The sequence below is a fragment of the Paenibacillus sp. NRS-1781 genome (assembly GCF_050467745.1).
Classification (GTDB): domain Bacteria; phylum Bacillota; class Bacilli; order Paenibacillales; family Paenibacillaceae; genus Paenibacillus; species Paenibacillus terrae_A.
The window spans coordinates 1-56,455 of the sequence record NZ_JBITPI010000005.1 but is presented as its reverse complement, the minus strand read 5'-3'; the positions used below and the strand labels follow the sequence as shown (position 1 = coordinate 56,455).

The 56,455-nt window shown below is 45.0% G+C and carries 62 protein-coding genes, 3 pseudogenes and 1 riboswitch; of the genes and pseudogenes, 18 read left to right on the top strand and 47 right to left on the bottom strand.

The annotated features are described in order from the left end of the window. Positions 1–51: 51 nt before the first annotated feature. The 17 genes from ACIFO6_RS01320 to ACIFO6_RS01240 all read right to left on the bottom strand — a co-directional run bounded on the left by ACIFO6_RS01320 (position 52) and on the right by ACIFO6_RS01240 (position 14,226). On the bottom strand, positions 52–318 hold the full coding sequence (locus tag ACIFO6_RS01320) for a hypothetical protein (protein WP_283654939.1): 267 nt from the start codon (positions 316–318) through the stop codon (positions 52–54). Positions 319–378: 60 nt separating this feature from the next. Next, positions 379–990 carry a hypothetical protein gene (locus ACIFO6_RS01315; RefSeq protein ID WP_404580744.1) on the bottom strand — a complete coding sequence of 204 codons (612 nt, stop codon included), beginning with the start codon at positions 988–990 and terminating at the stop codon, positions 379–381. Positions 991–1,003: 13 nt separating this feature from the next. Continuing rightward, on the bottom strand, positions 1,004–3,544 hold the full coding sequence (locus tag ACIFO6_RS01310) for a hypothetical protein (RefSeq protein ID WP_430037202.1): 2,541 nt from the start codon (positions 3,542–3,544) through the stop codon (positions 1,004–1,006). Between the two features lies 1 nt (position 3,545). Then, on the bottom strand, positions 3,546–4,163 hold the full coding sequence (locus ACIFO6_RS01305) for a YmfQ family protein (protein ID WP_430037200.1): 618 nt from the start codon (positions 4,161–4,163) through the stop codon (positions 3,546–3,548). Further along, the gene (locus ACIFO6_RS01300) at positions 4,156–5,307 is read right to left on the bottom strand and encodes a baseplate J/gp47 family protein (RefSeq protein WP_430037198.1); all 1,152 of its coding nucleotides are present in this window, start codon (positions 5,305–5,307) and stop codon (positions 4,156–4,158) included. The genes ACIFO6_RS01305 and ACIFO6_RS01300 overlap by 8 nt, the downstream gene beginning before the upstream one ends. After that, complete coding sequence (locus ACIFO6_RS01295) at positions 5,307–5,765, bottom strand: DUF2634 domain-containing protein (protein ID WP_044645249.1); 459 nt, start codon at positions 5,763–5,765, stop codon at positions 5,307–5,309. Before ACIFO6_RS01295 ends, ACIFO6_RS01300 begins: the two co-directional genes overlap by 1 nt. Then, positions 5,758–6,165: a hypothetical protein gene (locus ACIFO6_RS01290; RefSeq protein WP_430037195.1), complete on the bottom strand. Its 408-nt coding sequence runs from the start codon at positions 6,163–6,165 to the stop codon at positions 5,758–5,760. Before ACIFO6_RS01290 ends, ACIFO6_RS01295 begins: the two co-directional genes overlap by 8 nt. Continuing rightward, positions 6,158–7,135 carry an XkdQ/YqbQ family protein gene (locus ACIFO6_RS01285; protein ID WP_430037193.1) on the bottom strand — a complete coding sequence of 326 codons (978 nt, stop codon included), beginning with the start codon at positions 7,133–7,135 and terminating at the stop codon, positions 6,158–6,160. Before ACIFO6_RS01285 ends, ACIFO6_RS01290 begins: the two co-directional genes overlap by 8 nt. Beyond that, positions 7,132–7,773 (bottom strand): LysM peptidoglycan-binding domain-containing protein, encoded by a 642-nt coding sequence (locus tag ACIFO6_RS01280; RefSeq protein ID WP_430037191.1) that lies wholly within the window; start codon positions 7,771–7,773, stop codon positions 7,132–7,134. The genes ACIFO6_RS01285 and ACIFO6_RS01280 overlap by 4 nt, the downstream gene beginning before the upstream one ends. Before the next feature lie 37 nt (positions 7,774–7,810). Next, on the bottom strand, positions 7,811–9,562 hold the full coding sequence (locus tag ACIFO6_RS01275; RefSeq protein WP_430037189.1) for a hypothetical protein: 1,752 nt from the start codon (positions 9,560–9,562) through the stop codon (positions 7,811–7,813). 21 nt (positions 9,563–9,583) lie between these two features. Then, positions 9,584–9,715, bottom strand: coding sequence for a hypothetical protein (locus tag ACIFO6_RS01270; RefSeq protein WP_268794229.1), 132 nt, complete (start codon positions 9,713–9,715; stop codon positions 9,584–9,586). A 23-nt stretch (positions 9,716–9,738) separates the two neighbouring features. Next, positions 9,739–10,173 carry a phage tail assembly chaperone gene (locus tag ACIFO6_RS01265; RefSeq protein ID WP_044645253.1) on the bottom strand — a complete coding sequence of 145 codons (435 nt, stop codon included), beginning with the start codon at positions 10,171–10,173 and terminating at the stop codon, positions 9,739–9,741. Between the two features lie 74 nt (positions 10,174–10,247). Further along, the gene (locus ACIFO6_RS01260; protein WP_014280216.1) at positions 10,248–10,655 is read right to left on the bottom strand and encodes a phage tail tube protein; all 408 of its coding nucleotides are present in this window, start codon (positions 10,653–10,655) and stop codon (positions 10,248–10,250) included. Between the two features lie 63 nt (positions 10,656–10,718). Continuing rightward, positions 10,719–12,185, bottom strand: a complete 1,467-nt coding sequence (locus ACIFO6_RS01255; protein ID WP_430037186.1) for a phage tail sheath family protein — start codon at positions 12,183–12,185, stop codon at positions 10,719–10,721. A gap of 2 nt (positions 12,186–12,187) precedes the next feature. Then, positions 12,188–12,400, bottom strand: a complete 213-nt coding sequence (locus ACIFO6_RS01250) for a hypothetical protein (protein ID WP_430037184.1) — start codon at positions 12,398–12,400, stop codon at positions 12,188–12,190. A 16-nt stretch (positions 12,401–12,416) separates the two neighbouring features. Next, positions 12,417–13,388, bottom strand: a complete 972-nt coding sequence (locus ACIFO6_RS01245; protein ID WP_430037402.1) for a hypothetical protein — start codon at positions 13,386–13,388, stop codon at positions 12,417–12,419. 361 nt (positions 13,389–13,749) lie between these two features. Next, positions 13,750–14,226, bottom strand: a complete 477-nt coding sequence (locus tag ACIFO6_RS01240; protein WP_430037183.1) for an ArpU family phage packaging/lysis transcriptional regulator — start codon at positions 14,224–14,226, stop codon at positions 13,750–13,752. A 278-nt stretch (positions 14,227–14,504) separates the two neighbouring features. Between ACIFO6_RS01240 and ACIFO6_RS01235 the strand changes: the two genes are divergently transcribed. From ACIFO6_RS01235 to ACIFO6_RS01220, 4 genes are all read left to right on the top strand, one after another. After that, on the top strand, positions 14,505–14,975 hold the full coding sequence (locus tag ACIFO6_RS01235) for a helix-turn-helix domain-containing protein (protein WP_430037400.1): 471 nt from the start codon (positions 14,505–14,507) through the stop codon (positions 14,973–14,975). A gap of 11 nt (positions 14,976–14,986) precedes the next feature. After that, on the top strand, positions 14,987–15,412 hold the full coding sequence (locus ACIFO6_RS01230; protein WP_430037181.1) for an ImmA/IrrE family metallo-endopeptidase: 426 nt from the start codon (positions 14,987–14,989) through the stop codon (positions 15,410–15,412). Between the two features lie 193 nt (positions 15,413–15,605). After that, positions 15,606–17,492 (top strand): 5'-nucleotidase C-terminal domain-containing protein, encoded by a 1,887-nt coding sequence (locus tag ACIFO6_RS01225; RefSeq protein WP_430037178.1) that lies wholly within the window; start codon positions 15,606–15,608, stop codon positions 17,490–17,492. Positions 17,493–17,737: 245 nt separating this feature from the next. Next, positions 17,738–18,412: an exonuclease domain-containing protein gene (locus ACIFO6_RS01220; RefSeq protein WP_430037175.1), complete on the top strand. Its 675-nt coding sequence runs from the start codon at positions 17,738–17,740 to the stop codon at positions 18,410–18,412. 44 nt (positions 18,413–18,456) lie between these two features. On the opposite strand, the gene ACIFO6_RS01215 is transcribed toward ACIFO6_RS01220, so the two are convergent. The 3 genes from ACIFO6_RS01215 to ACIFO6_RS01205 form a co-directional block, all read right to left on the bottom strand. Continuing rightward, positions 18,457–19,440, bottom strand: a complete 984-nt coding sequence (locus tag ACIFO6_RS01215; protein WP_430037173.1) for a helix-turn-helix transcriptional regulator — start codon at positions 19,438–19,440, stop codon at positions 18,457–18,459. A 71-nt stretch (positions 19,441–19,511) separates the two neighbouring features. After that, positions 19,512–20,279 (bottom strand): hypothetical protein, encoded by a 768-nt coding sequence (locus ACIFO6_RS01210; RefSeq protein ID WP_430037171.1) that lies wholly within the window; start codon positions 20,277–20,279, stop codon positions 19,512–19,514. Positions 20,280–20,504: 225 nt separating this feature from the next. Further along, positions 20,505–20,660 (bottom strand): hypothetical protein, encoded by a 156-nt coding sequence (locus ACIFO6_RS01205; protein ID WP_430037169.1) that lies wholly within the window; start codon positions 20,658–20,660, stop codon positions 20,505–20,507. 303 nt (positions 20,661–20,963) lie between these two features. Here ACIFO6_RS01205 and ACIFO6_RS01200 point away from each other — a divergent pair, with 303 nt between their 5' ends. The 6 genes from ACIFO6_RS01200 (at position 20,964) to queF (ending at position 25,351) form a co-directional block, all read left to right on the top strand. Next, positions 20,964–21,404, top strand: a complete 441-nt coding sequence (locus ACIFO6_RS01200) for a hypothetical protein (protein WP_430037166.1) — start codon at positions 20,964–20,966, stop codon at positions 21,402–21,404. A 25-nt stretch (positions 21,405–21,429) separates the two neighbouring features. Continuing rightward, the gene (locus tag ACIFO6_RS01195; protein ID WP_430037164.1) at positions 21,430–22,134 is read left to right on the top strand and encodes an AIM24 family protein; all 705 of its coding nucleotides are present in this window, start codon (positions 21,430–21,432) and stop codon (positions 22,132–22,134) included. Between the two features lie 70 nt (positions 22,135–22,204). Continuing rightward, positions 22,205–22,248, top strand: a riboswitch (PreQ1 riboswitch). A 133-nt stretch (positions 22,249–22,381) separates the two neighbouring features. Next, positions 22,382–23,065, top strand: a complete 684-nt coding sequence (gene queC / locus ACIFO6_RS01190; protein WP_430037398.1) for a 7-cyano-7-deazaguanine synthase QueC — start codon at positions 22,382–22,384, stop codon at positions 23,063–23,065. After that, on the top strand, positions 23,058–23,549 hold the full coding sequence (gene queD / locus ACIFO6_RS01185; RefSeq protein ID WP_430037163.1) for a 6-carboxytetrahydropterin synthase QueD: 492 nt from the start codon (positions 23,058–23,060) through the stop codon (positions 23,547–23,549). Before queC ends, queD begins: the two co-directional genes overlap by 8 nt. Next, positions 23,542–24,420 (top strand): 7-carboxy-7-deazaguanine synthase QueE, encoded by an 879-nt coding sequence (gene queE, locus ACIFO6_RS01180; RefSeq protein ID WP_430037161.1) that lies wholly within the window; start codon positions 23,542–23,544, stop codon positions 24,418–24,420. Before queD ends, queE begins: the two co-directional genes overlap by 8 nt. Before the next feature lie 433 nt (positions 24,421–24,853). Then, on the top strand, positions 24,854–25,351 hold the full coding sequence (gene queF, locus ACIFO6_RS01175) for a preQ(1) synthase (protein WP_430037159.1): 498 nt from the start codon (positions 24,854–24,856) through the stop codon (positions 25,349–25,351). Positions 25,352–25,526: 175 nt separating this feature from the next. Here the strand turns inward: queF and ACIFO6_RS01170 are convergent, their stop codons facing one another. Next, positions 25,527–27,296, bottom strand: coding sequence for a phosphatase PAP2 family protein (locus tag ACIFO6_RS01170; RefSeq protein ID WP_430037157.1), 1,770 nt, complete (start codon positions 27,294–27,296; stop codon positions 25,527–25,529). A 239-nt stretch (positions 27,297–27,535) separates the two neighbouring features. On the opposite strand from ACIFO6_RS01170, the gene ACIFO6_RS01165 reads away from it, so the two are divergent. The 3 genes from ACIFO6_RS01165 to ACIFO6_RS01155 all read left to right on the top strand — a co-directional run bounded on the left by ACIFO6_RS01165 (position 27,536) and on the right by ACIFO6_RS01155 (position 31,014). After that, positions 27,536–28,984 carry an SEC-C metal-binding domain-containing protein gene (locus ACIFO6_RS01165; RefSeq protein WP_430037154.1) on the top strand — a complete coding sequence of 483 codons (1,449 nt, stop codon included), beginning with the start codon at positions 27,536–27,538 and terminating at the stop codon, positions 28,982–28,984. A 243-nt stretch (positions 28,985–29,227) separates the two neighbouring features. After that, positions 29,228–30,496, top strand: coding sequence for an MFS transporter (locus ACIFO6_RS01160; RefSeq protein WP_430037152.1), 1,269 nt, complete (start codon positions 29,228–29,230; stop codon positions 30,494–30,496). A 134-nt stretch (positions 30,497–30,630) separates the two neighbouring features. Further along, positions 30,631–31,014 carry a GNAT family N-acetyltransferase gene (locus ACIFO6_RS01155; protein ID WP_430037395.1) on the top strand — a complete coding sequence of 128 codons (384 nt, stop codon included), beginning with the start codon at positions 30,631–30,633 and terminating at the stop codon, positions 31,012–31,014. Between the two features lie 53 nt (positions 31,015–31,067). Here ACIFO6_RS01155 and ACIFO6_RS01150 read toward each other — a convergent pair whose 3' ends face one another. Continuing rightward, positions 31,068–31,496 carry an Lrp/AsnC family transcriptional regulator gene (locus tag ACIFO6_RS01150; protein ID WP_430037149.1) on the bottom strand — a complete coding sequence of 143 codons (429 nt, stop codon included), beginning with the start codon at positions 31,494–31,496 and terminating at the stop codon, positions 31,068–31,070. A gap of 160 nt (positions 31,497–31,656) precedes the next feature. Between ACIFO6_RS01150 and ACIFO6_RS01145 the strand changes: the two genes are divergently transcribed. After that, entirely contained in the window at positions 31,657–32,412 is a 756-nt protein-coding gene (locus tag ACIFO6_RS01145) for an MBL fold metallo-hydrolase (RefSeq protein WP_430037147.1), read from the top strand. 98 nt (positions 32,413–32,510) lie between these two features. On the opposite strand, the gene mmsB is transcribed toward ACIFO6_RS01145, so the two are convergent. The 7 genes from mmsB to murQ form a co-directional block, all read right to left on the bottom strand. Beyond that, a complete protein-coding gene (gene mmsB / locus ACIFO6_RS01140) occupies positions 32,511–33,674 on the bottom strand; it encodes a multiple monosaccharide ABC transporter permease (protein ID WP_430037145.1) in 1,164 nt (387 codons plus the stop codon). Further along, positions 33,658–35,208 carry a multiple monosaccharide ABC transporter ATP-binding protein gene (mmsA, locus tag ACIFO6_RS01135; protein ID WP_430037143.1) on the bottom strand — a complete coding sequence of 517 codons (1,551 nt, stop codon included), beginning with the start codon at positions 35,206–35,208 and terminating at the stop codon, positions 33,658–33,660. Before mmsA ends, mmsB begins: the two co-directional genes overlap by 17 nt. A gap of 34 nt (positions 35,209–35,242) precedes the next feature. Further along, entirely contained in the window at positions 35,243–36,328 is a 1,086-nt protein-coding gene (chvE, locus tag ACIFO6_RS01130) for a multiple monosaccharide ABC transporter substrate-binding protein (protein WP_430037140.1), read from the bottom strand. A gap of 340 nt (positions 36,329–36,668) precedes the next feature. Further along, complete coding sequence (locus tag ACIFO6_RS01125) at positions 36,669–37,505, bottom strand: MurR/RpiR family transcriptional regulator (RefSeq protein WP_430037393.1); 837 nt, start codon at positions 37,503–37,505, stop codon at positions 36,669–36,671. A 32-nt stretch (positions 37,506–37,537) separates the two neighbouring features. After that, positions 37,538–37,669 (bottom strand): phospho-sugar glycosidase domain-containing protein, encoded by a 132-nt coding sequence (locus ACIFO6_RS01120; RefSeq protein ID WP_430037391.1) that lies wholly within the window; start codon positions 37,667–37,669, stop codon positions 37,538–37,540. A 57-nt stretch (positions 37,670–37,726) separates the two neighbouring features. Beyond that, entirely contained in the window at positions 37,727–39,145 is a 1,419-nt protein-coding gene (locus ACIFO6_RS01115) for a PTS transporter subunit EIIC (protein WP_430037138.1), read from the bottom strand. A gap of 26 nt (positions 39,146–39,171) precedes the next feature. After that, complete coding sequence (murQ, locus tag ACIFO6_RS01110; protein ID WP_430037135.1) at positions 39,172–40,059, bottom strand: N-acetylmuramic acid 6-phosphate etherase; 888 nt, start codon at positions 40,057–40,059, stop codon at positions 39,172–39,174. Positions 40,060–40,282: 223 nt separating this feature from the next. Here murQ and ACIFO6_RS01105 point away from each other — a divergent pair, with 223 nt between their 5' ends. Beyond that, positions 40,283–41,050: a DUF418 domain-containing protein gene (locus ACIFO6_RS01105; RefSeq protein ID WP_430037132.1), complete on the top strand. Its 768-nt coding sequence runs from the start codon at positions 40,283–40,285 to the stop codon at positions 41,048–41,050. Between the two features lie 337 nt (positions 41,051–41,387). Here the strand turns inward: ACIFO6_RS01105 and ACIFO6_RS01100 are convergent. The 3 genes and pseudogenes from ACIFO6_RS01100 to ACIFO6_RS01090 all read right to left on the bottom strand — a co-directional run. After that, positions 41,388–41,543 (bottom strand): annotated as a pseudogene (locus ACIFO6_RS01100) (DUF255 domain-containing protein); the annotation flags it as partial. A 120-nt stretch (positions 41,544–41,663) separates the two neighbouring features. Beyond that, complete coding sequence (locus ACIFO6_RS01095) at positions 41,664–43,388, bottom strand: hypothetical protein (protein WP_430037129.1); 1,725 nt, start codon at positions 43,386–43,388, stop codon at positions 41,664–41,666. Next, on the bottom strand, positions 43,385–44,482 hold the full coding sequence (locus tag ACIFO6_RS01090) for a dsDNA nuclease domain-containing protein (RefSeq protein WP_430037126.1): 1,098 nt from the start codon (positions 44,480–44,482) through the stop codon (positions 43,385–43,387). Before ACIFO6_RS01090 ends, ACIFO6_RS01095 begins: the two co-directional genes overlap by 4 nt. A gap of 348 nt (positions 44,483–44,830) precedes the next feature. Here ACIFO6_RS01090 and ACIFO6_RS01085 point away from each other — a divergent pair. Beyond that, positions 44,831–45,043: pseudogene (locus tag ACIFO6_RS01085) on the top strand (transposase); the annotation flags it as partial. Positions 45,044–45,177: 134 nt separating this feature from the next. Here the strand turns inward: ACIFO6_RS01085 and ACIFO6_RS01080 are convergent. The 9 genes from ACIFO6_RS01080 to ACIFO6_RS01040 form a co-directional block, all read right to left on the bottom strand. Continuing rightward, complete coding sequence (locus tag ACIFO6_RS01080; protein ID WP_430037123.1) at positions 45,178–45,702, bottom strand: pyruvate kinase; 525 nt, start codon at positions 45,700–45,702, stop codon at positions 45,178–45,180. Positions 45,703–46,347: 645 nt separating this feature from the next. Next, entirely contained in the window at positions 46,348–46,770 is a 423-nt protein-coding gene (locus ACIFO6_RS01075; protein WP_430037121.1) for a hypothetical protein, read from the bottom strand. Between the two features lie 314 nt (positions 46,771–47,084). Further along, positions 47,085–47,276, bottom strand: a complete 192-nt coding sequence (locus ACIFO6_RS01070; RefSeq protein WP_430037118.1) for a hypothetical protein — start codon at positions 47,274–47,276, stop codon at positions 47,085–47,087. A 114-nt stretch (positions 47,277–47,390) separates the two neighbouring features. Continuing rightward, the gene (locus tag ACIFO6_RS01065) at positions 47,391–47,576 is read right to left on the bottom strand and encodes a hypothetical protein (RefSeq protein WP_430037115.1); all 186 of its coding nucleotides are present in this window, start codon (positions 47,574–47,576) and stop codon (positions 47,391–47,393) included. Continuing rightward, the gene (locus ACIFO6_RS01060) at positions 47,554–47,811 is read right to left on the bottom strand and encodes a hypothetical protein (RefSeq protein ID WP_430037112.1); all 258 of its coding nucleotides are present in this window, start codon (positions 47,809–47,811) and stop codon (positions 47,554–47,556) included. The genes ACIFO6_RS01065 and ACIFO6_RS01060 overlap by 23 nt, the downstream gene beginning before the upstream one ends. Positions 47,812–47,945: 134 nt before the next feature. Then, on the bottom strand, positions 47,946–48,473 hold the full coding sequence (locus ACIFO6_RS01055) for an AAA family ATPase (protein ID WP_430037109.1): 528 nt from the start codon (positions 48,471–48,473) through the stop codon (positions 47,946–47,948). A 181-nt stretch (positions 48,474–48,654) separates the two neighbouring features. After that, positions 48,655–49,026, bottom strand: a complete 372-nt coding sequence (locus ACIFO6_RS01050; protein ID WP_430037389.1) for a DUF5071 domain-containing protein — start codon at positions 49,024–49,026, stop codon at positions 48,655–48,657. Positions 49,027–49,240: 214 nt separating this feature from the next. Next, complete coding sequence (locus tag ACIFO6_RS01045) at positions 49,241–50,134, bottom strand: GIY-YIG nuclease family protein (protein WP_430037106.1); 894 nt, start codon at positions 50,132–50,134, stop codon at positions 49,241–49,243. A 496-nt stretch (positions 50,135–50,630) separates the two neighbouring features. Beyond that, positions 50,631–50,957 (bottom strand): nucleoside triphosphate pyrophosphohydrolase, encoded by a 327-nt coding sequence (locus ACIFO6_RS01040; protein WP_430037103.1) that lies wholly within the window; start codon positions 50,955–50,957, stop codon positions 50,631–50,633. Between the two features lie 160 nt (positions 50,958–51,117). Between ACIFO6_RS01040 and ACIFO6_RS01035 the strand changes: the two are divergent. Then, positions 51,118–51,450: pseudogene (locus ACIFO6_RS01035) on the top strand (23S rRNA (pseudouridine(1915)-N(3))-methyltransferase RlmH); the annotation flags it as partial. On the opposite strand, the gene ACIFO6_RS01030 reads toward ACIFO6_RS01035, so the two are convergent. Both ACIFO6_RS01030 and ACIFO6_RS01025 read right to left on the bottom strand, forming a co-directional pair. Beyond that, positions 51,383–51,730 carry a TetR/AcrR family transcriptional regulator gene (locus ACIFO6_RS01030; protein WP_430037100.1) on the bottom strand — a complete coding sequence of 116 codons (348 nt, stop codon included), beginning with the start codon at positions 51,728–51,730 and terminating at the stop codon, positions 51,383–51,385. The pseudogene ACIFO6_RS01035 and the gene ACIFO6_RS01030 overlap by 68 nt on opposite strands. Then, a complete protein-coding gene (locus ACIFO6_RS01025) occupies positions 51,711–52,463 on the bottom strand; it encodes an SDR family oxidoreductase (RefSeq protein WP_430037097.1) in 753 nt (250 codons plus the stop codon). Before ACIFO6_RS01025 ends, ACIFO6_RS01030 begins: the two co-directional genes overlap by 20 nt. 123 nt (positions 52,464–52,586) lie before the next feature. Here ACIFO6_RS01025 and ACIFO6_RS01020 point away from each other — a divergent pair, with 123 nt between their 5' ends. After that, positions 52,587–53,135, top strand: coding sequence for a TetR/AcrR family transcriptional regulator (locus ACIFO6_RS01020; protein ID WP_430037094.1), 549 nt, complete (start codon positions 52,587–52,589; stop codon positions 53,133–53,135). Between the two features lie 410 nt (positions 53,136–53,545). On the opposite strand, the gene ACIFO6_RS01015 is transcribed toward ACIFO6_RS01020, so the two are convergent. From ACIFO6_RS01015 to ACIFO6_RS01000, 4 genes are all read right to left on the bottom strand, one after another. Beyond that, the gene (locus ACIFO6_RS01015) at positions 53,546–54,400 is read right to left on the bottom strand and encodes a hypothetical protein (protein ID WP_430037386.1); all 855 of its coding nucleotides are present in this window, start codon (positions 54,398–54,400) and stop codon (positions 53,546–53,548) included. 5 nt (positions 54,401–54,405) lie between these two features. Then, positions 54,406–54,903: a sigma-70 family RNA polymerase sigma factor gene (locus ACIFO6_RS01010; protein ID WP_430037091.1), complete on the bottom strand. Its 498-nt coding sequence runs from the start codon at positions 54,901–54,903 to the stop codon at positions 54,406–54,408. Between the two features lie 527 nt (positions 54,904–55,430). Continuing rightward, positions 55,431–55,601 carry a transposase gene (locus ACIFO6_RS01005; RefSeq protein ID WP_430037383.1) on the bottom strand — a complete coding sequence of 57 codons (171 nt, stop codon included), beginning with the start codon at positions 55,599–55,601 and terminating at the stop codon, positions 55,431–55,433. Between the two features lie 207 nt (positions 55,602–55,808). Beyond that, complete coding sequence (locus ACIFO6_RS01000; RefSeq protein WP_430037088.1) at positions 55,809–56,228, bottom strand: hypothetical protein; 420 nt, start codon at positions 56,226–56,228, stop codon at positions 55,809–55,811. Between the last annotated feature and the right edge of the window lie 227 nt (positions 56,229–56,455).

Genomic DNA, 56,455 nt, shown 5'->3' with positions numbered 1-56,455 from the left:
ATCTATACAGTGGAATTTGTAGATTCGTGTATATATTTATTTTCCTAATCGTTATACTGTTTTCTTGCGAAAAATAGAGCTGTACCAAGGAACCGTTTCTTCCTGTTCATTCAAAATATCCTCAGATGACGAATCTTCTACGTTACCCGGCACTAGATCGGAACGTTTGGATAAAATAATCTCCATGACCTCGTCACGCTGTTGTTCATCCAAAACATAGCTTCCAATGATCGTAGCTACATCGCCCTCTCCCCGATCATAGCGGGTGATGCAGGCATGAGCACAAATACGCAATTGAGCCTCTGTTAAAGCTGCCATGGTTATGATTTCACCTCTTTTATATAGATTTTTGCTACTGTATATAATAGTCAGTACACGTTATTTTCCTGTGTTACCAAGCATGAGTTGGATCAGCGTTACTTCCAGATCTGCAATACGCTGCTTCAATTGGTCTGCCTCGCTTGGCTGTTGCTCCGTTTTTTGTGTCAGCTCCTTGATCGCTTCGTCACTTAATCCTTCACCCCAGAATGTCGTTGGGTCTTTTCGTTCTGGAGTTGTAAAATTTGGTACAGAATATACGGGTTCTTCCCCACGTTCGTTTTCTGGCTTGCTTTGCCATTCATCATGCAGCTTCTGAAATGAAGCATGAGATTCCTTGTTCAACTGCTCGTGCGCGTTTTGAGGCTCTAGCAGCTTTTCGTCATATTCTGCTTCATAGGTCAGCCAGCCTTGGATGTCAAAACGGGGATGGTATAAGCCCGGTGGCACTGGAATACCAACGGTATAGCCAGTAGGGATAGTTTTTGAGTTCGCTTCGTCTGTGGCACTCGAACTATCTGCAATAAGCTGATAGGTGCCTAACTGCTGGTCCGTATCAGATATTGGGAGCGAAGATGGAGCATAAAAAGGGACGACGCCAGAAAAGGCATCGTCCACCAACTCGTCCTCTAGATAGAAGCCGTCTGTATTTACTTTGGGTACTGCTTTCATTTGTTGTCCTCCTTTATTTTTCAGCTAGGTATGAAAAATCAATGACCAGGAACGAGTTCCCGACACTCGAATTACATTGAAGGCTGCTGCTCCCTACGTACAGAGTAGATGGGGAGGCACCCGCACCGCTGCTGGATACAGCAATAACCTCGATAGGAGATTCAGGCTCATAACCTTTAGGAAAGCGGTATATGACTGAATTCGCCGTAGAAGTACCACTTTTTACGTAACCTTGAACGTGAACCCATCCCATCGAATCCTTGTAGTAGCCCATCGGCCTACGAGTAGTGTCATAGTTCACCCATCCATTTAACAACGTTGGCGTAATCCATGCAGGACTATCTTTGTCAGCTTTCCTATTCTCCAGTACCGACACCCTCGCCGTGTTCTGTTGTACACTATCTACCAAGTCCAGCAACAGCGCCTTCTCGTTGGCTGCGTAGGAGCCTGTGAACGGTACAACTGGCGACGACATGAAAGCCAGGTAAGACACTGTGTATGCTGTGGTAGCGTCATAGTTATAGTCCATTAACTGTGCCATAGCACCAGCCGTAGTTGTAGTGTTAGGGTATAGTATCCAGTTGTCACGCTGCGAGTTTCGGTAAATGCCTATAAACCTGTCAACCCTGTAGTTCAAAAGCGATGCCTGAAACTGTCCTGGGCTGCCGTTGTTAATGTTCCAGCGTTTTCCATCTAGCTCTTGATACATTTTTGCCTTTTCTCGTAACACGATCCCCGTACCTACTTCAACCTGATTATCTCCCTCGGTAAAGGTGAGCTGGCCCTCGCTGACAATGGTCTCCACAGTAGGCGTAGCGAGTTGGTATACGAGTTGGTACGGCGTGTACCCTGCATACGATGTCTGTGGTGTGGATTGTGTAAAGGCAGGTGAACCAACACGTTGCACCCAATACTTAGTACCCGTACCTGTCCATGTCGCCGTTGTTGCCGCTTGCGCTTGTGCAGGCGTTATGGTGTTAGCGTCATACGCCTTATACCCATAAAAGTAGGCTTTGATGTCGTCCAACGTCGGTGCGTAACTGTCGCCCCACCCACTGTCCGCGACAGAGACAGAAACGGCAAAATTGGATGCGGTCGCGTCTATAGCCCATCTGTCGGCTGTAGTGTCTTGCCCGCCCCACAACAATATTTTTCCATCAAATTTGACTGCCGTGCCATTGCCAACAAATGCATAATTTACATCGGGCACTACAGGATAGAGGACTTTGAAACCCGTTCCCGACACTACGTTATTCACTTTGGTGATTCTCCCGCCATCTAGTAGGATGCTTTCGAACCTTTTCACCTTAAAGTATTGCCCGTCGCGCTCAAATACCATATCTGCATTTGCACCTGTAACTGGATCGGCGTACAGGTCTGTTTGCAGCGCAAGCACGGAGTCTTCACGAGGCTTGAATGGTTTGGCTGTGCTACCGATATTGAGCATAGGGTTAGAAATAGTCACCGCTGTCGTTGACGTACCAAGTAATCTGACATTCACCGCCCGGCCCGCCGTAAACGTGACGCTCAATAGCCCAGAACCAGCCGCTTCGGCTATTACTGATGTCTCCGGTTCATCCGTGACCGTAATTCTACCAGTCGCTCCGCCGGATTGAACTGAGACAGTGTACTTTTGCCCAGGCACTAACGGTGATACGGTGTGTACTATTTTGTTATCCACCGTGACGGAAACGCTCTTTTCATCCGCTATGGTAGGTGTTCCCTGTTTGGCTGACCACTCATAAAACGATGGCAATAAATTTTCCCCATAACGAATCGCATACGGATTACGTGCAGGCATTATACTGTCCACATATGGGTACTTGGCAGCTATTTGCTCGCCTGTCATTGAAGCCAAAGCGGTATAATCAGCTGAAGAAATCTCATAGATGCGAACAGCCTCAAAATAAGAATACTGTCCTTGAGTCCCCTGTATTCTCAAATCAATATTTGAAGTCACATTGCTGGTAGGAGCCGCCCTGAACCAAGATGTAGTAAATTTAGTCTTATCTGTTACTGTCGTTCCTTCCTGAACGTTCGGGGCTGATATTCCCGCATTTGCGGAGTTTCCGACCTTCACCTTTGCGATTGCAACATAATACTTTCCGGCCAAAAATTTAAAATCGCTATAAAACCCAACTCCGACTGTATATCCCGATTTGATTGTTACTTTTAACGAATTAGACATCGTTCCCTTATTCGTAGTATCCAGCGCTATCTCGGATTGATAAGGTGTAATACCCGTTAAACTACTTAAATTCCCCCATCTACCCAACAAATTCACCAACGTACGCCCGCTTAGCCCCGTGAGCGAGAACGGTGCGGCCTTTTCCGCATGAACAATCTGCACCCCAGGTTCCAGAGTAACCTCCTTGCACTCCGTCGTGTCCAACCGTTTCTTGATCGCATCCACACCATCATTCACATCACCTGCAAAATCGTCTACAGCACGCCAGTTTTGATCCAAATACTTCTCCAGATCAAAATATGTTGTTTTGGGCGATGTACGGTCAATTTGATTTAAGCCCAGATTTGGTGTTTTTTCACTTGCCATGTTATGCGCCACCTCCTAAATATCTATCCTGTGTTGTATGTTCATTTTCATAGATGGTCATAGACTCGACTTCGGCAATGGTCAGGTAGCGTAGTTTATATTCTACCGTCAAATGAGCCGGCTTGATCTCCTCGATGGCTGCTTTAAGATCCTCCACATTGGGCGGAATCCCGATGGTATCTATAAATTTGACTGTGAATCCCCATTCAGCGGGATGAAAGGTAACATCTACTGTACCGCCGTCATATGCTTCAGCTACATTTTTGACAAGTCGGCCTGAAAAGGTCCCTGCTCCCCGTAGCTTCGACTCTACTACTGCACGACGCTGGTCCAGCGGCTTGCCAAGGTCGGTTTCGATACCCAGCTCCATTTCCCAGCGCTCCAATCCCCAGGTAGCGGTACGGACGAAAAACTGAGCCACCGTCGCATCCATCGCCAGATACAAGGAATCCAGTTCACTGCCCTTCGCATCCATATCGGAGCGCATCACACGGGAAATTTCATAGTAGGCGGGTAAATAGGAAAACAGCTCGCGTCCCCGCAAGCTGCTCATTTGCCCCTCTTCACCCAGAGCTAGACGATTCGTTGGATCGTTCATGTTCATTCCATCATTACTCACTGACGCTCACCGTCCCCAGCACCGCCACCTGACCTGATCCAATCTCAATATTTTGATTGCTCTGTCCGTTGATTTTTAGCTCAGAGAAATCAATAATGATCGGAATATCCAGCAAAACAGCAGAAATCCGGGTATACCGAACCAACGGGTCTTCCTTGTAAAAAGCAAGCTGCTTCAAATACGTCCGCACTCCGCTTTCGATCAGCTTTTTGATTTCATCCAGGGTGGACGGCTTCTCCTTGGTACGCTGTACCTTGACCGAGATGTTAATTTCCACCTCTGTCGCTGGCATGATCGTCACCACAGGGCCCGCTGGTGCCAGCCCTTCGCCTTGTCCATCCTGAGTCGGATCAATGTACTTCTGCACCGCAGCGACGATATCCGGACTGGCAGCACGTTTATCCGTGTCCAGCACATATAAAGCCACCGTACCCGGCCCTTTCCAGAGGGGAACAACCTCCACGCCGCCTACTCCGGCGATTTCATTCGCCCACTGCGTGTACTGCGCCTTGTTGCCGCTCGTGCCCTGGTTCCGCACCTTGGCATAAAAACGCTCCAGCAACAGCTGGTCGCTCTCAATGTCCGTGCCACTTTTAGTTTCCTCTGTATTGATAACGGAGGAAACACCATTGACCGGGCTAGCCATCACCTGAATGACGCCCGCGGGTACGTTACCGCTGCGACCGGGATTGACTGCCCGAATCGCAGCTTCTCCTTTACCCTGCTCATCCAGCGTGACCGCTGCCGTGGTCGCATACTCAATGGAAGCTTCCCCCGATACATCATCTGCCGGGGTCGCCACCAACGTTCCCGCCGGAACGGTCGTTCCCGCTGTACCCGTGAATGTGACCATACCTGAGGCAGCAACCGCTTCCCGCCGTGTCACTCCATGCTCTGCTGTTCGCAGATCCAGTTCCGGCGAGCGAAAATCCGGGTTATCGCTGGCCACCGTACTGGCAAAGCCACGTCTTAGCAGCTCCTGCGCCCAGATTGCCGCTTCGGAGAGCATAAATGCCACTGGTGCCTGCGCATCCCAAATAAAAGAACCCTCGGACTTATCAATGTCCGAAGGCACTTTTTCCAGCATACGACTCAAAATTCCCTCTTCCGTCTGGTCTACCAAATACTCCGGCAAGTCTGCCATTAGATCACCACACTTTCTACAATTTCCGTTTCATCCCGCACATTCGTAATCTGGCAGCTAAAATGGCATGCCTCGCCTTCCCAGCTAAACGTAAACTGATCCACACTAGCCGTGCGAGCATCTGCCAGTAGCGCTTCGGTGACCATGCGCTTAATTTCACTTTCCTGCACACCGTGCCCATAGCTGCTGCCGATCAGTTCCTCCAGCTCGCTACCATAGTCGGGAGAATAGATCACATGACGGTAGCGGGGGGTACGAATTGCTTTTTCACACCACTGTACCCAGGCTTCTTTTTCACCTGTAGTCACGATTTTACGGCTGGGGCTCATAACAAATTCTCCGGCTTCAAAATCAAACCGCCAGCTTCGTCCAAATACCGCCCGGTTATCCTCCAGCACATCCGGGTCCGTAATATCCGTCCAGAGCATATCATCCGTTTCGGGAAATAAATTAGCCACGTCCACTCACCACCTTGCATACCACAACCACATCGTTGCCGCTATTCACCCGAACCGCAAGTACGCGATCTCCGGGCTTCAGTCCTTCGTTCAGGCTCAGATTCACATCCTCCAGCTCGTCCTCCCCGATATAAAAGGAAGTTTTCAGCTCCTTGCCCTCCCAATTCTCCGACTCTACTGCGGTTGAGGTACCTTTATACATATGACGCGGTACAGACAGCAGTCCCGGCAGCTCGGCGACCAAATAGTCCTGAAGCTCATGTTTAAAATCATCCAGCTTGAGTCCCGTGGAAGTAATCGTGCCCAGTACCGCACCTACTCCACTCAGCGCTTGCTTGGTTTGCTTGTGAAATGAGGATTGCAGAGCAGTGACCAAATGCCCGTAGGGGTCCTTATTCAAGGTAAAACCTCCTTTTTACATCGTCATACGTGCCCAGCTCCAGCGACATACTGCCGGGGTTACCCAATTCCCTGCTCACTGAAATCACCAGCAGCTTCATGGAACCCAGCATCACCGCGTCTCCTGCACGAATCGTGTTCATATCTGGCGCATTGACCGATATCGTTTGTTGTATGCCTCTCAGCTTACTCTTGGCCAACTCACGTGCCGCTGCACCCGATTTCACCTCGTCATCCTGCACGATCACCTGAAGCGTTCCATATTTGGCAATATCCTTTTCCTCCAGCGCCATCACCTTGGAGGGAACCTCATTGCCCGTTTCACTGGCAGCCGTAGCCAGCACCTTCACCCTCGTGGCCGCACCTTCGAGTGTACGGGATTGTGTCGTATCGGTCACTCTCTCCAAAACATACACATCTTTATTCGTTCCCAGCTCGTATAGCTCCAAACCGGAGGTAATCATCCGAGGATGATAAAGCTTACCGCCCGCCTTTGCCGTTTCACGCAAATCGCCCAGCATCATGGAATAGATGGACTGTGTCCGGTATACGGCACGCCCCAGCAACTTTTTCGTGTCTGGCAATGAAGCGATTTTCAGCTTCCAATCCCTGGCATATTTCTGAAAACGCTGAGTAGCCGTCTGCTTCGCAGGGAGCAAATATTCATCCTCGGACTTGTCCAAATACACCGTGCGATCATACAAGGTCAGCGTCATACGCTTGAGTCCATTGTTGGAGGTTTCCACTTCCCAAATAACCGCTGGAGACAGCAAGGGGACATAGTCTTTTTTGCCATAAGGAATGCCACTAACCCGAATCGACATCCCTGGAGAGATGGGCGGCAAATCCGGCGTAACGACCAAATTTACCGTGCCCTGATAAGCGATTTGCTCCAGCGAATCCCTCAAATTAATGTTCTCCACCAGCGGCGACACATCATATTTATCCTGTAAAATAACTTTATAGCTCATGACAGCACCAGCTTTTGCCCCGGTTCAATCGCATTCGGATTTTGACCAATAACCTTTTTGTTAAGCTGATAAATACGGCTCCATTGTGAGCTGTCCCCCAGCTCCAGCTTGGCAATTTTGGACAAGGAATCCCCCGATTTCACCGTGTAGGTTTTCTTCTTTTCTTTCATATCCGTGCGGGGCTTTTTGTTGACCGTAGCAGACTTCGTGCCACTGCCTGCTTTTTTGGATACCTTCATTTCACTCCAGGTCCGCAGCGAAAGATCAAAATTCACGTCCCCATAATCGCCGCCCCGAAAGGTGGAGTTATGAGATGCTACAATTACGGGTACATTTACAGCCGTCTCTGAAATAATGAAGCGTAATGGCTTTTGAGACAGCAAAAAACCATTCAACGTGTTCATGGCCTCCTGTGGATCGGGAATGTCCTGATATTTACAATACGATTCGTCGTATTCCTTGGGAAAAAAAGAAGAGAAGGAGATTTCCTTCACCTTCTCCCCTTGTGGAAAATCAAACTCCCCATAGGATAAAATTGTTGTCGTTTCAAATCCCTTTTGCCGTGAGATCGTCACTTCCTCGGGATTCACCGGAAATATAAACTTAAATCCCTTGCCATCCGTTAAACTAAATTCCATCTCTTTCCTCCTTCCCCGTTACTCCCATCCTACTGCATTACATAGCTCCTCCGCTCGCAGGCTTGGTGTTCTGCGTCGCCCGCAGAATCTCGGCTTTGAGGCGGTAGCCAATTTGCGTAATAAGCCCCTCCACATCCAGCTTGTTTTCATGCACAGTTACCTGTACAGCCCCTGCTGGAAGATTGAATTGGTTCGTAGTTTCCGTCTTAAAATCCTTCAAAAAGCCGGAGAGTGTTCCCATTTGTTCTGGGCTAATCTGTACTACTTGAGGAGTCGGATTACCATTGGCTTTACCTTTAGCTTTGGCTCCGTTGTTCGCATGAGCCGCAGTATTCAATAGTGGATTAGGATTGACCCCTTGGTTAGCGATAGCCATTGGACCATAAGGATTAGGGACGCCTTTTGCACCTGATTGCGGAGGCACGTATGCAACTGCACTATATAAAGGCGGCATAGTTGCTAATGGCTTAAGGGAGGCACCTATAGTCGAATGAGGCGGGATTGCAGGTTTAGGAACTTCAGGTGGCTTAGCTGGCTCTTTCTTAGGTTCATCTTTCTTACCAAAAGAAAAGAAATCAGAAAAGCCTTTACCAAAGTCTCCAGCCTTATCCGAAATCCAGCCTGTGACCTGGGAAGCTTTTTCCCCAATAAATTTACCAGCGGACTTTGCTTTGTCCATAATAGCAGGACCATAATCTGAGACTACCCCCCCAATTTTTCCACCAAAAAAGCCTCCCGCTATACTTCCAAGTTGAGAACCAACCATAGTACCAATACCCGGAAGCAACATTGTGCCTATAGCTCCACCTAGCGCAGAACCAGCAGTCCCGCCTACAGTAGAACCAATAGCTTCTGCACGTTCTTTACCGGAGGTAGCCTGCGCGATGTTCACAATATCCATCCCATAGCTTAATGGCCCCAGCAATTTTTTTGCGCCGCCTTTTAAAAGGTTCTTAAATAAGCCTGACCCAGCTTCCTCAGTTGCACCAGCAACCGTGCTTGGGTTTACAATACTGGAGGCAGCACTAGAAGCCGCATCTGCAGCGGTACTTCCGCCGCCTTTAAAAACTCCAAACATCCCCTCTCCACCATCAAAGAGATCTGAGAACCCCCCTCCTACTTTTTGCATAAGATCTCCGCTATTTTTACTAAAAGAAAGGGTTTTTTTGGAGACATCTCTAAACTTCTCTTTAAAAGTTGTTCCAACAACCGGTTCCCTAAATAATTTCTTTCCGGCTTTAAAAACTTTGTTAGCTGCTGAAGGTGCTTCAGATAAACTTTTTATCCCCCCACCAATTTTCTTTAGATTACCAAAGAAATCCTTTGTTTTACCCCAAACCGTCTTAGGCTCCTCTTTTTTCTCTGCGGCTGGCGTCACAGAACCCAACTTAGTACTCAAATCCCCAATAGCGGCAGTATTGGCCTCCACAGCAGCAGTATTTGCTTGCAATACTGAACTCAGATTGTTATCTCCCTTAATGGGACCTGTTTTGGCAGCACCGCTGTTAGCTGGTGAGCTACCTTGAGAGACTGCCTTCACATTGACATTCCCCGAAGCGTTAATAATCTGGGATTTGACCCGGTTAATCTTGTTCAACAGATTATCCAAGCCTTTGGAGGCCATATCGTTCAGCACGATTTCCGGGGCCATGCGAGTGCGGCCTATTTTCATAACACGCCCTTGAATCCGCTCAAAATAGCGTTCCATTGCGCGCAATTCGCGGTTCGCCTTAATGACGTTTTTAGGATCAATTACGAGGTTCATGCGGTAATTTAATGCTTCTGCCATATTTCATGTTCACCTCCTTGTTCATGCTTTTGAAGAAACCATACTGTCCATTTCCTGTTCAGCAAACGCCAGCAGCAGCATGCGCTCGCCACGGGGAAGCCGCCAAAAGTCTCCGGGGCGGAGGTGGTGCCGAACCCACAAGTGGTACAGCATCGTCGTCATTCCCCCGGAGCCGATTAGTTTTTTAGGTCAGCAATTTCCACGCCAAAGCCGGACAGTTCCAGCACTTTGTCGCCTACGGCATCCAGTTCACCCGCCAACAGCATACGACGGACAGATTGTTCGCCACCGGACAGCTTCAAACGGCTTGTAATCCGGGGATCGCCCCAGCCGCTTAGGGACAAGCCCTTCACTTCCAGCTTTCCAGTAGCCTCCGAAATCAACAGGGCGTTGAACGTCTCGGTATCTACCTTTTCATCCACTGCACCCTTTACGGTACGGCGAATGGTACACCGTTCACGAATGCTGTCCACTTTGCTGGAGGTCAGGCCATGCAGCACAATTTTCATATCGAGGCGCTTGATACGCACCGTTTCCTCCGGCAATTTTTCAGCGGCTTCAAACAGGCTGTCCAAAATTTGTTCTTCTGTCATATTTTCATTCAAGCTCATAAGTCATTCTCCCTTATTATCAATTTGTTTTGGGGAACGGAACACCTTATGGCATCCCATCCCCCATGTTCATATTAGTTCGCTACAATCGGATCAAGCAGCTCATAGCCTTCGAAGGTGAAGGTCGTTTCTTCCTGTACTTCCTCACCCGCTGTCCAGTTGGCAAGCTGAATTTTGTCAGGAGTGCAACGGATAAGACGAATGCTCTCATGTCCAAAGGCTTCAGGGTCATCCAATTTAGTGATAATTTCAAAACGACTGAAACCACGACGAATCATATCGGACGTCACCTTGTAGCCACTCATCGTGCCCGTTCCTTTTTTAATACCGCGTTTGTGTACCTTCCAGTCGTTGCCGACGAGATTCAGCTCGCGTTTTTCCATTTCCACACTGGCTTCCAATTTATTGATATTGGTCTGCCATACTCCGTCCACATGCGCCTGACCATACGTACCTAAAATGACTCTTGAAGCATCCAACATTTATTTTTCCTCCTCAAAATGATCCATAATATAGTTTTGAATTTCTAATTTTCCGCGGCCTTCTTATTGCACGTAAAATGTACCGAACAGCTGCTCCATCACGTCGGTCAGCTTCACGTTCCATTGCAGGAACACTTGATCCGGCTCCGGTTTGATAACTGGCGCATCGCCGTAGTAAGCCGGGTCGAGAATGACATCGTAGCCATCTGCTTCGATCACGTTACTCAGCGACAGCTGTGCCAGGTATTCTTTGATCGCACCAATGAGTGCCAGACGGCCTTCCACGGTGTTGTTGATTTTGCCAATGTAAGTCTCTTCGGCTGCACGCTGCAAGTCAGCGTTAATAGCATCCATAACGCGGATGGAGCGGATTTTCTTCCATGCGTTGTTTTGCCCGGCAGCCGGGTTCACCAAGCTGTTGATACCGCGCAGCGCTTTGACCTGACGACCGTCGAAGAACAGCAGGAAGACACCATTGCGGACTGCCTGCTCCTGCTCGGAGCGTGTCCAGCGGCGGGTTACATCCTCAAAAGGCGTCACCGCATAGGTGGCGGATTGATTCAGACGTTGACCTGCGATCAGTCCGGCTACATAAGCAGCCGTTTGAGCGGAGCTATAGTCCGTACCTGCCAGACGTACGCCAGTACCGACGTTCACGATACCTTCATGGTTGAGCGCCAGAGAACGGGCAGAGGCCAGGCTGACAGCGGTTTTGGATACATCATCTGCCGCAGAACCACCGAACACGGCGATAACGCCCTTGCCTTCGCCCCGGACACGCTTGATCCACGCGGCAAAGCTTTGCAGCAAGGCCAGATCGGCTGCATAATCCAGCGCCAGCACGTTAAATTCCTGTCCTTCAAGCGCTTCCTGCATAGCGATGTAATCGGCATTAACCAGCTTGCTATTACCGCTGTTGCCGCCCGTGAGATGTACGCCGCTGACATCCGCCGGAATGCCGCCATTGCCGACAACCTCGGCTTTCACCCATACATTTTCGCTGTTCTTGTTCAATGCTTCGGCAATCGAAGCAGCCGTACCGTCGCTGCCTTTATACGTGCCCAGCAGCTTGGTGCCCTCATAGAGACGCACCTCACGGGCTTGCTCGTCACCCAAGGATGGCTGTACCGTTACGGCAAAGCCATTACCGCGGCTACCTGTGTACAAAGCCTGCAAGCGCAGCACATCGGTTGGTGCCTCACCGCCGCTTTTCAGCGTCACAGTTGCTTGAGCAGCCGTGTCATCTGCCAAACGGTAGGCCAACAGCTTTTTCGGTCCACCCAGCAGAGCCAGATACAGTGTAGAGTACGCTGTCGCACCATCCAGGCTGTCATTGGAAAAGATTTGGCTAATCGCCGTTTCACTGCCAATCTCTACAAACTCACGTACAGGTCCCCAGTTGGCTTTAACCGGCACAACAACCGTACCGCGTGAACCACCTTGAATCGCTGAAGCTGCTGCTGCCTGAAAATTCATATACAAACCCGGCAATACCGGTTTATTCGTGTTTTCCCATGTTCCGCCTGCCATAATTAGTCCACCTTCGCTTTCATAAATTGTTCGATTTTAGTGTGTGCTTCTGCTACCGTGAACAGCTTGTCCTGTGTGCCAAAAAAGGCGCCTGCCAGCACTTCTTCCTTCACGGAAAACAATTGCTCCGCGTGCTCCTTAAGCTCCTCCAGCGTATAGCGGGGGCCGCTTGCTTCCTGCCCGGCAATGACCGGGGCCTTCTTGTTGTTGTCCAAGGTCACTCGGACCACCTCATTTCAAAATAGGATGAATTTCCACTCTGCGGATTAACGCCGCTTCCTCAGCCGGACGCATACGCCGCTGTACCAGCGTCAGCCGGAGCTGACCGTCCAAAATCGCATCCGCCTGCAAATCTGCGGAAGCCTCAGCCATGGACATATAACGGGCCTTCTCCTGATCCAGAGGAAGCTGAATTTGAGCGCCAAAGCCCTCGACCAGCGCGGAAGCCGCGCGATTCTCTTCAGCAGTGTCCGGGGCAATAACGTGCCCAATGAACCGTTTGCGAAGTTCATACATGGAGGCTCCCGCCATCCTGGTCTCGCAGCCGCTAAGCCGCCATAGCACCGCGTGCCGTCCCGGCTGTGCGGGCCATGCATCGGCGTACACTGACCACGCTGCGCCCAGTTGCTTCTGCGTCCAGCGGGTCAGCGCCGCCAGCCATTCATCCGGCTGTGCAATACCGTTTGCCGGAGCGGCCGCCGGACTCCCTTCCGTTTCAGGCACGTATACGCCAAAACGTAGCGTTCTGTAGGCCTTGCCCGTGACGGTGTCCAGCTTTTCCGCATCCCGCACGCCCAAATAGTGCGCGGTAAAAGCCGACGTGTCCCCGCCTTGGCCTGTCACCGGCTCCCGGTGCAGACCGGCAATCAGGGCGTTCGCCCATACATCAGCCTGTGCCAGCCCGGCTTGTCCTGCGTACAGCTTGATGCGGACAACCTGCCGATATCCGGCCCAGGACGACTTCCAGATTTCCTCGCCCAGCGCCATAACGGCGTACGGCTCCTCTGCCGTCTGCGACGGTGGCTGAACATCGTATACGCGCCCTTGAAGTGCTGGAACAATGTCAATGAGCTTTTGTTTAAAGGCTTGTCTCATCCTGCGGCATGCCACCTTTGCGCATCCTGCACTCGCATGTTGTGGCTGCTTAGCCAGGCTTTTTTCCACTTCCGTGTTCTCATCCGGCGTAGCCTCAACCTCATGCATTGCAGCATCCATTGCTTAGGCAACACGACTCCTCCTTTCTGTAAAACAATTCCCGGGAATCGACAGGGACGACAACCGCATGAAAAAACCGGCCCTGATGGCCGGCTAACGTTTGACTGTGTGTGTCTTCGGTATGTCCTCTTGTCTTGATTCCCGATGATATAATCTTACACCCTTATAACGAATGCGTTGCCGGGGAAATGGACGATAAAAGGCGAGACTAGGGATGAAGTTGGGCGGATATTTGAGAACAAGTGTTCCTATATCTAAAAAAGACCTTGACCCCCGCCATTGCAGGAAATCAAAGCCTTTTAAGAAGCGATTTTAAAATATAAATGCGAACGAATGGATAATTATTACACTATCCCAGTTTCCGTTCCGCTCCCTTCTGTAAACCCGCCAGATTCAAAACACCTTGATCCGCCAGTGCAAGCGCCATTTTGTAAAAAGCACGCGTGCGTAGCTTCGTGTACGTATCTTTACTTACCGGCGGGTCAAGCACATAATTGTAAACCTTGTAGTCGAACACATCGTCATCCTTTAAATAGCGCTCACGGATGAGCAGCTGTTCGCGTACATTCAAGCGGCCGACTACGGCATCCACCATTTCGCAATAAGCCAAACGAGCCGCAGGAGCATCTACATTATATACAGCTGTCCGTGCCGTTGGATCGCTGGTCACATTCGTCGGTCCGTTCGGGCGATCCGTATATCCGGCAGTGATAAAACTTTCCCGGTCCATAAAGGTAATGGTTTTATAAATCCGATATTTTTCAAATACCCCCTCCAGTGCGTTCTGCGTTTTGCGTCTGTCCAATTCGGGTAGGTTATTTTTCATGTAAAGCAACACTCCTTATCTTATGCCTTTTGACAATGATGTATTTTTTAAATCGTACAACTCTTACATTTACAATTTGTTCCCCTTTTGTTCGCATTATGAGTATAACATAGCATTATTTAGGATAGCTATCCATCGGCAAAAAAAGCGGTATAGCTTCAAAAACTGCATATTCGCTTTATTTTCCTATACCTTTTGGCATATTACGTGCCTTTACTATTTACCTAATGGTATAATGGAACTAATCTTTTATTCTGTTGCAGAAGGGAGCCGTCATGGTGGAACAACCAGCATTTGGAACATACTTAAAGCACCAGCGTGAGCACAAGCAATGGAGCATTAACCAATTGGCAGAAGCGGCTGGCATCAGTAATTCACAAATTTCCCGCATTGAAAACGGGCTGAGGGGAGTACCCAAGCCCTCTACTCTACGCAAAATAGCGGACGCGCTCGGCGTATCGTATACCGAGATGATGAAGAACGCCGGATATTGGGGAGACGATGATTCAGCAGAGCAGCATTCACACGACTCCTATCGTTCCAGCGTACCGGAATGGGCTACTTCCCAGGACCGCCGGGATTTTAAAAAAATGCTGGAGGAAGACGGCGAATTGATGTTCGACGGCATTCCACTGGATAAAGAAGATCGTCAACGGATCAAGGATGTGCTGACAGGCCTGTTCTGGGAAGCCAAACAGATGAACAAGCATAAACCCAAATCGCCCCCAGCGGGCAGTGATCAGGAATAGCAGGTGAGCGCATGAACCAACTCATTCACAAACTCGTCCGAAAATACCGCACGAACTCCCCCTTCGATATTGCGGAAGCTCTGGGTATCCATATCCGTTACTGTGATCTGGGCCCCACAACCAAAGGACTGTATTACCGCAAGCTGCGCAGAAGATTCATCGTCATCCACAACGGGCTTACACCGGAATGGAAACGATTCATCTGTGCGCATGAATTGGGGCATGACCGACTTCATAAAGGCGTCAGCCGCTTTTTTATGGAGGAGCATTCCTACTTTTTTCCCGGCAAATTTGAGATGCAAGCCAATCGGTTCGCTGTGCTATTGCTCAGTGTAGGACAACCACCACTTACTGACGAAACGCAGGAGCACTATTTATCCCGGATTGGTCTGCCCAAGGAGACTGCCCTTTTTTTTAATCCTACAACGGAACATTAGTTCTCACATATAATTGCTTGTTTATTACTTCCTCTTCAATATAGGTAATTTCATGATGGCTTTAACAACCGATATACAAAAAATTTTCAGTGCTCTTATATAAAATAGAAGTTATTTTTACAATCTTCTGATAAAATGTGGACGTAAGCGGTTTCTCTAATTCATTCATTTTACAGGAGGTTGAAAGAACAACATGAACTCATGGAAAAAAATCTCGTCCATCTTGACGACCGCCGCGCTTCTGCTCGGATGTCTCGGTACAGCAGCAGCGGACCCGGCAGCTAGTACGGGAACAGCGGGAGCTGCAACTCCTCCCGGCAACGGGAAACACATCACCATCCTACATACGAACGATACTCATTCCCACGTGGTGTCTAACGACAAGGAAATGGGCTTCGCCAAGCTGGCAGGCATCATTGACCAGTACCGGGCTTCCAATCCCAATACGCTGCTGCTGGATGACGGAGATACGGTTCATGGAACGACCTTCGCTACTTTGGTCAACGGCGAGAGCATTGTAAAAGTGGTTAACAAGCTGGGCTATGATGCGATGGTACCAGGCAACCATGAGTTTAATTACGGCTGGAAGCATCTTGTCGAGCTGAGTAAGGAAATTCAATTCCCGGTACTCAGCGCCAATATTAAGCAAACGGATGGAACACGTTTGTTCCATCCTTATGTGATTAAAGAAGTCAATGGCGTTAAAATCGGCATTATCGGCCTGACCACACCCGAAACGGCATACAAAACCAATCCTAAAAATGTCGAGGGTATTCAATTCACTGATCCCGCGGCTGAAGCCAAAGCGGCTGTAGATGAAATCCGCAGTAAAGTGGACGTTGTTGTGGTCCTCGGTCATCTGGGACAAGATGCATCCAGCAAAGACACCAGCCTTAAGGTTGTCAAGGAAGTGCCCGGCATTGATATTTTCATTGATGGACACAGCCATACCGTACTGGAAAAAGGCTTGGTTGGTGACAATGGTACACTGATCGCAAGCGCGGGCGAATATACGAAGTATCTGGGCGTTGTAGATTTATGGGTCGACGGCGGTAAGGTTACGCAAAAACAAGCCAAGCTGATTGATTCGACGCAAGCAGTCGATGTTCAGCCCAATGCTGAAATCGCTACATTGATCGCCTCTATTCAGAAGGAACAGGAACCGATCCTCAAAGAGGTTGTAGTGCAAACAAGTGTGAACCTGGAAGGAGCGCGTGAAAAGGTACGTGCAGGTGAAACCAATCTCGGCGACCTGCTCACCGATGCCATGCGTGACATTTCGGGGGCAGATGTGGCCCTGACCAACGGCGGCGGCATTCGGGCGTCCATCAAGACGGGAACGGTAACCAAGGGAGACATCATCACTGTGCTGCCCTTCGGCAACCAAATTGTTACCTTGAAAGTGAAAGGCTCCGACATTCAGGCAGCACTTGAAAATGGTACAGCCGCCTATCCAGAGCCAAGCGGCGGGTTTCCACAAGTATCGGGTATCTCATTTAAAATAGATACATCGGCAGTCAAAGGAAGTCGTGTCCACTCCATCCTGATTGGCGGAAAAACGCTTGATCCTGATGCCACGTATACACTGGCAACGAATGACTTTACGGCTGTAGGCGGAGATCAGTATACAATGTTCGCCAAATATCCGCAGGCAGGTATGTTCGGATCGCTTGATGAGGCGCTGATTCGCTACATGCAAAAGGTTGGCTCCGCCAGCCTGCAAGTACAAGCAGACGGCCGCATTCAAGAAGCCAAAGCAGACGGCAAGACTTCCGTTCCTGCCGCGCAGCCTGTACCAGCTGCCTCAACCGCAACACCGGCACCCGTGCAGGAAGAACCGCAAGTGGTCTCTACCCCGTCTGCGAAACCTGCACCAGCCAAAGCTCAAACAGCGAAGCCACAGCAGACACCGGCTTCTGCACAAGCTACAAAAAGCCATGTGTATATTGTAAAGTCCGGGGATACACTGTATGACATTTCCCGCCAATATGGGTTCACCTGGCAACAGCTTCAAAAGCTGAACAAGCTGAAAAATCCTCACCGCATTTATCCGGGACAAAAGCTTGACCTCCCGGCCTAATTCAATAAGCTTGCAAAGGCAGCGTCCAGAATCCCAGTGGTTTCGGACGCTGCTGTATGTCAGGAGGTTATTTTTATGCGATAGTCCAAACTCATTTGGACATCGCATATTTTTTTTCAAAAGCCAGCCTTTTAGACGCTGACAAGTTGTGAACCGAGAGGTATGATGGAGAAGAGCCATTCGGGCAGAAAACATCCATTCCGTTCTCTAACGGGATCAGTTATATGTGTGGAAGGAGCACAAAAATGCAATATATTATTTATGATCTTGAGTTTACCGTTAGCCGTAACGCCAGATATTCCTCCGAGATCATTGATATCGGTGCCGTCAAAGTCATGAAGGGAGACGATGGCTTGTACGTTGCGGACACGTTTCACAGCTTTGTCAGACCCTCAAATCGGCCTGTGCTGTCTACAGATACCGTGCAGTTCACCGGTATTACTCAACGAGACATTGATGCGGCCCCGCTTTTCCCTGAAGCTGTGAAGCCATTTATCGCATGGCTTGGAACGGAGGACTCCCCTTATTACTTATGTGCTTGGGGGCCAGATGACCGTCAGAAGCTGGTATCTCATTGCCGCACCCATCATGTGGACCTCCATTGGATTCATAATACGAACGATATACAAAAACAAATCTCCCGTCTGTCCGGCTCCAATGGCAAATACCGTCAACTAAGCCTGTCTCAGGCGTTGGAGCTGTGCAACATTGACTTTGATGGTCAACAGCACCGTGCGCTGGACGATGCACTGAATACCGCTCAGGTTTTCATGCATCATTTTGATCGTATCACATTATCCAATAACGCTTCTGACGATGAGGAAAGCCGGGGTTCGAAGCTTGTATACTCCACACCGGAAGAAGAACAGGAGCAGTACAGTCCATTTGGCAATCTCGCCAACCTGTTTAAGGACCGTTAGGAGGATAGCACCCCGGCCCGTTCCGGGGGATCTATCACCCCTTGTCATTCTTGGTTCCCTGCCTTTTTATCGGAATAAAATGCCCCCCAGGTTCGCAGCATTTCCTGCATTCGCTTGCGGTATCGCAAAGGCTCCAAAATTTCTGCCTCCGCTCCATATTGAGTGAGCCAGTCCAGAAATTCACCATCATGATTCACCGTTACCTCAAACAATAGACTTCCATCCGGCAAATCCTTGAGAAAAGGCTTGATGAACAGCTCCTCTTCTTTGACCCGATATACAGATCCAGCAGAAAATTTTACCACAAAACGGATATTCTGGTTTCCTTTGGTAACTGACCAGGTTCCCTTAAAAAACATTTCCATTTCATAAGTATTCTTCTGAAACGTATACGGCAAAATCCTCATATTTCGAAAGCGACTGATCCGAAAGGTTCTCATGGCGGCTTGCTTGTGACAAAAACCAAGCATATAAAAACGCCGATCCTGTGGAACCAGACAGTAAGGATCAATCTGAACTAATGATACATCTTCATTTTGAGGCGAACTGTATTCCGCTTCAATTGTCTGCTGCGTAAGACTTGCCAAAACAATCAGCCTGAGCAGATAAGGCTGGTTTTCCCGCTCAAGTGTCGAGCCGAGCCGGACGATATTTTTCATTTCCTGCGCGAAGCTTGTCTGGTCCATCTTTTTTTTCTGACTAGAGGCCATCACTTTCTCATAAGCACTTTCAAAAGCTGGTGGTAAAAGAGGCTTTATAGTTTCCATGACATCCCCCAGCCTGGCAAAAGCTTGTGCCTCTTCTTCCGTCCAATTGAGCGGATACAAGGCGAAGTTACTAATAAATATGTATCCTTTGCCATGTCCCATATTGGCTATCGGAATATGCATAGCGCTCAGAGCCTCCATATCTCGGTAAATGGTGCGTTCTGATGTTTCACAACGTTCGGCAAGCTCTCTTGCCAATATCCCCGGATTTGCCTGAACAATAGTAATAATCCGCATTAACCGTATCAACCGATCAGTCAAGGAAGTCTCTCCTTTACAAAAAGATAGTAAATTAGACTCACTATAATACATAAATAAACTAGCATAATTGCCTACTTTAAAATATTAATTTCGGTAAAGCGAACATCCTCTACAGATATTTCATTATTAACATGGACTTTAGAACTATACGATTCGAATAATCCAAAAGTCCCATTCCATTTATTGCGTACGGCAAAGAGTAATTCAGCTTCCTCCAGATACTCCATGTCTCCTGTTCTCGCCGCCCGTATAAGCAGTTCATCTGCTTGTCTGGTAAGCGCAAACGCCCCTCGCTCCTGTTCCCCCTTCTCGTATATACGCAATGCTTTCTTCACAATTGGAGCCGTCTCATTCAGCTTTATGTATTTTTCCACCTTCGGGTTGATTGGAATGCTCAGCAGACCAAGATGATGCGTGTAATGGATATAGAGCTGATCCGTTCGAATCAGTGTCCTTTTTTCCTGAGTGGGCTTACACCAGCTCCACTCCATCAATCCAATGATATGCCTTCCGGAAGAGTGAACTGGTATAGAAAAGGACAAAATTGCCTGCTTATACTTCCCCCTCCGCATATCACCACAGTGAACAAGCATACACTCTCCGTCTTCCAAGCGATTGAAGCTGAGCCTGGCCCCATCCACTTTTAATAGATTTACCCCACTCTCTGGGATGAACCGGAGTTGCAGGTCACATCCAACTGTTTTCGGCATTAAAGTACCTTTTCTTTTACGTATAGCCCCATAGCCCCATTCTATCAGCAGATTTACTTGCTCGGACCTATTCGCAGATATAGACTCTTTGTCCCATGTGTACGTTACGTTAATCATTGGCTTCACCACTGGTAAATTCCCCCTAAAAGAACATGTAACTCTAAATTAACAGTGTTATCTGACACTATATTGTCAGGGAACGTATGTTCGTTAGCGAAAATTATACATGGTAATCTATAGGAAAGGGGAAGTACATCAACAAATAACATTTTAACCCATTGAAATTGCATGATTACGTAAAAAAAAGCCCGGCGTAAGCCGGGCTGCATTATAGTCTCGTTTCATAGTATAAAGTTAAGAAATCATAGTTTCTGTCAAAGAAACATTCGCTTTTGTGCAGATATCGGAAACAGGCGCAAAAGTTATACTGTCCACCACCAGTTCCTTCGACAAAGGCTTTCCGTTTACCGTTATTTTTAACGTTCTATAGGTCTGTTCTTTTTCGTTCATCGTTCATTTCTCCTTCTACATTCTTGCTTAATATATTTATACTCATTTCTGTTCCTCATCAAATAGGGTTGGCTCTTGTACATGCTTGCGAGAAAATTACCGGAATGTAGCTGCTTCCTTGATATACCCGTTTTGAGGTACACTTAAACTAAAATATCGACTTTTTTGTAAATATTTCTCCCGGATTTGTCATCCTGTTATTCTAAACTTTGAACCCTAATCATTACACTATGCGTAACCATAAGATATGGGTAATTATGCTTATCATTTAACATCTTGGTGCAACAGAAGGAGGAAGATCTCTTGGTACGACAAATTTCTCGCTTTGCTTTCTGCCGCCGTGTCGTCTGCGCTGCTGTAGCGCTTCTGTTTATTTTTGGCGGAACCGGAGTTCCGGGAGCACATGCCGCCTACTGGGATGATGTATACCAGGGCTTTGAGCAATTTTCCCGACTGCCTGGCGATGTATATCAGCTCAAGGAAAGCTATAAGCAAACGCAGGAAGAGCTGCAAAAGGCCCGTAGCAGCGTTGAGGCTTATCAGGAGCAAAACGCTCAACTATTACAGCAAAACGCCAAGCTAACCGACACCGTCACCGAACTGAAAAATCTTCAGGTTCAGCGCGATCAGGCTTCACACCGTAACAAGATGCTGATCCTCACAGCTGTCATTTTGCTGGCTGGTTATTTTATCGGTATTCGCCTGTTGCGTTACGGGATGCGTCGACGTTCGGGAAGATACTAGCCCCCTGAAAGGATGAAAGGCCAGAATGGACATACAAGCAGGACAACACCATGATGAAAGCGTCGGTTCTGTCGTAACACTTGATCTGGCGGAGGGCGAAAAGCTGCATGTTCTTCACCCGCAGCAGATCATCGCGTACCGCGGACCCAGCTCAGGCCGTAGTGACAAACTGATGAATATTAAAGGCATGTACCGCAAGCACAAGCTGATTCAGGCCGATTTTACAGGAGCTTGCCGCCTCATTGCCGCACTTCCTCCCGGCTTCAGTCTGAAAATGATTGAGCTGGATGGGGGCGACGATCTGCTATACGATTTTCGCAACCTGTTCTGGTACAGCTCCGGTATCCAGATGCGCACCAAGCTGCTGAGCATGAAAAACATGTTGTTCAGTCGGGATGTTATTAAAATGAAATTCGATGGCATCGGCCAGATCGGTCTATTGACTCAGGGACGGGTATGCCAGGAACAGCTTCATCCAACAGAGCCGATGTATGTCGATGCAAGCAGCGTCATTGCCTATCCCGAGAACGCCCAGCTGGAGCTGACAGTGTATGGCAACCATTTGGCCAGCCAGCATATGAATTATCATTTTAAAATGACCGGACACGGTACTGTGCTTTTTCATGCGGGTGAGCATCATCGACGGCTCCAGCAGGATATGAACGACGATGGCGTGATCAAACGCTTTTTAAGGGAAGTCATTCCATTTGGCGGAGTGTTTATCAAATAGCTCTGCCATGCTATAATGAAGGCGTCTGTCCTCTGTCAGACACCTAATGAAGAAAGTCCATGCTCCATGCATGGGAGAGGTTCGCGAACTCCCTCTATAAAAAACTAACGATGCTTTGTCCTCCGCATGAAAAAATAATCGCGGGGTCAGGCCTGTTTTTTGTTGAAGCTGGTTCAAGAACTCTCCTTCTTCCAAGTGACAAGACGCTGTGTCTTACACCATTCCAAGAAGATCGAGAGGTTTTTTTATGTTTGCCAACGAAAAAGCGGTCGTCGTATTTAGCGGCGGCCAAGACAGCACCACCTGTTTATTCTGGGCGAAAAAACATTTTGCCGAAGTAGAAACGGTGACGTTCGATTACGGTCAACGCCACAAGCAGGAAATCGAAGTAGCGGCCGGGATTGCCCACGAGCTGGGTGTTCCGCAATCGGTACTGGATATGAGCCTGCTCAATCAATTAGCCCCCAATGCCCTCACACGCACCGACATTGACATTACTCAGCAGGAAGGCGAGCTGCCCAGCACCTTTGTAGACGGTCGCAACCTGCTATTCCTCAGCTTCGCAGCCGTGCTCGCCAAACAAAAAGGAGCCCGTCACATGATCACAGGCGTCTGCGAGACGGATTTTAGCGGCTACCCCGATTGCCGGGATTCTTTTATCAAATCGCTGAACGTTACTTTACATCTTTCCATGGACTATCCCTTTGTCATTCATACCCCGCTCATGTGGTTGAATAAGGCCGAAACCTGGCAAATGGCCGATGAGCTGGAAGCCTTTGAATTTGTGAGAACCCGTACACTAACATGCTATAACGGCGTTATTGGCGATGGCTGTGGCGAATGCCCTGCCTGTAAACTGCGCCGCGCCGGGCTGGAACAGTATCTGGCTATACGCGGAGCTTCGTCGCTAGGAGTTGAAGGCCATGCGTGAGCCGGGCCCCTTTCGTATCGTCGACAAGCTCCAGCAGTTTGGGACGGACATTGAACGCTCCCAGCTGCGTTATCATCGCAAACGTGTACTGGTCAGCAAGCAATTTACGTTCGATGCAGCACACCATTTGCACTGCTACGAAGGCAAATGCAAAAATCTGCACGGACATACTTATATCGTCGTTTTCGGCATTAGCGGCATACCGGACGAAACCGGTCTGACCCTTGATTTTGGTGATATCAAAACGATCTGGAAGGAGCAGATTGAGCCTTATCTGGATCACCGCTATCTGAATGAGACGCTGCCCCCGATGAATACAACGGCGGAAAATATGGTCGTCTGGATCTTCGAACAAATGGAGTCTGCCCTAACCTCGGAAGCATACCACCATCGTGTGGAAGGCGGGCGCACTGAATTTGTACGGCTGTTCGAGACACCTACCAGCTATGCCGAATTCCGACGGGAGTGGATGCTGGATGAGTAATACTACGGCGACTCACCAAACAGCCGCACCTTCCCGGGGCCCAAAAACAGCCCCGATCCCTGTATTGGAGGTGTTTGGTCCTACCGTTCAGGGCGAAGGCATGGTCATTGGGCGCAAAACGATGTTTGTTCGTACCGCAGGCTGCGATTACCACTGCTCATGGTGCGATTCCGCCTTTACCTGGGACGGCAGCGCCAAGGATCAGATCCGTCGTCTCAGCGCCACAGACATTTGGCAGGAGCTTCAGGCCATCGGTGGCACACGGTTTTCACATGTGACCCTATCCGGGGGCAACCCGGCCCTGTTGCCGCAGCTTGGAGAGCTAATCACGCTGCTGCGCAGCCAAGGCATTGCCACCGCTGTCGAAACACAAGGCTCCCGCTGGCAGGAATGGCTGTATGATATCGACGAGGTAACCCTGTCGCCCAAGCCGCCCAGCTCTGGTATGACGACCAACTGGGACGTGCTGGATGACATCGTAGCCCGCCTGTCGAATCGGAAGATTACTGATTGGAAGGCGGCTGGAGAGCCCTCGTCAGTGTCCAGCTTCTCTACCGCAACGCGCACGAAGGAAGCCGCTAATGAATCAGTGAGCTGCTACCACGGAGCATGCAGCTTGAAGGTCGTCATATTCGATGACATTGATCTCGCATATGCACGCACCGTTCACGAGCGCTATCCACATATACCGCTGTTCCTCCAGACTGGCAACCCAGATGTGAACACAGAGAACACCGGACAGATTGCGGAATCCCTATTGCATCGTTATGAATGGCTTATTGACCGTGTCATGGACGATTCACGTCTGAATGACGTACGGGTACTCCCGCAGCTCCACACCCTCGTATGGGGCAACAAACGCGGCGTATAAGCACTGATAAGTAATATATTCCATATGAGCTGTATGTGATACAAAAGTTACACCCAATTCGTTGGATTATACCTTCGACATCCAAAGTTATAAAAAAGAGAAAGCCTCGTCTCTAAAGGCGGGCTTTCTCAAAGTGGCGCTCCTTTAATAAAGGAGCGAGCTTTATTCACTTCTGCCCAACCTCATGTAAACGAGTAGGGACTTTATGGTGTTGACAGTGGTCGGCAGCGGAGCGGAGGATTTGAAGCTGGAGAAGCGTTAGCGTTCGCCTTTGAAATGGGATTCTAACCTATATATCTTTCACATGATCAGAAAGAATCCCATTTCAACAGCGATCGGAAGCTCAAATCCTTCGCGGAGCGTCACCTAACCGAACCTCCATAACTCCCTATCCTTTTCACTAAAATAACTAAACTTAAGGAGCCTCACCACTATGACCGGAAGAACACCCGAAGAAATGACCGACGTTACCCTGCTTGGCAATCAAGGCACCCAATACACCTTTGCCTATGATCCCGCCATTCTGGAAAGCTTTGATAATAAGCATCCGTACCGTGACTATTTTGTAAAGTTTAATTGCCCGGAGTTCACCAGCCTGTGTCCAATTACAGGACAGCCGGATTTTGCCACCCTCTACATCAGCTACATTCCCGATATCAAAATGGTCGAAAGTAAGTCCCTCAAGCTGTACCTTTTCAGCTTCCGCAACCACGGCGATTTCCATGAGGACTGCGTCAACATCATCATGAACGACTTAATCAAGCTGATGGACCCGCGTTATATCGAAGTGTGGGGCAAGTTTACGCCGCGCGGTGGCATCTCCATTGATCCATATACAAACCACGGCAAACCAGGAACGAAGTATGAGGAAATGGCACAACAACGCCTATTCAACCATGATATGTACCCGGAGACGGTAGATAACCGTTAACATTTTACGAAATTTCACTACCAATGATTTGCTATTGTAAAGATATTTAAAACCTAATATCCACATCATTAAACAGTAAAGTGCACCCTTAGAATTGACATGGGAATAACCCTTCCGTTATCCGATGAATTCTAAAGGTGCACTTTAATTGTTGTATTCCGAGTTTGTTACTTTGTTACTTTGTAACTTTTAACTGAATACTGTCAGCTTTATAGACAACCTTCACTTTGTACTTGCTTGGCAATCCTGTGGTTTCAATGGATGTAAATGCTCCATTTCGTTTACCATAAGTCATGATCGTGGCACCGTTAGCTGGTACATATTTGTTTGAAAAATTCAGACGCAATTTCCCATTAGGTATTGCAGTGCCTTTAATTTTGAGCAAATCATTTTTACTCTGAAGGTTGAGCTCAAGCGTGCCCTTGGCAGATTGTTTGTAATTGCCGCCGATGATCAGCTTGCCAGCAACATTTTCAGTGAGGGTACCCCCGTTGTTCGTAACATCCCCATTTCCGAATGCCGTCTCCGAATTCCCCTCAAGTCTGCCTTGGTCGAGCTGTGTACCGCCGGAATACGTATTGTTGCCCAGCAGCTTCAATGTACCTGTTCCCTTTTTGGTCAGCTTTCCAACGCCGGAGATATTGTTGCGCCAGCGATCCAAAGCATTGAAACCGCCTTTGGAAGCGTCCATGGTCACGGTAACGTTATTGGCAAAAGCCCCATAACCATCTGCGGCGGAAAAGAGATCCAGTCGTCCCCATCCCTCAGCATCATCCAGTACAGGATAGCCGGAAGGTAGACCTGTAGTAGCCAAAACCCAACGGCGTTGTGTGCTGTCCAGGTAAGGCAGACGTGTTTCCAGCAGCACCTCAGCTCCCTTAGGCACCGTCATTGCAGTCGTGGTTGGATTCATTGGACTAAATCCGTAGGTCAATCGTTCAGTATAGCTTTTTTTATTGGCAGAATAATTGCTAAACCGATCCGAGGCTGTACCCGTTTGCGTTAACAATGTACTGTGAGCATCCTGATAAGCTGCTTTCTTTAAACTGCTATTGGCCGGATCAGACAGGATGGCAGCCGCCGTCGCAGTTGCCATGACACGCCCTCCCATAACATCAAATGGCGAATGCATACCGGCAACAATACGGTTGTTGCCCAGCTCCGAAGCTCGTGTCAGCAGCTCCTGGTAACGCTCTGGTACGGCATAGGCCATCGCAATAGCGCTAAGATACGCGGCATTGGTATGACCGCTAGGAAAGCCGCCATCCTTGCTCGGATCAGAATTTTGCGCGGGCAGCAGGGTTGGAACCACGACTGAATTATCGCTCCAGCGAAATGGACGAGGATAGCTAAAATAAGCCTTGGCCGAGCTTGTCGAAGAGTAATCACCACGCAAGGTATTGACTAAATTCACGATATTACCTAAAGTGGAGCTCGTACTGCCTGCATTGGTTCCAGCATCTTCATATTTTTTAGTCAAGGCATCTGCCGGAATGTCATTGATTGTTGTAGTTGCCCCTGCATTCTTTCGATATATATCGGTAAGCGAACCCAGACCGTCGATCACACTGTAGCTCTGATTTCTGCGATCATCCAAATAAGCCGCATCTGCCTCACTGGAAGTACGGCGAGCAGCAATATCAATAACTTTTTGAATATTGGCGTCCAGTACGCTGCTGTTCAGCTTGGTACCTGTATCCCAGGTGGTGCCGGGAGTCCAAAGCTTATTAAATCCGGAAAGCAACCCGAGTGTCGGATTTGAACTTTCCGTCTTATTACTAGAATTATTATTTTTGTAATGATCTACGAAATATCCCCAAGACGGCTCTGGCGCAGTTACCGTTGTGGGTAGGGTTGCCGCACTCGCATAACTTCCACCCAGGGAACCTATAAGTAAGGGTACAGACAATAAAGCAACTGATAATGGTTTCCTTAACAATTTCATTCTCAAATCATATCCTCTCTTGTGCTCTTCATGCGTTCTCTACAAAGCTATCACCTATACAACAAGTTGTATGATATAAAGAATCATATCTTTAGTTTGTTAAATGAGGAGCATGGTTTTGTTAATTTATTTTTGCTTATGTACATGATCATCCACTCCAGAAAACTTCCTCCCTTTGAAAAGAAGCGGCTATACTGATATCTTTATCAGTATGAAACTTTTATGAGGGGTGTTTTGGATTGACACAATTAGGAAGGAATGATCTCTGTCATTGCGGCAGTGGTAAAAAGTATAAGAAATGCTGTTTAGACCAGGATCAACAAGCGCAGCGGGAACAGCACAGCTCCTTTGCAAATCAGGAATCAGGAAACAGCACTCAGTGGCAGGAAAGAATTGAACACACAGAATCACCACAAAAATTCAGAAAGCTTATAGGCAAACTGAACTGGCCAACAGAAGCACAATATCAACTGGCTGACGAGCTTTTTATGGCCCTTTATGCGGAAAATAACTTAAAATCCCAAATCGTACGTGGATGCCTTATGGAGACATTACTGCTCTGGAATAACTTCTGTAACTTAAACAGCCCATCTTTCCGTAAACCTGGAGGTTATAAAGCTGCTCTTGAGTATTTTTTTCTAACTGAATTTGGCATGCTGGTTACTCAAGCTGATCTCGCAACCAAGCATGGAGTCTCCGTATCCAGTCTGTCTAATAATTTGCGAAAATTGGAGGATTTTTTTGAAGAATATGGGACGGAAAATGATAATCTGGCAGCTCTGACCTCGTCTAACAAAGTTGAAGAGATGACCACTTATTCCGAACTCGAACATGAAAAAATGCTGAGAAAAATTCAGAAATTAATGGAATCCCAGGATCATGAAGGCCTTGAGGATGCTCAGAATTTTCTGGCTTTGCAATTAAACAACTCTGAATTATTGAGAAACGATTCTCCAATAAGCTTGGAGGAAAAGGCCTACGAACTGATAATCAGGGCTGAATCAGAAACTTCCCTTGCCAAGAAAAAGAAACTCGTCAGCCAAGCGCAAGAGCTTGATCCTAACAATGTAGATGCTTTGCTTATACTTTCAAAACTAGCAACAGATATTTCAGAAGCCATTAAGCTGGCCAATTCTGCTATGACATATGCCCGAGATGAACTGGGTGAGGACTTTTTTGTGCAAAACAAAGAATATTTCTGGGGGATGGTCGAGACTCGCCCCTACATGCGCTCGAAGGAGTTGTATGCCAAACTGGTGTATACATCAGGCAGAATTAGTGCCGCGTGTGAACAATATGAGCAATTACTAGAATTAAATCCCAATGATAATCAGGGGATTCGGTATAGCCTGCTTCTTTGTTATTTGGAATTAGAACGCTTCGATCAAGCAGAACAGCTACTGCAATCCTATGCAAATGAAGGGTCAACGGAATTTAAATACGGTAAACTGGCTCTGGAGTACCTTCAAAATGGAGAAACTGCGAATCTGACTTTTTTGTATAAGCTGGCTCGTAAACAAAATCGCCATGTCCCGGCCTATCTGCTTGGGAAAAAAACTTTGCCTTCAACACAACCCCAGTACATGACACCCGGCGATATAAATGATGCCGTTCAGTATGTGGATTCTCATGAAAATCTTTGGGCTCGATTATATGGATTGGTCGAATGGATGAAAAAGCAAGCCTAGGCAACATATGAAAAGGATCTGCTCTCTAGGCTAAATAGAGGGTAGGTTCTTTACCATTTTGAAGCTATCGGTTTCAATCTGCCTATATGCAGACCACCTTTAGCTAAATCATGCAATTGCGAGTATGCAGCAGGATGGGAAAGAACCACCGAGTAAAAGCGGCCTTTATGCCCCTTTCAGCCATTTGCTGCAAACGGATCGCTTCCTATATCTTAAAATATACATACATAATCGGAGGTTGCCATGACTACTAAATCTGCTACAAAAAAAGAAGCGGGCCAATCGCTCCCCCTGCCGGGACCTCAAGCGAAGGGCACCGTTTTTGCGATTCTGATTGCCATCAGCTTCGTCCATCTGTTCAATGACTCGATTCAATCGGTCATTCCTGCGATCTTTCCGATCTTAAAAGAATCCATGAGCCTGAGCTACACGCAGATCGGCTGGATTTCATTCACCATCAATTTTACAGCTTCGATCATGCAGCCAGTCATTGGCTTGTTTTCGGATAAGAGACCTACGCCCGCGATCCTTCCGATCGGCATGGGCTTTACGCTGACAGGCATGCTGCTGCTCGCCTATGCTGCCGATTATAAAGCAGTGCTCATCGCGGTCATCTTCGTGGGTCTGGGCTCGGCTGCCTTTCACCCGGAAGGCTCGCGTGTATCCCATATGGCGGCCGGGCCACGTCGGGGGCTGGCTCAGTCCATTTTCCAGGTTGGCGGCAATGCGGGCCAATCGCTGGCACCCATGCTTACGAGCTGGATCTTTATCCCATTGGGGCAATTTGGCGCCATCTGGTTCACAGGTATTGCTGCGGCCGGGATTGTGGTTCAGTCGTTCATCGCCCGCTGGTATGGTAACGTCCTGCGTACAGAAGGCTATGCACGTAAAAAAGCGGCGGCACGCCAGATGAAGCCCGAAGTACGCAACCGTATTATGTTTGCGATGGTTGTTCTCATTCTGCTGGTATTTGTCCGTTCGTGGTATTCGACCTCGGTCGGAAGCTACTATTCGTTTTACCTGATGGAAGTGTTTAAAATGCCACTGGCTGATGCACAATTGTACATTTTCCTGTTTTTAGGAGCTGGAGCGCTTGGCACCTTCTTTGGCGGTCCACTGGCGGACCGTTTTGGTAAACGCAATATGATTTTCCTGTCCATGGTATTGGCTGCGCCTCTCGCGCTATTGTTGCCTTACGCCAACCAATTCTGGACGGCTATCCTGTTGCCGATTATCGGATTTATCATGCTGTCGAGCTTTTCGATTACGGTCGTATATGCTCAAATGCTCGTACCCGGCAAAATCGGAACCGTCTCCGGTCTGATCACGGGCCTCGCTTTTGGCCTTGGTGGGGTAGGTGCGCTTGTGCTCGGCAACTGGATCGACAAAGTAGGCATCACGAACATCATGTTCCTGTGTGGCTTTTTGCCGTTGCTAGGCATTTTAACGTTCCTGCTTCCTACAGATAAAACCCTGAACCGCTGGGCGGAAGAAAACGGAGCCGACGTGTAACAGGCAAGCGTGTGGCGGCCATCCCGGCCGCTTCACACCTTTGTAATTGCCTAACCTGATTCCCCTAGTAAGCCAAGAAACATCCCCTCTTGTATCCCGAATCATCCAGTCAGCTCTCTTCTTCCACCAAACGCATCAAAATACGGCGCTTTCTGTATAGTATTTTACCCGCCTCAGCTATCGTGATTACGGCTGCCGGAAGACCCGTTGGATTTTTCATTTTGTACGATGGAGATGAGTTAGCGGATTATACGAATACTACCGAAGCTCTGCTGCTGCATGCCTTCTCTATCCATTACACAGATCAGGGACAAGGGTACGCCAAAAAAGGGCTGCTTCTACTGCCACATTTTATCTCCAGGCATTTCCCGAATATTCGTGAAGTCGTGCTGGGTGTCAACGCCCGTAATCTGCCTGCTCAAAGTCTGTATCTCCAATGCGGCTTTAAGGATGAGAGCGACACCAAGATGGGATCGCACGGCTTGCAGCATATTTTAAAAATGAGCCTGCATAGCTAACTCCCTTGCGTCCTTTCTAACAAAAAAGCTCCCAGCAGCACCGGGAGCTTAAATCATTTTAGTTCTCCTAATGAAAAGCTTAGCTTGTAATTGCCGTACTGCGTCAGTTCATCAAGCATGGTATTCAGCTCTTCCTGTGAGGACATGCGCAAGCGCATCCAGTAACAGCCCTCCCCACTAACCCGATGAATCTCAATAATAGAGGGATGCTTCCGTGCGAATGCCTGAAAAGCACTATGAACGGTTCCCGAATTCAAAAACACCGTAATAAAGGCATGAATGGTCTGCCCCATTTTTTCAGGATTCCAGCGTAGAGTATAGCCTTCGATGATGCCCGCATCCTGCATTTTTCGAACACGCGCTCCTACCGCTTGGCCCGTAAGATGTACAAGCAGACCGATTTCCTTGTGTGATAAAGAGCTGTCCTCAACCAGATGATGAAGAATGCGCAGATCAGTGTCATCGGGTACGAATAGTTCCATAGCCATATTTCCTTTCATGATGAAACGAGAATTCTTGTTTTCCTTTCAGCAGGCCGTAGCCTGTAGCTTCTTGCATCAGATATGATTGTAACAGAAACAAACAACTGCCGAACATATTCGGCTACAAATTAATCTGTCCAACTAAAAGGAGATTCCAAATATGAAAATCACACTGATCCGCAATGCAACCCTATGGTTAGAATATGGTGGAGTAAAATTCCTGATCGACCCGATGCTGAGCGAGCCTGGCGTAAATCCGCCTATCCCGAATACGGAGAACGACCGTCGCAATCCGTTGGTTCCCTTGCCGCCACAATGGGAAACGCTCGGACAGCCTGACGTTGTTATCGTTACGCATTTGCACCCGGATCACTGGGACCCGGCAGCAGCGCAATGGCTGGACAAACAGCTCCCTGTCCTCTGCCAGCCCGGAAATGAAGATCAGATCGCCGCTGACGGTTTTACGCAGGTGACTCCGATTTGGGTGGTTGGTTCTGTGGGAGAAATTGAGATCATCCGCACAACCGGGCATCATGGTACTGGTGAAATCGGCGAACAGATGGGCCCCGTATCGGGCTTTGTATTCCAGGCTCCGGGCGAGCCTGTTGTCTATTTGGCAGGGGACACAATCTGGTGCAGTGAAGTGGCAGAAGCTCTCGACAAGTACCATCCGGAGTGGACGATTGTGAATGCCGGAGGAGCGCGGTTCACAGTGGGTGATCCAATTACGATGACTGCGCAGGATGTGACGACGGTTGCGCAATACGCCCCATATACACAAGTAGTGGCTGTCCACATGGAGGCGATCAATCATTGTCTGCTCACCCGAACAGAGCTATCCGAACATATACGCAACGAAGGACTGAGTGAGCGTGTGCATATTCCGGTAGATGGAGAAAGCTTGTCTGATAAATAAGAACCGCTAGCCTCAAAAACGAACCCATAAAGAACCTCCAGCATCCACATTTCAAGTGGGACTGGGGGTTCTTGGTGTACAAGCATGAAATATGAAGCTTAGGCTGATCTTTTGTTTTTGTTGTAAATATCGAAGGCAACCGCCAGCAGCAGCACCAAACCCTTGATACCTTGCTGCCAGTCAATACCCAAACCAATCAGGGACATGCCGTTATTCAGTACGCCCATGACCAGACCACCGATAATCGCTCCAAAAACGGTTCCGATCCCACCGGATGCGGAAGCCCCGCCGATAAAGCAAGCCGCGATGGCATCCAGCTCAAAGTTCGTGCCTGCTCTCGGAGTAGCCGCGTTCAGACGTGCAGCGAAGATTAGACCGGAAATGGCGGCCAGCACGCCCATGTTCACGAATACCCAGAACGTTACTTTTTTCGTTTTGACACCGGACAGACCCGCTGCCTTTTCATTTCCACCCAATGCATACACATGGCGGCCCATAATCGTGCGGTTCATGACGAAGGAGTATACAACGATCAGAATAAACAGCAATACGAGAATGTTCGGAATCCCCGCATAACTCGCCAGCATAAAGGTGAACAGATTGATGACAGCAGCGACCACAATCAGCTTGAGTACAAATAGAGTCTGTGACGGAACCTCAAAACCGTATTTAAGCTGGGAACGGCGTTCGCGAAGCTCATTGACGATAAACCAAACTGTGAGCGCAATGCCCACAATGATGGATACCAGGTTATAACCTGAGGATGCAAAGTCCGGCAGGAAGCCTGAACTGATTTTCTGAAAGCCACCCGGAAAAGGAGAGATGGATTGACCTTTCAGCACGATCATCGTCAAGCCGCGAAAGAGCAGCATTCCCGCCAACGTAACGATAAACGCCGGAATCCGCACATAGGCGACCCAGAACCCTTGCCATGCGCCGATTAGCGCTCCGACTACCAAAGATGCAATCACGGCGATCCACGCCGGAAGCTGCCAATCCACCATCATGATGGCGGCAACCGCACCGACAAAAGCGGCTATCGAGCCGACAGACAAATCAATATGCCCCGTGATGATGACCAGCACCATCCCGATAGCGAGCACGAGAATGTAGCTGTTTTGCAGAATCAGATTTGTAATATTAATCGGCTTCAGCAGCAGACCGCCCGTCAGTACCTCGAACAAGATCATAATGACGACCAGCGCAATCATCATGCCATATTGGCGGATGTTATTTTTAAATAATTTAGTTATGGTTTCCATGCTTCACGCCTCCCGACTTGGTCATATATCTCATCAATGTTTCCTGCGACGCGTCCTCACGGCTAACCTCTCCGGTAATCCGCCCGGCGTTCATGACGTACATCCGGTCACACAAGCCCAGTACCTCTGGCAGCTCGGACGAAATAACCAGCACACCCTTGCCTTCGGCGGCAAGTCGATGAATAATCGTATAAATTTCATATTTGGCGCCCACATCAATGCCGCGCGTCGGCTCATCCAGAATCAGAATATCCGGCTCGGCAAAAATCCATTTGCTCAGTACCACCTTCTGCTGATTGCCGCCGCTCAGATTGCCCGTTTTCTGTAAAATGCTCGGCGCTTTGATGTTCATGCTCTTCTTCATATCCTCGGCAACGATCACTTCCTCCTGCTCATTGACGACAACGCCTTTCGTCAGCTTGTTCAGGCCAGTCAGCGAAATATTGCGCTTGATATCGTCCATCAGAATAAGGCCAAACTCCTTGCGATCCTCCGTGACATAGGCAAAACCGTTGTTGATCGCGTCTGTTACCGTGTTGTTCTGGATCGGCTTGCCGTCCTTGATCAGTTGACCGGAAATATTGCGTCCATACGATTTGCCGAAAATGCTCATCGCCAGCTCCGTCCGTCCCGCTCCCATCAGTCCGGCAATGCCGACAATTTCACCTCGACGGATGTTCAAATTCACCTGATCCAGCACCTTGCGCTCCGCATGATGCTCGTGATACACCGTCCAGTCCTTCACTTCCAAAATGACTTTGCCAATCTCCGCATGGCGCTCCGGGTAACGACTGGTCAGATCACGTCCAACCATCCCGCTAATAATCCGGTCCTCCGTGACCTGATCCTTTTTCATATCCAGCGTCTCAATCGTCTTCCCGTCCCGCAAAATCGTGATCGAATCGGATACCTTGGCGACCTCATTCAGCTTGTGAGAGATGAGAATGCAGGAAATGCCCTGCCTTTTAAATTCCAGCATCAAATTTAGCAGGTTTTCGCTGTCGTCCTCATTCAACGCCGCTGTCGGTTCATCGAGAATGAGCAGCTTTACCTTTTTAGAGAGCGCTTTTGCAATTTCAACCAGCTGCTGCTTCCCGACCCCGATGTTCGTAACTAAGGTATTGGGATTTTCGCTCAGACCCACCTTGGACAGCAGCTCGCGGGTGCCGACAAAAGTCTCTTTCCAATCAATCACGCCGCCGCTGGCGCGTTCGTTGCCCAGATAAATATTTTCGGCAATCGAGAGATACGGGATCAACGCCAGCTCCTGATGGATAATGACGATCCCTAATTCCTCGCTCTGCTTGATGTCCTTGAACTCGCATGTTTTACCCTGGAAAACAATATCCCCTTCGTAGGTTCCATGCGGATACACACCACTCAGTACCTTCATCAGCGTCGATTTGCCCGCACCGTTCTCACCACACAGGGAATGGATCTCGCCTTCCTTGACCTTGAGGTTTACATTTTCCAACGCCTTCACGCCGGGAAAGGTCTTGGTCATTCCCTTCATTTCCAAAATGATTCCAGTCATGGGATACACTCCTTTCGGTTTGAATAGCCTGCTCTTATTTCAGTCCGATCTGCTCCTTGGTGTAATAATGACTCCCCACAATATCCTTCTCGACATTCGTCCGGTCCACCGAGATCGGGTCAAGCAAATAAGCAGGAACCACCTTTATTCCGTTGTTATATGATTTGGCATCATTCACTTCTGCTTGTTTGCCCTGTAAAATGCTGTTGGCCATCACAACCGTCTGCTCTGCCAGCTTGCGGGTATCCTTGAACACGGTTTGCGTCTGCTCCCCGGCCACAATCGACTTGATCGAAGCCAGCTCCGCATCCTGCCCCGTAATGATCGGCAGCGGCCTGTTCGCTGATCCGTAGCCAACCCCTTTGAGGGATGAAATAATACCGATGCTAATCCCATCATACGGGGATAACACCGCGTCCAGATTGGCTCCCGAATAGTAGGCACTCAGCAAATTATCCATCCGCGACTGAGCCAAGGCTCCGTCCCACCGCAGCGTAGCAATTTGCGACATCGTCATTTGCTTGCTGCGCACAACCAGTTTTCCCGAATCAATGTATGGCTTGAGGACGGACATCGCGCCGTTAAAGAAAAAATACGCGTTGTTGTCATCCGGTGAACCGCCGAACAGTTCTACATTGAAGGGGCCTTTGCCTTCCTGGAGTCCCAGCTTTTTCTCAATATACGCCGCCTGTAGCACGCCCACCTGAAAGTTGTCGAAGGTCGCATAATACGTCAGATACGGCGTGTTCCGAATCAGACGGTCATAGGAAATGACCTGAATTCCCCGGTCGTGCGCCTTCTGGATGACATCCGTCAGCGTGTTCCCATCCACGGAAGCAACCACCATGACATTCACGCCCTTGGTAATCATATTTTCGATTTGGGCGATCTGGTTTTCGACCACGTCCTCGGCGTACTGCAAATCTGTTTTATAGCCTTGCTCCTGAAACAGCCGGACCATATTCTCTCCGTCCCCTACCCAACGCTCGGACGATTTGGTCGGCATGGAAATGCCCACATAGCCTTTTTCCTTGCTGCCCGTTCCACTCTCCGCCAAATTACAGGCCGAAAGCATCAAGGCCAAAACCAGAAGCCAGACGACAACAGCTCCTTTTTTCATATGAAGCTCCCCTTTCCTCATGTGATGCGGGTCATTTAGTGCTGATTAGAGTAGATGTTAGATAGCGCTTACAATAGAGTGGCGATGAACGCCTCTCCTTTTTTTATGTGCAACCACATGGTATCATTCCAAGCCGGGAAAGGTCTTTGCTGGTTTTGAACTTTTTTTATAAAATTTTAACCTTTGTGTGGGGGAGTGATTTGAGGAGGAATACAGATTGTCGGGAGATCGCTCTTATATTTTGAAAACACAAAAAGACTTTAGCCTTATCACGATTGGCAAAGTCTCCATTTGTATACTCAAACTCTTTAATATCTGATCAATTTTGTAACCTACAACATTAATCATACAAAACCTCAATCATTTGCCTTGTCTTCGCTAGCTGCTCCACAGTAAAATCATGCTGAGCAGAAGCATATGCGCTAAAGACAATATCGAGCACAAATAATTGAGCAAATCTAGAGCTTGTTGCCGCACTACGAAGCTGTGCTTCTGGCGCACGTGATGTAAATAATGAAACATCGGCAAGCTGAGAGAGCTTGTTATTACCAGGACGAGTGAGGCTAATTGTTTTTATCCCCTGCTCCTTAGCTCGCTTTATTAATTGAATAACCTCTCTCGTCTCACCGCTGTACGAAATTCCCCAGAAGACGGCGTTCTCTGATTTCGTAGCCATAGCCGCTGCTAATAAATGACGATCTGAAATCGCATATACATTTTTACCAAGCCGAAGCCATTTTTGTGCTGCATCTTCTGCAATAATAAAAGAGGCACCTATCCCATAAGCATAAATAACTTCTGCCTGCTGTAACAGGCTCACTGCCTGCTCAATAGATTGCGCGTCCAGTTGACTGGCCGTATTCTGAAAGGTCAGTATTGTGTTCGACAACATTTTATCAATGATAGAATGCACCGTTTCATTCGATTCAACATCAAAGAAGCCAACATACTGCGTATTTTCTACTTCCGCTGATAAACGAATTTTCAGAGCAGGGAAACCATCTATTCCCAGCGATCTGCAAAAACGAACTACCGCCGCACTACTTGCCTCCGCTTTCGTCGCTAACTCATGTATGGTCATATGCAGCACTTCTTTAGCATTTGCAAGAATGTACTCAGCTACTTTTTTTTCGGATTCTGGCAGTTCATTTAATACTAGTTCAATTTGAGAAATCATATTTCCTACTACCAAGTCCTTATCTCCCCTACTTAATCTATTTTACTTATTGTAACAAAATAGACGGGAGTAATCACATTAACGCCCTCATGTGCCGACAGATCCGTTGATGTGATCTGTAACTCATGTTCATAGCGGCCATACAAATAATTATCGACCGTAATCGATCCTTATGGCCGCTTGTTCGTATGCATAGGCGCAATATTTTTATTTCTGATCAGTTATTCCTGTTCTGCCATTGCCTCTTTTGGTGTACCGAATAAATAAGTAGCTATAAAACCACCAGCATAAGCTGCAATTAACCCTATTACATATTTCAACCATAATCCATTCGCAATCAATGGAATTAACGCAACTCCAGATGGCCCAATGGCAATCGCTCCAACGTTACCAAATAAACCAATGACCGCACCACCAATACCTCCGCCAATACAAGCTGTAATAAAAGGACGTCCTAGCGGTAAAGTAACCCCATAGATCAATGGCTCGCCGATTCCTAGAATACCAACTGGAAGCGCACCTTTAATCATGTTTATTAATGATTTATTCTTCTTACAACGAATCCATAATGCAATGGATGCCCCTACTTGACCGGCACCAGCCATAGCAAGCATCGGAAGTAATAACGTCATCCCTGAGCTATTGATCATCTCAATATGAATCGGCGTCAATACCTGATGCAGCCCTAACATAACAAGTGGTAAAAACGCTGTCCCTAATACAAAACCTGAGAATGCACCACCAACTTCTATCGTCCAGTTAATCGCTCCGATTAAGTTATTAGAAATAAATCCAGCGAATGGCATGATGAAAAATATAGTTATCAGCCCCACGACTAGTAAGGCTATTGTAGGTGTAACGATAATATCAACGGCATCTGGAATAACTTTACGCAAATATTTTTCAACGATTGATAAAATCCATACTGCGATTAGAACACCAATAACTCCTCCTTGCCCAGGCGTTAAAGGCGCACCCGTAAATATATTATTAATGGACAAGTCAGCTGTAACACCTGTTAAAAGCGTTACCCCACCGATCACTCCACCAAGCGCAGGAGTAGCTCCAAATTCTTTAGCTGCATTAATGCCGACATAAATCACTAAGTAACTAAAAATCGCATTTTTAATTACATTTAATATCGTTACATATTGCTGCCACGTTGTGGCGTCTAAGTTGCCTGCTGTAATATTGTTCGCTAGAATCGAGCCAATACCCGCAATTAAACCAGCTCCAACGAATGCAGGAATTAGGGGTATGAAAATATTTCCTATTTTCCGCAAAAAGTTTTTGAACGGTGTATCATTTTTCTTTTTGAGTTGTGCTTTCATTTCTGCGCCTTTTGCTTGTAATTGTTCAGCCGAAGCTGAACTTTTACCCTCTGAGACACTTCCTTCTAACACTTTACCAAATTCTTCAGCTACTTTGGTCACGACCCCTGGTCCGAGAATGATTTGATACGTTTCATCATCCACTACACCTAGAACCCCATCAATCTTCTTCAATTCCGCTTCAGCGATTCGACTGCGATCAACTACAGTTACACGAAGACGAGTCATGCAATGAGTATATTCGGATACATTTGAACTGCCACCAATAGCCCCTAATATTTTGACAGCTAAATCATGATATTTACTCATGTTTATGCCCCCTTCTTACTTTCGCATTATTTTATCGCTTGACGTACAAACCCTTGTGATTCCTCCAAACGTTGTACAGAAGCTTCTTTCGAAAGCCCGGCAAGAAGCATCACAATTGCAATTTTCGGTTTATGATCTGCCTTTTTCAAATAATCTTCTGCTGTTTCCGCATCACAATCTGTCGCATCCATAACAATACGTTTAGCACGTTCTACAAGTTTTTCATTAGTTAACTGTACATCTACCATTAAATTCCCATATACTTTCCCCGTGCCAATCATCGAAGCTGTGGAAAGCATATTGCAAATTAATTTTTGAGAGCTCCCAGCTTTTAAACGTGTTGAGCCAGTTAACACTTCCGGTCCGTTCACGACTTCAATCGCAATCTTGGCAACTTTACCAATCGCTGAATCTTTGTTGCAACTCACGGCTACAGTAGGCGTTCCAATAGAATTGGCATATTCTAATCCACCGATAACATAAGGCGTGCGTCCGCTAGCGGCAATTCCTACAACAACATCTTTGGCTGTTAGCTTAATATCTTGTAAATCTTGCGCCCCTAATTGTTCATTGTCCTCTGCACCTTCGACCGCTTTAATAAACGCTCTCTCTCCTCCAGCAATTAGTCCAACTACCTCTTCAGGTGCTGTTCCAAAGGTCGGTGGACATTCAACCGCATCTAGCAAGCCGATACGTCCACTTGTTCCAGCCCCCATGTAAATTAAGCGTCCACCTTGTTTGATCGCCATTGTTATTACTGCAACAGCTTTGGAAATTTGCGGAATTTCTTGCTTAACCGCCTGTGCGACCTTTTGGTCTTCTTCATTCATCACTTCCAAAAGTTCAAGAGGTGTTAATTCATCCAAGTTCATTGTCTTCTTATTGCGAGTCTCTGTTGTCAAATGCTCTAACATGATTTTCATCATCATCCTTTTCCGTATATGAAATCGCTTTCTAATCGAAGGATAACATTTCTGAAATATTATTTCAATATTATTTTGTTTTATCTAAAACAAAATGTCAAAATTCTGAAATGAATTTTTTGCGAAAGAATCTATTTTTTCATTCCTATTTGGAGTAGGTCTATACATTTTCGCTTCAAGAGCCGAAAGTCGGGGAGATAAACCAAGATGGCGTATGGCTAGACGTTTACTAATGCTCTTGCTGCTGGGATTCATTCATGTGTTTATCTTTTGGGGAACCATTCTATACGCATACGCCATTATCGGATTGTTTCTAATCCCTTTTTATCACACAACGGTTTCTACACTTAAAAAGTGGCTTATGGGTATGACATCCATTCACATCATTTCCTTGGTGGCAAAAATATTTTTACCCTCTCTAGGGGTAATATCCTCTATCCTTAATATTTTTTCTAATGACGCTTCACTAATTTTCATTATGTTTTTTGCTGGTTTTTTAACCGCGAAGTCAGGTTGGCTGACACACATAAAAGAATTATCTAAACCAATTAGATGGATTCAAATGGTATCATTTCTTTTATTCGTTGGTTTCTCACTATGGATTTGGAATGCTTCTCAAAGTGAGAGCACCAATTTAAATTCAGTTACGGGCTTAGGAGCACTTCCAACCACTTTGTTTTACTTAACAACATTATTTCTACTATTAGAAAACAAACACATTGTGAAATTCCTAACACCCATATCACGGGTTGGTCAAATGGCATTTACAAATTATGTAGCACAAAGCATTATAGGGACGGCAATCATTTCAATTATAGGTCTCGAAGTCGTTTCACCAAAAGATATTCTCTACATCGCAGTTCTGATCTATATTATTCAAATCATTTTTAGCACCATCTGGTTCAAGTTCTTTTCCATGGGACCCTTAGAAAAGGTTTGGCGGTTGATGACCTATGGAACAAAGCATGCAATAAAACGATAAAAGACTCCTGCTAGCTTATTACCTAACACTTGAAAGTGTTTAAAGGTTGCTCTTCTATACTCCCTTTCTGTGGTGTTTAGGGTGTACTGCTATGCAGGATAGACATTTTGCAAATGTACTATAGTGCTCAATCGGAAGTTTTCTTTAGTCTTACATCTCTCGGTATAAAAAGAAAAAAGAGTCTGAACAATAAGGATTTCTCCTTTATCGCTCAGACTCTTTACTTAATTATATATCCTATCACTTTCCAAATAAGAAAGTTAAATTCAGTAATTTCTACTAGAATTGTTTCACACGAACATCCCATCAATGAGAGGTACGTGTGGGTCAATAACTAGCTATAAACAATAGAAAGGATAGATTTGTTGTCGCGCTTGGCGATTTCAAAAGCTTCTTCCGACCAAGGAAACCAGTTCACCGGATTATGTGCGTGTTGCAGCAGACACGGTGATTTTTCCTTGGCTAATCTATTGGGTACTTTGTGAGTTGTCATTGGGCATCACTAGGGTTAGTTTACCCAAAAAGGTGAGGGAAGGCGCAGAATATGAAAAAGAAGAACGACATCTCTGTCGTTCCACTAAATGATCGAGTAGCACAAAATTAATTACTCTTATCAATTAATAATATTCAGAGTTTCATCTAAATAAACTTCCATGCTACCATCATATTGAGTTAAAAAAGCGCGTTCTCTTACCCCTTCTCCTATACAAATCAATTTAGCCATTCCATTAAAATATTTTTCATTATATTCATGTATGCTTTTTTCATTTTCTTTAGTTTCTGCAATTGACAGTAATAATTGAGTATCATTCGGTTTATTTTTCCCAATAAACTCAATGATAGCATTTTTATTTGATTGCTCAATATCTTCCTTAAAAATTGCATCAAGCATAAAGGGAAAACGATGTATACCATCAGTCTTTTCTATTAATTTATTTAAAGCAAAGTTATATGCAAGTACTGTTTTATGAAGCTCAACCCCTTGAGAAGGAAATGCTGAAATGTTATATAACGATATATATCTATCTTCCTTTAAGGTCTTTACACCTAAATCATCAATATATCCTAGGAATAAACGCTCAAATTCTTTACTTTTGGATATTCTGGATTTTTGGACTTCTTCTTCTGTTTTAAACCCTTTGAGGCTATTCTCAATAGTAATTTTTTCGTTACTTAATACCCCAAGTTTATATCTAATGTCATGAATTAACTGTATATTCACTTTATTATTCAACCAACTATCAAAAGAAATATTATGCTTAAAATATCTTTTTAATATTCCATATGTTTTTAAGTTATTTTCTTTACGAACATTTATAAGTTTTCCTAGAGAATTAATTTCCCCTTGCAGCTTCTTTATCATCGCTTTACATTTTACCATTTCTTCCTCAGTGTCATTCTCTTCTTGAAAATACTTATATGACGAAGTAATACTAAATGAAAGTTCCCGATCACAAGCAGGACATGTTCCCTCTAAAGGGTTTTGTTTCTTGTGATGTCTTGACACTTTTCGCAGTAAAGACAATCGTTCTTTATAATAGCTCTGTTCATTGCATTTAGAAATATATTCTTCTTCATGTTCATTTAAAAGCACCTGATTATCACTGTGTAACTTAATATATTCTAATGACTCTTCAATAAATTCTTCATCAACTAGTTTTGTAATTTGGAACTCGTCATTACTATTTTCCAAATTTACATAAAATTTAATTTCATCTTCTTTACTTTTCAATTTTCTTTCCAATTCCTGCTTTTTATCCCTATCAACAAGTGATTCAATTCCCAAATAATAGTCAAGATAATCTTCTTTAAGATTTTTATAATACTCAAGGCTACTAAAGGATTTTCTAAGGTATACCCACCCTACTGACTGAGGTATATAATAAGGCAAAAACATTGCTTCGATTGGAGCAGCTTTGTACCCCTCCTTATTCTCTAATTTAAGTGTGAAATTAAATAATTCATGAAGGAATCCTTTAAGTTTAATATGTTCAGCAGACTGATTCGCTCTAATACCATTAAACCTCATAATAGGTTTATCTACCCTTTTAATGAATATCGTTTCATCATCTCTAACAAAAGTAATTTTTTCACTTTCTCCATTATTAATTACTTGAAAGTCTACTCTTATAAAAGCACCTTCTTCAATAATTTCTTTCAAGTGGTCATTATTGTCATTTATACCCAGCGTGTATAAAAGCATCTGAAAAACCGTGCTTTTTCCTGATGTATTTTTTCCATAAATAATGTTTATACCTTGATCAAACTCTGTGTAAAAATATTCATTTTCACTCTCTGAATATGCAAATAGTTTGTTTATTAATAATTTTGTTTTCATAATTGTCCCCTTACTTCTATATATGCAGCATAAATAGCAGCTTTTATACTTAGCTCTGACAATTGAGAACTTATGTTTTTTCGAAACATTTGATATAATTCTAAAATACAATCAGTCTCGACAGTAAAGCGATACATTACATTACTATTCTCCTTAACAAAGGAGAGTATTTTTTTATGTTCAATTTGTTGATAATCTTTAAATCTATCAAAGCTATTAATAAAATTCAGCTTAAACTCGCTCTTATCTGGAATGGAAATCTCCAGATTTATACAAACTTCTTTTTCCTCATTTCGCCACAATTCAAATGCCATCGTTTTTGTAGTAATTATATCAATAGCATCATTAATACTTGCAGAACTAACACGTTTTGATTCATCCATTAACTTTACAACATTGCCTTGGTTTAACGTGTTTTCTACATCTCTAAATAGAAGCAACAGCGCATCTACAGCAGCTCTATGATCACTGACCTTTGCTCCAAATATTCTACTGAGCAGTCCAACTAGTGAATCCTTCTGCCCAGCGCTTTTCTTTGGAAAATCAATATAGGCTAATGAAACATTATTTAATTCCTTTAAACCTTCTAGATCCTTACCTAGCAATTTCGTTAATTCTGCTTCAATTTTATTTGTAATCTCAGTATCTAAATCAGTAAATTTTAATCTACTATTACTCTCGTTAATAGTTATACTTTTATTCTTATTTTTTCCTCTAAGACCATTACTTAATTGTATAGAGTTGTTAGTTATGAACTCTAAGTTATGTGTATAGTTATTTACTTTAGGCATACTATCTGCATTCAGTGATAAGCCTACTCCAGTCATTTTTCTAAGTAATTCATATAAGCCGCTCATTTCCCACTTTTCAGAAGACTTCTTTGCTTGATAAGAGTCAATAGAAGAAATAAGCTCATCATTATTTTGATAACAAAACAAAAAATCATCATGATGTTCAATACAAATAAAGTACTTTCTATCTTTTAAATCATTATACTTATTGAACAAAAAGTATAATGCACAATGTTTTTGAAATTCAGTCCCCGTCGAACCATGAACACCAGCATTTACAGCAGCTTTACTTTGATTATTCATTGTCTATTCCTCTACACAAATTATTTATATAAATTTGCATTAATCCATTTCCTCCGTCACACCAGGGGTTATAGTATTAGGAATATTTCGACAAATATATTCAAATCCCTTCTATTTTATATATTTTCCTTCTTTAGTAGCTTTAGTAAATTGCCACTGCCATGTTCTAGGACAAGGTTGCAATTCTGAGAAGCTGATGAGAAGTTGCATCACCTACAAGCAGACCAATCAAATAGTGATTACTTTCTGTGTGGTGTCGACCATACCAATACCTCCATTCATAGATTATCTTACCATTAGTTCAATATATAATAATTTTAGCATAAATCAGAACATATGTTTGTGAATAAAATGTTTTACTCCAGCAATTTGATCGAATCGTTTAACAAGCAAATCAAGAAATACACGAACCGGAAAGAACAATTCCCTCATGAAGAGGCATTAGAAAAATTCCTGGTTTCCCAGTTTGAAAACGATAACCAACGTTTTGCTACCCGTTGTCATATTGGCTTCGATCAAGCACGAGCAGAACTGCTCGCTCTGTTCACCGCCACAAACTAACATCGTTCTACAACAGGGAAATGTTATTTCATTTTTTCATTTACACAAACTTCTTGACGCTCCCCTTTCAAAGCAAAATTGTTAACATCTTATTCATAAAAATAGCCTTCCTAATAGGAAGGCGCTACAATTTTTTATTTGTACAGATAATTTTCGAAGCCACTTTGCATTCCAAAGTAACGAAGGTAGTAACCATCGCGATAACGCTCAATTACTTTGTCTATTACAGGATCATTTTCAAATTGAATATAACCTGTTATATAAAGTGCAATTAAATACTCCTCAAAACGAAGATTACCTAGAACCATTTCTTCCTTATCTATCCCTTTGAATATGTGAAGCTCCAAGTTTAATAATAATGACCCACCTATTAAAGTTGAATTAATTACATATGCATGTTGGCCATCTTTATCTATCTCATCGTCTCTGTTTAATCTTATTAACTTTTCGATTCCTCTTTTGTCCTCAAATACATATGCACCAGTTGCTTTATCGAATCCAGCATGAGGGTCTTGACTCAAGTCTGAAAAACGGCTAAGGTCTTCCTTTTTTGCAAAATACGTTTCCGTCAATCGTCGATGAATTTGATCAGTAGTAAATGGATTAGGTATATTTAAGGTCAAATATTTTTTATATAACTTTTCAACATCAATTTGCATTTTACTTCCCTCCTCTTAGTTATTTTTTGTACCCCAAATGGTCTACTCAGGTAATCGAAAGTAACAGAAAACATTTTTAAGAAGTGACGATAATGATGAATTATAATGCCAAATTTTAAATCTTGCTACCATCAATCTTGAATCTATCTCAATTAAAAGCCTTAACTGAGGAACAATGCTATGATGATAACGCACTAGAACTCAAGCTTTTTCAATTCCCGTGATACTGGAATCAAGCTACTTATTATAGTTATTCAACTATCGCGATATTTATTTTAGTATTGGAGAGAGTGTTATTGCTGATAAAGATTATAGTTACCTTCTATTTGCACCCCATACATAATCAGCTCCATAAAAAATATGACCTGAGCGTTTATTACCCGTTATTCCATGAAAATGATTGTAGTACTTTGTATCACTATAACCGGTGTCATAATGATTTTCTAACCTTGTAGCTGAACCAAAACTTCGAGCAAGTGCTGAAGCGTCATTGTAACTTGATGCCCAGACTTCATTATTTGAGTTTGTCACATAGGTTTTAGCAGCATTTTTATCTTTTAGTGTACCAAGAATGTATAAACCAGATTTGTCTGTCTTCGCTTTGTAATATACAGGTTTATCTCTGTTATTATTCTTCGAGAGTTCTTATACAAAATCACGTACTGCTACTACCTCCTGCCCAAACTTATAAATAGCAAGACCTGCAGCAGCTCCACCACCCAACCATGCTAATAGCTCACCAATACCCATACCTATCCAAGGAAGAACAGGTACGATGAGACTGGTTTCAGGTGATATTTCATCCCCCATTTCTTCTAGTTCTCCGACGTTTACAGTAGTGTGAGTTTCATCATTTGATACATCTTCACCACTATTTTGACTCTCTTCAATGGTAACTTCTTGGGAGCTATTTTCGTCTTTGTTAGTTGAAGCTTCTTGAACGCTATTTAGCGAATCTGCTCCTGCTGCAAGAGAGTAAGTTTGAGCGGAAGCAACAAAGAATATTAAAAAAGCCAACGTGAGTGTGGTAATACGTAAAATTGATTTTATGGATGTTTTGTTAAACAAATTAAATTTCCCTCCTAATGATATTGTTAGCACTCTCTCCAATACTAAGTATTGATTCAAATATATTCATATATTAACCAACATTAACCATATTATCATATTTATATTTTTTTGACGATTAGATATTTTATTTTTCATAAAGCCCACATATTTCATAATAACGACTTATAATACTGGGTAGACGCCGTTCTTTGATTAAAGCATCCAGCACACGTTTCCTATCATTCAGCAACTCTGCAATTGTTGCGTCCCTAGGTGCTGGGAAGATCCTGCTCCAGCCAAGATTACGTATCCGGGTATAAAAGGTAGCTTTGTTAATGCCGTTTTCTCGCGCCAATTGCAGCCACTTCCGGCGATCTTTCAGGGCACGTGGTGGTGTTGCCATCGCTCGCTCGTTCCTTCGTCCAGCCCTGTTCACGAATACGACGATCCAACATGGCTGATTTGACTCCAATTTTCTCGGCTTCAACATACTCTTCTGGCGTTATATAGAACCAATGGCTCAATCCCATTTTCCTCCTTTGAATACCCATCTTTTTTTTCTTCCTTAAAAAAAAACAGCAACTACCCCATATTAGGTAGTTGCTGTTTCAGATGTTTAACAATGTCCTCCAGTTTTTTTACAATATCTCTGCTGATTTGCGCTTGATACCTGGTATCTGCCCTGTGTATCCAAACAACTCAAGCTGACGCTGGGCTTTGCGGAATACATAATCTACATTCTCTCCAACCTTAATCGTCCCGTCTTGTCGCAGATGCTTATCTGTTATCCAAACATTCTGATTAGTGCCACCCTTCCAGCCCATACCATAACATCATTACTATCTGGTGCAAATTTTTTAAACCGCTAAATTTTCCTGCTCCTGTGTATATGTATGTTTTCTCATTCTTTGCAATTTTGCTTTCATTAACATACCAATTAACGGTTGATATTTTTCCCCATACCTCAGCTGTGTAATCCGTAAAACCTAATATCCCTAAATCTTTATCAAAAAACTTGATTTCTTTTTCGTCATGACTAATTTGAAGCTTAATACTCATTTATAAAACCGCCTCTATAGAGAATTTTCATTTATTTTTGTTTGTGCTGGTTTCTTATAACGTTACTGTATTTACGACGTCCGACGAAGTCGGATGTGTCCAGTTGCCTCTGCTTTCCCAAAATCCTTTGCCGATTAGCTTATCAAAAATCTATTATTGTTTATTATCTCTTCAATCACTTCGTCTATCTGGTTAATAGAATATTCTTGGGTATTTAATATATGCCTTTCGTCTTTTAATGCTTCTTTAAATTCATTCAATAGGATTACGCTTCGTTCACCCATTTGAATCGCTGGATCTCTTGACTGATCTCTTAATATAATTGTTTCTGGATCAACCATAAACACAACATAAATGATCCTTACATTCATACTCCCCAACTCATTAGCTAACCAGTTAGCCTCCGATGGAAACGTCACATAATCTATAACAACATCGTAATTAAATTCAATTAGATTCTTCACTAAACCCAATATATTTATCCAAGTCAGCTTATGAGTTTCTTGACAGAGCCAAGGCTTGCCCCTCCCGTTTACAGGTAAATGACTAATATCATCGCCAGAGATATATGAACTGCGATCCAAATGTCCAACAAGTTTCTTTGAAGTAGTAGATTTCCCGACACCAGCGGGACCGGAAATGATATAAACTGATCTTGACATTTTGTAACCTCCTTTACTGCAATATATCAGCATTTAGGTGCTTTCGTATAACGTTCCTGTATTCATGAACCCCGAAGGGGTTGTCTGCTGAAATGCTTCCCTGAAATCCTTCTCGCAGACCAAGGCTCCAAAGGAGCCGCTGCTTGAATATTATGTTATCAGATGTACTCGACTTCTCGACTTAGCTATCAACTCTTTCAAGTAATTCTATTAGTATGTCATCTAATTCTTCTTGTTTTTCATCTTCTGTCGGTGCATTAAGCATTCTATTTAGATCAGCTTTCAACTCTTTCAATATATAATCGGGTAGTTTTCTTATTAATCCATGCAATACAAAGTATTTCCAACATCCATCATTCGTACTGAATATTCCCCTGATGTACGGTATCAACTCTTCTTTGAAATTCAACAAAACATTTTCTATCGGTTCAGCAACCGGCCAATTTCCATCTTGTAGCCATTCCAGTAGTTCTGGTAAGAGAGGTTTTAATTTTTCCATAGGTTGTTTCTTTAGTTGCTCTACTCTTTTAAAATCGTATTTATTTCGTGGTATTAATTCGTTTGTTTTTATATTATTTACCTTCTTTCTTTATTCCAGTTTTGAGTATTTCTGATAACGTTTCTGTATTCATGAACCCCGAAGGGGTTGTCTGCTGAAATGCTTCCCTGAAATCCTTCTCGCAGACCAAGGCTCCAAAGGAGCCGCTGCTTGAATATTATGTTAGATGATGCCCTCGCTCCCTTGAATAGGCACAAAATGTTAAGTATCATAGTCTATTTTCATATTCATCTAAACTTATTCCACTTTTCAATTTCCATTCTTTTCTACCATTTATTGAACTATTTCTTACAATAGCTGCTGCTGCAGATGGAGATTTAAAGTCAATGTCCCTACACAATTTAAAATAACTTTCACTTTCTGAAAGCTCAAAAAATCCCTCCTCTTCAAGTTGCTTTCTTAATTTCGCATAGTTATGACTGGAAAAACTATTGACATGATCTTTTCGGATGTAGGAATCCGCTAGCAGTCTATATGTCCCTTCTATAATTATAAGTTTCGCTTCTTTAGCCATCTCACCTTTAGCTCCAGGGACATTCAAATAAAAAGTGTCGCTTTCTTGCCTTCTATTGTTACTGATATTTTCATTGGTTGTTTGAGTCTTAGTAAAATCTAAAATACCTAAATTGTTAAGTACAAATATAATATTCTCATTAAAATTATCCATGTCATCACATTCAGAAATAGGTAACTTTGAACCTGGTGGAGTGTTTCCGTTAGTTGTCTCAATAGTAGTCTTATTTTTAACTGCAATTCCGTACAGTTCTCTTTCAAGATATCTGACGTGCGACTTTGTTAAATTAGTATCTTTGCTAATAAATATTACAAAATCGCTCCACCAATCCTTTTTCTTAAACTGGTCAGATATTCGTCCATTTACTTCGTCGGCCTCTCCAATGTATATCTTCTTTTGATAAGAATCTTCTACTTCAGAAATCAACAAATAGATACCAGGAGAAGATAATTCGTCAATACTTTGAAGCATTTGAACATGTTTTCTTTGTCCAACATATGCTTTACCTGTCCAGTTACTAAGTTCTGCTGTTTTCAAATTCTTATATTTCTCTCCCATAATATATAGCTTGATTGATTTCCCTCTCATCTACTAACCTCCATAGCCTTCAAACATGTTTATATCTTCCTTAATATATTAGAGGGTTTCATCTAACGTAATATTCACGAAGTTCGTAAATATAAGAAATACAATTGATTAAACGAAACATCGTATTTGAAATAGTCCTTTTGAATCATGCTTATATTGTATCATCAAATGGAAGAATATGACGATCACTAATCCTATACTTTCAAACAAAAAACTCCCGCCAAAACTTCATTTTGAATAATTGATTCACACGTACATCCCATCAATGACAGGTACGTAAAAATCATCAAACGTTAACTATACCTAATAGATAATATAATATGTTTATTCCATGTGTACCACTTGACTAGACTTTAGGCTTACTGGAGCAGAGAAATCAATTTCTCAGCGATTCACCCCGGACAGCATAATAAATGAAGTCATTATATAAATCCTGGAGGCATGTTGTATCTAGGCGATCAGCTCATCCGCTAAATTATCGGTAATAAGCTTTACATTAAGCTTCGTCGACATCAATTAAAAACACCCGCTCCTGAAAGCCACCCCGTGCCTCGGCTTTGTCTGAACGCAGCTTGTCCAGCTCTGCCGTATTCGCCCCATGTACTTCTGCCAGCGCCCGGATGACTTCCAGCATATCCGTCAGCTCTTCCAGCGCATCCTTATCTTTCGCCGCTTCAAAATATTCCGTTGCTTCTTCACGAAGCTTCATTCTCAGCTCTTGCTTATATTCCTCCTGGTCCAAAAAACGCGTGCGGCATTCCTTGCCTTGAGACGTAATGATGTGCGGAATCCGGTCCCGCACCAGCTTATTATATGTAGGCATCTGAAATAACACCCTTTCTGTTGTGGAGCCTTAGACCGAAGCCAACAACTTCCTTTTCGCCATTATATCATTCGTGAGAAAAGGTTGGGTGTTGATAGGGGCATGGAATTTGTTTATTCAACTTATAGGTGTAGGCAAGTTAAAAGAAAAATATTGGGTCATGGGGATTCAGGAATACGCTAAACGGCTAGGCCCATACATTAAGTTTCAAATGATCGAGGGTAGCCGATGAAAAGGCTCCCGACACACTGAGTGAGTCGGAAGTCCGACAGGTCAAGGAGCGGGAAGGTGAGCGTATCCTTGCCCATGTGAAGAGTGAAGCGCATGTCATTGTGCTCGCCATCGACGGGAACTCTGGAGCTCGGAAGAGCTTGCGGAGGAATTGGACAAGCTCGGTACCTACGGTACAAGCCATGTTGTCTTCGTCATTGGCGGCAGCCATGTCCTCTCTGACGAAGTCCTCCGCCGCGCCCAGCAGAAGCTGAGCTTCGGAAGAATGACTTTGCCTCATCAACTGATGCGGCTGGTGTTGGTGGAGCAGATTTATCGGGGTGAACCGTATCACAAATAACGGCAAGTTTTTGCTCGGCAATATAAACCGGGTTATCAGGGATTTGCGAGACCCACTCTGGTTCGCTAGTTGCAAAGTTAGCCAAAACGGCTTCAAGCAATTCTGTTTTTCCCTTGAAGTAATGATAGATCAACTGCTTCTTTACCCCGGCATTTTCTGCGATCGACTCGATTCTCGCCCCCTCAACCCCGTGCCATCGCATTCGAAAGGGTGTCCGGGAAGTATTTCCCCGCAAAGCGCAATATTTTGGAGAAGCCCGGAACGACCCTCTTTTTGTTTTGCTCCATCCCTTTGATCCCGTGCTTTACGAGTGTGTCCAGACTCATACTGGGAATGCCGCCGTTCTGCATGCCAGGGAGCAGATTGGTTTCCGCAACGAGGGGTGGGACAAGTTCCATCACGTGTATGTTCGTTTTCGATTTCCTGAGCTGGATTCGAAGCGCGTCAGTAAACATATGCACGCCCGCTTTTGTAGCCGAATAAACGGGATGAAGGGGGGAAGTGACGTAGGCAAGACCGGAGCTTACGGTTACGATCATAGCTTCATCTTGTCTGGCCAATTGAGGGAGCAGCGCTTCCGTCGTCCAGATGATCCCGTTTAAGTTCGTTTCAATCTCTGCGGTAGTTCGCTCCAAATCGAGGTTATCGTCCATCAATTCGAAGGTGCGCATAATACCTGCCGAGTTGAACAGAATCGAGACTTCAGGGTAGCGGTCACGAAGGATTGCGGCCATTTCGCGAACGGAGTTCGCATTGGAGACGTCGCCTCGCAGCCCGATGAGCCCTTTATGTCTGTGCGTTACTTGATCGAGTGTTGCTTGATTCCGTCCAATGACGATGACTTTATTGCCACGATTCAACAAGTTCAAAGCGAATGCAAGACCGATGCCCGAAGTGCCGCCTGTAACGACGACTGTACGATTTGAAAGTTTCATGAAGGACTCTCCTTTTTAGTTACATCTTTTAAAATTTGTAACCTATGAATGAGCTAAGCATACAATGATGAGTTACAAAAGTCAATAGTTGTAACCTGTGATGTCAATCGGTATAATAAAATTATGAAAAATTTAAGCAGAGAACTCATAATGGAAACCGCACATCGAATGGTTGTCGAACAAGGGATGGATAAAGTCAATCTGTCAAAGGTCAGCGCTGAGTTGGGGACGACTCATGCTGCGATCTACAAGTATTTTTCAGGCAAGGAAGAGTTATGGACCGAGCTTGCGTTGTCGTGGCTGGACCATGAACTGGCGCGGCTTTTTCCATTTGATACAGACAAATGCTCGTCGAAGAAGGACATTGTGCACGAGTGGCTATGGATTTTGAGCCAATCGAAATATGAGGCTTATGTGCGTGAGCCTGAAATGTTTAAGCTGTATACAGCATATATTGATCGAAATCCGGCGGTGCTCATTCGGCACATCGGCGATTTAATGGACAGTTTAAAGGCCGCGAGTGGCATTGAGGACGTTAGGCGGCTGTATGCCATTTTAATGGCGTTTTCATATTTTTCTGCACCAGCTTATGCAGATAATTGGATGCATATGGATTTTAAAGGAGAGTTCGAAGCGGTCTGGAAGTTGATCGAGGCGGGGATTGAGGATTAGCTACAGTCACACCAATTAAGATTTGTTTAATCACGAGAAGGCTACCAGCTTGATTGGCGGCCTTTTTTTGCGCTAACATTTACGAGCGAGTTGAACAAAGCGAGAGCAAAGAAAGGGCCATCCCAGAAGGATGGCCTTAAAACTTGCCGTTACAGACAGCGCTGTGAACCCTACCACAAGTAGGGCGAAATTTGAAATTTTATTCAAAAGCATTTCCGGTAAAATATTTGGTCATGGGGATGATAATCACATAACAAATAGAAGGGAACAAAAAAACCGTAGATCATTTTCAGATTAACGGTTTCAAAAATTCAATTTTTCCATGTATGCCTTGACTGTTTTTTGAAGCATTCTAGAGCAGCGGGTTTTGAGGGTGTAGGTCTTTTATAAGTAGGGTAGGGATCAAACTACTATTTTGGGTTAGCATTACTCATCCAATGATCTACATAAAGCTGGCTTACAGCCTCCTCTTCTTGTTGCTGTTTCATTTGCTGTAACCACGTTTCTGCTTGCGCCAGGTTGTCAAAGCTGCCCATTACCACAGCAAACTTGCCGGTGCGGGTTTTAACCATGCTGCTTCCTTTATCATGAAACTGTTCGGCCAGCATGGCCAGTGCTTCCCCCTCTTCCATGTCCTGACTTCGCACAAAGAACAACTCTCGCGGCTGCGAATGGTTTGCAGCAGAGAACAGCTTAAGCTGGATATAGCCAGGATCTTTATACTCTGATACGGAATAATCCACATTCTCCTTAAGCTCAATTACAAAGCGGACTGCCGAATCATCCAGAATAATATTACGATATACATCTTTCACATAATTAAGAGCTCGAATATCCTTCTCCATTTTGACATAATCAAGCTCACGTACTCCGTTAAAGGTGAAAACTAGCCGATCTGGACCTGCAAGTCGCTCTAAGGTGTAGGCTGGAGCAGACGCAAGCTGATTGCCATCGACCTTGAAATGAATGCTTAACGAGTCGCTTTCCTGTTTGGTTGTTGCCACTGCCCCATCTGTGGATTGTCCCCCGCCGCCTATTTGAAAGATTTTCACGACAGACCCGATGATCGGCACATCAGACAGCGCCAAAGCTACGGTTGGCACATTAACTGTAATGACCATAGCTGCGCAGGCCGCAACCAAAGAAGAACCGCGCCACACTCGTCTATTCCGTTTCATTTTATGTGCACGCTTGCGAGCATCCTGAATCACTTCTGAAAGACTGGACGGAATTTCGATCTCATCATATTTTTCTTTACCATACATCCGCTTCAACCTTCTTTCCTCGTTAGTTGTAATTTGAGCTTATTGAGAATGCGATAAAACTTGCTTTTTACAGTATTTTCTGAAAGTGAAAGCACCTCGGCAATATCCTTGAATCGCTGGCCTTCAAAAAATTTTAGAATGATAAAGGACCTTTCCTCAGGCTTCAAAACTTCAAGGGCCTCGTACATATTCGAATCTGCGGATGTTAGCGAATGCTGGCTGTCCTCGATATACGTATATTTCTTCTTACGCCTTAAATGATCAATCGCACAGTTGATGACAATCCTCGCAATCCAAGTTTCTACATAGTCCAGACTCTCCAGTTTCTTAAATGAGAGAAAAGCCTTATACGATGCCTCTGATACGATCTCAAGCGCATCCTGTTGATTCTTGACGTATGAGTATGCAATCCGGTACATTCGTTCTTTGCATCCCATCAGCCGGTCGCTAAACTGTTGTTCGGTTAACGACGCATTTGCTTTGTTCAGTTGATACACCCCCATTGCTGGTTATACCTCGACTTTCATTGTCTATTGTGTAATGTATGTTAGACAGATCAGCGTCCCAAATAGTTTCATCATTCTGATGGTTTTTTTCACCCCGCTAATTAGCTGCCTTTCGACAAAAAAGGTTAACTTAACTTGAAAATAGGGATTCATTGCCTCTGAGACTTTAAGTTTTAGAGTTTTTTTGTTCTTCTTTTACGATATAAACTGGGCGTTTGCCGTTACTAGGACAGGTGTCCCTACATAGAAATAAGTTGATGAGCATCGTATGCGAATCATATTCTTAGGTTGATTGGTTCAAAAGTTACATGGGGGAATACGAGCAAGCACGGTTATTGAAGGAATTTGTAGACACTGAGCTTGTGCCTGGTAACTTATCAATCGCCAAGCCCTGAAAACTATACAGACAATGCTAGCGACTACATTTAATTCATAGAAAGGCTGACATAAAAATGGACTTGTTGTAGGTTATGCAATAAAGGCTAGGCGCTACTCCAGTGAGAGAGCTGCCTGTGAAAGATGGCTCAGAGGGCGTTAGATATACTTGATGATATAATGGCATAAAATATTAAAAAGGAACGGAAAAAGACCTCCATCTGCCATCGAGCTTTATACATCTGTGCGATTTGTTCTGCGGTCACCTGCATTAAATCGGTAACGACTCGGATGACTCGACCTTCAAAATCTCGAAACATCACCACAATGTAGTCCGGGTAAGTGCTCCCTTGGTAACGCTTTGCACTTCTTCCGGAGTCAGAATGGATGGAAGGATGAATGGGATCGTGATAGACTTTTTCATGGAGTCGTCACCTTTCGGTTAAGTTTGTAGGGATACAAACATTTTACCGAGTTGACGGCTCTTTTTCTACCATTTAATGGTTAATCGACAGGTGTGGATTTAACTACTTCATGGACTGATTTTCTTTAAAAATAGATGGATACCACTCAGCAGGATCAGCTACAATTCGACGAGATAGACGTATTAAAGTATGGTCCGTTCTAAAAAGCAGCCTATCGACCTCCTCCAGCTTCATTGACTTGTTATGTGCATGATCCTCTGCGGAAATAAGATAATGCACCGTACCCATAAACAGCACCATATCCAAACTCGGCTCAGCATCCGTGTGGATTAGTCTAAGTACATCCGTTATAGATAGGTTAATGGAGGACACAATAATTTGATTTCGGTGAACATAAACGGCCTTAGCCATAGAAAACATCGCCCGGTCACACAGAATGAGGCAGTTGTGAAATTGATGATGATTGCGCATGATCTGTGCAAGCTTGATCTGATATTGGGCCAGCTTTTGAAAATCCATCATGCAATTTAATATGTTGGGGTCGCTATGATTAGGCTGTATGGAATCTAGATCACTATGTAGGTGGTTGCTTAAGGAGTCATTTTTCACGGGGAGTCAACTCCTGAATTTTAATTTAATGAACAGTAAGGGCATCGTAGGACCAATAAAGAACGATCAAAATGTACAAATTTCTAGCTATCGGACAAGCTTTATAATAAATATTACTATATCACGCCTGTTGAATAACC

Excerpts from the sequence above, each read along its gene's own strand:
- ACIFO6_RS01320 (WP_283654939.1), bottom strand. The coding sequence starts at position 318 with ATGGCAGCTTTAACAGAGGCTCAATTGCGTATTTGTGCTCATGCCTGC.
- ACIFO6_RS01315 (WP_404580744.1), bottom strand. The coding sequence starts at position 990 with ATGAAAGCAGTACCCAAAGTAAATACAGACGGCTTCTATCTAGAGGAC.
- ACIFO6_RS01310 (WP_430037202.1), bottom strand. The coding sequence starts at position 3,544 with ATGGCAAGTGAAAAAACACCAAATCTGGGCTTAAATCAAATTGACCGT.
- ACIFO6_RS01300 (WP_430037198.1), bottom strand. The coding sequence starts at position 5,307 with ATGGCAGACTTGCCGGAGTATTTGGTAGACCAGACGGAAGAGGGAATT.
- ACIFO6_RS01285 (WP_430037193.1), bottom strand. The coding sequence starts at position 7,135 with ATGAGCTATAAAGTTATTTTACAGGATAAATATGATGTGTCGCCGCTG.
- ACIFO6_RS01280 (WP_430037191.1), bottom strand. The coding sequence starts at position 7,773 with ATGGAATTTAGTTTAACGGATGGCAAGGGATTTAAGTTTATATTTCCG.
- ACIFO6_RS01275 (WP_430037189.1), bottom strand. The coding sequence starts at position 9,562 with ATGGCAGAAGCATTAAATTACCGCATGAACCTCGTAATTGATCCTAAA.
- ACIFO6_RS01270 (WP_268794229.1), bottom strand. The coding sequence starts at position 9,715 with ATGCTGTACCACTTGTGGGTTCGGCACCACCTCCGCCCCGGAGACTTT.
- ACIFO6_RS01265 (WP_044645253.1), bottom strand. The coding sequence starts at position 10,173 with ATGAGCTTGAATGAAAATATGACAGAAGAACAAATTTTGGACAGCCTG.
- ACIFO6_RS01260 (WP_014280216.1), bottom strand. The coding sequence starts at position 10,655 with ATGTTGGATGCTTCAAGAGTCATTTTAGGTACGTATGGTCAGGCGCAT.
- ACIFO6_RS01255 (WP_430037186.1), bottom strand. The coding sequence starts at position 12,185 with ATGGCAGGCGGAACATGGGAAAACACGAATAAACCGGTATTGCCGGGT.
- ACIFO6_RS01245 (WP_430037402.1), bottom strand. The coding sequence starts at position 13,388 with ATGCATGAGGTTGAGGCTACGCCGGATGAGAACACGGAAGTGGAAAAA.
- ACIFO6_RS01240 (WP_430037183.1), bottom strand. The coding sequence starts at position 14,226 with ATGAAAAATAACCTACCCGAATTGGACAGACGCAAAACGCAGAACGCA.
- ACIFO6_RS01230 (WP_430037181.1), top strand. The coding sequence starts at position 14,987 with ATGAACCAACTCATTCACAAACTCGTCCGAAAATACCGCACGAACTCC.
- ACIFO6_RS01225 (WP_430037178.1), top strand. The coding sequence starts at position 15,606 with ATGAACTCATGGAAAAAAATCTCGTCCATCTTGACGACCGCCGCGCTT.
- ACIFO6_RS01220 (WP_430037175.1), top strand. The coding sequence starts at position 17,738 with ATGCAATATATTATTTATGATCTTGAGTTTACCGTTAGCCGTAACGCC.
- ACIFO6_RS01205 (WP_430037169.1), bottom strand. The coding sequence starts at position 20,660 with ATGAACGAAAAAGAACAGACCTATAGAACGTTAAAAATAACGGTAAAC.
- ACIFO6_RS01195 (WP_430037164.1), top strand. The coding sequence starts at position 21,430 with ATGGACATACAAGCAGGACAACACCATGATGAAAGCGTCGGTTCTGTC.
- queC (WP_430037398.1), top strand. The coding sequence starts at position 22,382 with ATGTTTGCCAACGAAAAAGCGGTCGTCGTATTTAGCGGCGGCCAAGAC.
- queD (WP_430037163.1), top strand. The coding sequence starts at position 23,058 with ATGCGTGAGCCGGGCCCCTTTCGTATCGTCGACAAGCTCCAGCAGTTT.
- queE (WP_430037161.1), top strand. The coding sequence starts at position 23,542 with ATGAGTAATACTACGGCGACTCACCAAACAGCCGCACCTTCCCGGGGC.
- queF (WP_430037159.1), top strand. The coding sequence starts at position 24,854 with ATGACCGGAAGAACACCCGAAGAAATGACCGACGTTACCCTGCTTGGC.
- ACIFO6_RS01170 (WP_430037157.1), bottom strand. The coding sequence starts at position 27,296 with ATGAAATTGTTAAGGAAACCATTATCAGTTGCTTTATTGTCTGTACCC.
- ACIFO6_RS01160 (WP_430037152.1), top strand. The coding sequence starts at position 29,228 with ATGACTACTAAATCTGCTACAAAAAAAGAAGCGGGCCAATCGCTCCCC.
- ACIFO6_RS01150 (WP_430037149.1), bottom strand. The coding sequence starts at position 31,496 with ATGGAACTATTCGTACCCGATGACACTGATCTGCGCATTCTTCATCAT.
- ACIFO6_RS01145 (WP_430037147.1), top strand. The coding sequence starts at position 31,657 with ATGAAAATCACACTGATCCGCAATGCAACCCTATGGTTAGAATATGGT.
- mmsB (WP_430037145.1), bottom strand. The coding sequence starts at position 33,674 with ATGGAAACCATAACTAAATTATTTAAAAATAACATCCGCCAATATGGC.
- mmsA (WP_430037143.1), bottom strand. The coding sequence starts at position 35,208 with ATGACTGGAATCATTTTGGAAATGAAGGGAATGACCAAGACCTTTCCC.
- chvE (WP_430037140.1), bottom strand. The coding sequence starts at position 36,328 with ATGAAAAAAGGAGCTGTTGTCGTCTGGCTTCTGGTTTTGGCCTTGATG.
- ACIFO6_RS01125 (WP_430037393.1), bottom strand. The coding sequence starts at position 37,505 with ATGATTTCTCAAATTGAACTAGTATTAAATGAACTGCCAGAATCCGAA.
- ACIFO6_RS01115 (WP_430037138.1), bottom strand. The coding sequence starts at position 39,145 with ATGAGTAAATATCATGATTTAGCTGTCAAAATATTAGGGGCTATTGGT.
- murQ (WP_430037135.1), bottom strand. The coding sequence starts at position 40,059 with ATGTTAGAGCATTTGACAACAGAGACTCGCAATAAGAAGACAATGAAC.
- ACIFO6_RS01105 (WP_430037132.1), top strand. The coding sequence starts at position 40,283 with ATGGCTAGACGTTTACTAATGCTCTTGCTGCTGGGATTCATTCATGTG.
- ACIFO6_RS01095 (WP_430037129.1), bottom strand. The coding sequence starts at position 43,388 with ATGAAAACAAAATTATTAATAAACAAACTATTTGCATATTCAGAGAGT.
- ACIFO6_RS01090 (WP_430037126.1), bottom strand. The coding sequence starts at position 44,482 with ATGAATAATCAAAGTAAAGCTGCTGTAAATGCTGGTGTTCATGGTTCG.
- ACIFO6_RS01080 (WP_430037123.1), bottom strand. The coding sequence starts at position 45,702 with ATGCAAATTGATGTTGAAAAGTTATATAAAAAATATTTGACCTTAAAT.
- ACIFO6_RS01065 (WP_430037115.1), bottom strand. The coding sequence starts at position 47,576 with ATGGGCTGGAAGGGTGGCACTAATCAGAATGTTTGGATAACAGATAAG.
- ACIFO6_RS01060 (WP_430037112.1), bottom strand. The coding sequence starts at position 47,811 with ATGAGTATTAAGCTTCAAATTAGTCATGACGAAAAAGAAATCAAGTTT.
- ACIFO6_RS01055 (WP_430037109.1), bottom strand. The coding sequence starts at position 48,473 with ATGTCAAGATCAGTTTATATCATTTCCGGTCCCGCTGGTGTCGGGAAA.
- ACIFO6_RS01045 (WP_430037106.1), bottom strand. The coding sequence starts at position 50,134 with ATGAGAGGGAAATCAATCAAGCTATATATTATGGGAGAGAAATATAAG.
- ACIFO6_RS01040 (WP_430037103.1), bottom strand. The coding sequence starts at position 50,957 with ATGCCTACATATAATAAGCTGGTGCGGGACCGGATTCCGCACATCATT.
- ACIFO6_RS01030 (WP_430037100.1), bottom strand. The coding sequence starts at position 51,730 with ATGCGATGGCACGGGGTTGAGGGGGCGAGAATCGAGTCGATCGCAGAA.
- ACIFO6_RS01025 (WP_430037097.1), bottom strand. The coding sequence starts at position 52,463 with ATGAAACTTTCAAATCGTACAGTCGTCGTTACAGGCGGCACTTCGGGC.
- ACIFO6_RS01020 (WP_430037094.1), top strand. The coding sequence starts at position 52,587 with ATGAAAAATTTAAGCAGAGAACTCATAATGGAAACCGCACATCGAATG.
- ACIFO6_RS01015 (WP_430037386.1), bottom strand. The coding sequence starts at position 54,400 with ATGTATGGTAAAGAAAAATATGATGAGATCGAAATTCCGTCCAGTCTT.
- ACIFO6_RS01010 (WP_430037091.1), bottom strand. The coding sequence starts at position 54,903 with ATGGGGGTGTATCAACTGAACAAAGCAAATGCGTCGTTAACCGAACAA.
- ACIFO6_RS01005 (WP_430037383.1), bottom strand. The coding sequence starts at position 55,601 with ATGTTTCGAGATTTTGAAGGTCGAGTCATCCGAGTCGTTACCGATTTA.
- ACIFO6_RS01000 (WP_430037088.1), bottom strand. The coding sequence starts at position 56,228 with ATGATGGATTTTCAAAAGCTGGCCCAATATCAGATCAAGCTTGCACAG.